The organism is Streptomyces sp. NPDC001401 (assembly GCF_042895385.1).
GTDB lineage: Bacteria > Actinomycetota > Actinomycetes > Streptomycetales > Streptomycetaceae > Streptomyces.
Genome location: NZ_JBIAWI010000028.1, coordinates 1 through 54,752, shown reverse-complemented (window position 1 = coordinate 54,752; position 54,752 = coordinate 1). Strand labels below are relative to the sequence as shown.

General features: G+C 69.2%; 61 protein-coding genes and 1 tRNA gene (1 of these 62 running past the window's edge). 10 read left to right on the top strand and 52 right to left on the bottom strand.

What is annotated here, in order from left to right:
• Positions 1-511: the 3' portion of an endonuclease NucS gene (gene nucS, locus ACFY10_RS50875; protein WP_390672233.1), read on the top strand. Its footprint begins 161 nt before the window's first position; only the last 511 of its 672 coding nucleotides appear in the window; the start codon falls outside the window, past its left edge; its stop codon occupies positions 509-511.
• A gap of 75 nt (positions 512-586) precedes the next feature.
• Here the strand turns inward: nucS and ACFY10_RS50870 are convergent, their stop codons facing one another.
• The 4 genes from ACFY10_RS50870 to ACFY10_RS50855 form a co-directional block, all read right to left on the bottom strand.
• Positions 587-3,112: an ATP-binding protein gene (locus ACFY10_RS50870; RefSeq protein WP_390672232.1), complete on the bottom strand. Its 2,526-nt coding sequence runs from the start codon at positions 3,110-3,112 to the stop codon at positions 587-589.
• A gap of 206 nt (positions 3,113-3,318) precedes the next feature.
• Positions 3,319-3,642, bottom strand: a complete 324-nt coding sequence (locus ACFY10_RS50865) for an STAS domain-containing protein (protein WP_016438220.1) — start codon at positions 3,640-3,642, stop codon at positions 3,319-3,321.
• 169 nt (positions 3,643-3,811) lie between these two features.
• Positions 3,812-4,660: a 3-hydroxyacyl-CoA dehydrogenase family protein gene (locus ACFY10_RS50860; RefSeq protein ID WP_390672231.1), complete on the bottom strand. Its 849-nt coding sequence runs from the start codon at positions 4,658-4,660 to the stop codon at positions 3,812-3,814.
• A 136-nt stretch (positions 4,661-4,796) separates the two neighbouring features.
• Positions 4,797-5,438, bottom strand: a complete 642-nt coding sequence (locus ACFY10_RS50855) for a TetR/AcrR family transcriptional regulator (RefSeq protein ID WP_390672230.1) — start codon at positions 5,436-5,438, stop codon at positions 4,797-4,799.
• Between the two features lie 81 nt (positions 5,439-5,519).
• Here ACFY10_RS50855 and ACFY10_RS50850 point away from each other — a divergent pair, with 81 nt between their 5' ends.
• The 3 genes from ACFY10_RS50850 to ACFY10_RS50840 are packed head-to-tail and all read left to right on the top strand — an operon-like array spanning position 5,520 to position 7,648.
• Complete coding sequence (locus tag ACFY10_RS50850; protein ID WP_390672229.1) at positions 5,520-6,302, top strand: ABC transporter ATP-binding protein; 783 nt, start codon at positions 5,520-5,522, stop codon at positions 6,300-6,302.
• A gap of 10 nt (positions 6,303-6,312) precedes the next feature.
• Positions 6,313-7,062, top strand: a complete 750-nt coding sequence (locus ACFY10_RS50845) for an ABC transporter permease (RefSeq protein WP_390672291.1) — start codon at positions 6,313-6,315, stop codon at positions 7,060-7,062.
• A gap of 13 nt (positions 7,063-7,075) precedes the next feature.
• Positions 7,076-7,648: a cob(I)yrinic acid a,c-diamide adenosyltransferase gene (locus tag ACFY10_RS50840; protein ID WP_390672228.1), complete on the top strand. Its 573-nt coding sequence runs from the start codon at positions 7,076-7,078 to the stop codon at positions 7,646-7,648.
• Here ACFY10_RS50840 and ACFY10_RS50835 read toward each other — a convergent pair.
• From ACFY10_RS50835 to ACFY10_RS50815, 5 genes are read right to left on the bottom strand one after another with little or no spacing between them, the layout of a single operon-like run.
• The gene (locus tag ACFY10_RS50835) at positions 7,645-7,842 is read right to left on the bottom strand and encodes a hypothetical protein (protein WP_390672227.1); all 198 of its coding nucleotides are present in this window, start codon (positions 7,840-7,842) and stop codon (positions 7,645-7,647) included. The genes ACFY10_RS50840 and ACFY10_RS50835 overlap by 4 nt on opposite strands.
• Positions 7,842-8,249 carry a hypothetical protein gene (locus ACFY10_RS50830; protein ID WP_390672226.1) on the bottom strand — a complete coding sequence of 136 codons (408 nt, stop codon included), beginning with the start codon at positions 8,247-8,249 and terminating at the stop codon, positions 7,842-7,844. The genes ACFY10_RS50835 and ACFY10_RS50830 overlap by 1 nt, the downstream gene beginning before the upstream one ends.
• Before the next feature lie 54 nt (positions 8,250-8,303).
• Positions 8,304-9,767 carry an ATP-binding protein gene (locus ACFY10_RS50825; protein WP_390672225.1) on the bottom strand — a complete coding sequence of 488 codons (1,464 nt, stop codon included), beginning with the start codon at positions 9,765-9,767 and terminating at the stop codon, positions 8,304-8,306.
• A complete protein-coding gene (locus ACFY10_RS50820) occupies positions 9,764-10,456 on the bottom strand; it encodes a response regulator transcription factor (RefSeq protein ID WP_390672224.1) in 693 nt (230 codons plus the stop codon). Before ACFY10_RS50820 ends, ACFY10_RS50825 begins: the two co-directional genes overlap by 4 nt.
• A 12-nt stretch (positions 10,457-10,468) precedes the next feature.
• Positions 10,469-11,047 carry a hypothetical protein gene (locus tag ACFY10_RS50815; RefSeq protein WP_390672223.1) on the bottom strand — a complete coding sequence of 193 codons (579 nt, stop codon included), beginning with the start codon at positions 11,045-11,047 and terminating at the stop codon, positions 10,469-10,471.
• 152 nt (positions 11,048-11,199) lie between these two features.
• Here ACFY10_RS50815 and ACFY10_RS50810 point away from each other — a divergent pair, with 152 nt between their 5' ends.
• The 4 genes from ACFY10_RS50810 (at position 11,200) to ACFY10_RS50795 (ending at position 15,458) form a co-directional block, all read left to right on the top strand.
• Positions 11,200-12,366 carry a sensor histidine kinase gene (locus tag ACFY10_RS50810; protein ID WP_390672222.1) on the top strand — a complete coding sequence of 389 codons (1,167 nt, stop codon included), beginning with the start codon at positions 11,200-11,202 and terminating at the stop codon, positions 12,364-12,366.
• Complete coding sequence (locus ACFY10_RS50805; RefSeq protein WP_390672221.1) at positions 12,363-13,013, top strand: response regulator; 651 nt, start codon at positions 12,363-12,365, stop codon at positions 13,011-13,013. Before ACFY10_RS50810 ends, ACFY10_RS50805 begins: the two co-directional genes overlap by 4 nt.
• A 142-nt stretch (positions 13,014-13,155) precedes the next feature.
• Positions 13,156-14,982 carry a glycosyl hydrolase family 18 protein gene (locus ACFY10_RS50800; protein WP_390672220.1) on the top strand — a complete coding sequence of 609 codons (1,827 nt, stop codon included), beginning with the start codon at positions 13,156-13,158 and terminating at the stop codon, positions 14,980-14,982.
• A 350-nt stretch (positions 14,983-15,332) separates the two neighbouring features.
• Complete coding sequence (locus ACFY10_RS50795; RefSeq protein WP_390672219.1) at positions 15,333-15,458, top strand: hypothetical protein; 126 nt, start codon at positions 15,333-15,335, stop codon at positions 15,456-15,458.
• Here ACFY10_RS50795 and ACFY10_RS50790 read toward each other — a convergent pair.
• The 26 genes from ACFY10_RS50790 to ACFY10_RS50665 form a co-directional block, all read right to left on the bottom strand.
• Positions 15,437-15,883: a DUF2550 domain-containing protein gene (locus tag ACFY10_RS50790; RefSeq protein WP_361264746.1), complete on the bottom strand. Its 447-nt coding sequence runs from the start codon at positions 15,881-15,883 to the stop codon at positions 15,437-15,439. The two genes, ACFY10_RS50795 and ACFY10_RS50790, sit on opposite strands and share 22 nt — an antisense overlap.
• Before the next feature lie 142 nt (positions 15,884-16,025).
• Positions 16,026-16,403, bottom strand: a complete 378-nt coding sequence (locus tag ACFY10_RS50785) for a F0F1 ATP synthase subunit epsilon (RefSeq protein WP_123967497.1) — start codon at positions 16,401-16,403, stop codon at positions 16,026-16,028.
• Between the two features lie 131 nt (positions 16,404-16,534).
• Positions 16,535-17,971 carry a F0F1 ATP synthase subunit beta gene (atpD, locus tag ACFY10_RS50780; RefSeq protein WP_390672218.1) on the bottom strand — a complete coding sequence of 479 codons (1,437 nt, stop codon included), beginning with the start codon at positions 17,969-17,971 and terminating at the stop codon, positions 16,535-16,537.
• A complete protein-coding gene (locus ACFY10_RS50775; protein ID WP_390672217.1) occupies positions 17,971-18,888 on the bottom strand; it encodes a F0F1 ATP synthase subunit gamma in 918 nt (305 codons plus the stop codon). The genes atpD and ACFY10_RS50775 overlap by 1 nt, the downstream gene beginning before the upstream one ends.
• Positions 18,889-18,908: 20 nt before the next feature.
• Positions 18,909-20,501, bottom strand: coding sequence for a F0F1 ATP synthase subunit alpha (atpA, locus tag ACFY10_RS50770; protein ID WP_390672216.1), 1,593 nt, complete (start codon positions 20,499-20,501; stop codon positions 18,909-18,911).
• A gap of 138 nt (positions 20,502-20,639) precedes the next feature.
• Positions 20,640-21,455 (bottom strand): F0F1 ATP synthase subunit delta, encoded by an 816-nt coding sequence (locus ACFY10_RS50765; RefSeq protein ID WP_390672215.1) that lies wholly within the window; start codon positions 21,453-21,455, stop codon positions 20,640-20,642.
• Positions 21,452-22,000, bottom strand: coding sequence for a F0F1 ATP synthase subunit B (locus ACFY10_RS50760; RefSeq protein ID WP_390672290.1), 549 nt, complete (start codon positions 21,998-22,000; stop codon positions 21,452-21,454). Before ACFY10_RS50760 ends, ACFY10_RS50765 begins: the two co-directional genes overlap by 4 nt.
• A gap of 51 nt (positions 22,001-22,051) precedes the next feature.
• Positions 22,052-22,291, bottom strand: coding sequence for an ATP synthase F0 subunit C (gene atpE / locus ACFY10_RS50755; RefSeq protein ID WP_266521606.1), 240 nt, complete (start codon positions 22,289-22,291; stop codon positions 22,052-22,054).
• A gap of 74 nt (positions 22,292-22,365) precedes the next feature.
• On the bottom strand, positions 22,366-23,184 hold the full coding sequence (gene atpB / locus ACFY10_RS50750; RefSeq protein ID WP_275781449.1) for a F0F1 ATP synthase subunit A: 819 nt from the start codon (positions 23,182-23,184) through the stop codon (positions 22,366-22,368).
• Between the two features lie 225 nt (positions 23,185-23,409).
• Complete coding sequence (locus ACFY10_RS50745; protein ID WP_390672214.1) at positions 23,410-23,847, bottom strand: hypothetical protein; 438 nt, start codon at positions 23,845-23,847, stop codon at positions 23,410-23,412.
• Positions 23,848-24,150: 303 nt separating this feature from the next.
• Positions 24,151-25,473: an MraY family glycosyltransferase gene (locus ACFY10_RS50740; RefSeq protein ID WP_390672213.1), complete on the bottom strand. Its 1,323-nt coding sequence runs from the start codon at positions 25,471-25,473 to the stop codon at positions 24,151-24,153.
• Between the two features lie 150 nt (positions 25,474-25,623).
• Complete coding sequence (gene glyA, locus ACFY10_RS50735; protein WP_390672212.1) at positions 25,624-26,862, bottom strand: serine hydroxymethyltransferase; 1,239 nt, start codon at positions 26,860-26,862, stop codon at positions 25,624-25,626.
• A 137-nt stretch (positions 26,863-26,999) separates the two neighbouring features.
• On the bottom strand, positions 27,000-27,668 hold the full coding sequence (locus ACFY10_RS50730) for a protein-tyrosine-phosphatase (RefSeq protein ID WP_390672211.1): 669 nt from the start codon (positions 27,666-27,668) through the stop codon (positions 27,000-27,002).
• Entirely contained in the window at positions 27,665-28,312 is a 648-nt protein-coding gene (locus tag ACFY10_RS50725) for an L-threonylcarbamoyladenylate synthase (RefSeq protein ID WP_390672210.1), read from the bottom strand. Before ACFY10_RS50725 ends, ACFY10_RS50730 begins: the two co-directional genes overlap by 4 nt.
• Before the next feature lie 52 nt (positions 28,313-28,364).
• Positions 28,365-29,210, bottom strand: a complete 846-nt coding sequence (prmC, locus tag ACFY10_RS50720; RefSeq protein ID WP_390672209.1) for a peptide chain release factor N(5)-glutamine methyltransferase — start codon at positions 29,208-29,210, stop codon at positions 28,365-28,367.
• Between the two features lie 39 nt (positions 29,211-29,249).
• Positions 29,250-30,326 (bottom strand): peptide chain release factor 1, encoded by a 1,077-nt coding sequence (gene prfA / locus ACFY10_RS50715; protein WP_390672208.1) that lies wholly within the window; start codon positions 30,324-30,326, stop codon positions 29,250-29,252.
• Positions 30,327-30,434: 108 nt separating this feature from the next.
• The gene (rpmE, locus tag ACFY10_RS50710) at positions 30,435-30,659 is read right to left on the bottom strand and encodes a 50S ribosomal protein L31 (RefSeq protein ID WP_019753312.1); all 225 of its coding nucleotides are present in this window, start codon (positions 30,657-30,659) and stop codon (positions 30,435-30,437) included.
• 200 nt (positions 30,660-30,859) lie between these two features.
• Entirely contained in the window at positions 30,860-31,999 is a 1,140-nt protein-coding gene (locus ACFY10_RS50705; protein ID WP_390672207.1) for an LCP family protein, read from the bottom strand.
• A 209-nt stretch (positions 32,000-32,208) separates the two neighbouring features.
• Positions 32,209-34,068 carry a trypsin-like serine protease gene (locus ACFY10_RS50700; RefSeq protein WP_390672206.1) on the bottom strand — a complete coding sequence of 620 codons (1,860 nt, stop codon included), beginning with the start codon at positions 34,066-34,068 and terminating at the stop codon, positions 32,209-32,211.
• Positions 34,069-34,202: 134 nt separating this feature from the next.
• Complete coding sequence (rho, locus tag ACFY10_RS50695) at positions 34,203-36,206, bottom strand: transcription termination factor Rho (protein WP_390672205.1); 2,004 nt, start codon at positions 36,204-36,206, stop codon at positions 34,203-34,205.
• A 416-nt stretch (positions 36,207-36,622) separates the two neighbouring features.
• Positions 36,623-37,552 (bottom strand): homoserine kinase, encoded by a 930-nt coding sequence (thrB, locus tag ACFY10_RS50690; protein WP_390672204.1) that lies wholly within the window; start codon positions 37,550-37,552, stop codon positions 36,623-36,625.
• 248 nt (positions 37,553-37,800) lie between these two features.
• The gene (gene thrC, locus ACFY10_RS50685) at positions 37,801-38,859 is read right to left on the bottom strand and encodes a threonine synthase (RefSeq protein WP_390672203.1); all 1,059 of its coding nucleotides are present in this window, start codon (positions 38,857-38,859) and stop codon (positions 37,801-37,803) included.
• Positions 38,860-38,865: 6 nt separating this feature from the next.
• On the bottom strand, positions 38,866-40,158 hold the full coding sequence (locus ACFY10_RS50680) for a homoserine dehydrogenase (protein WP_390672202.1): 1,293 nt from the start codon (positions 40,156-40,158) through the stop codon (positions 38,866-38,868).
• Positions 40,159-40,337: 179 nt separating this feature from the next.
• Complete coding sequence (lysA, locus tag ACFY10_RS50675; RefSeq protein WP_390672201.1) at positions 40,338-41,729, bottom strand: diaminopimelate decarboxylase; 1,392 nt, start codon at positions 41,727-41,729, stop codon at positions 40,338-40,340.
• A gap of 18 nt (positions 41,730-41,747) precedes the next feature.
• Positions 41,748-42,752: an ArgS-related anticodon-binding protein NrtL gene (nrtL, locus tag ACFY10_RS50670; protein WP_390672200.1), complete on the bottom strand. Its 1,005-nt coding sequence runs from the start codon at positions 42,750-42,752 to the stop codon at positions 41,748-41,750.
• Between the two features lie 99 nt (positions 42,753-42,851).
• Positions 42,852-43,370: a response regulator gene (locus ACFY10_RS50665; protein WP_390672199.1), complete on the bottom strand. Its 519-nt coding sequence runs from the start codon at positions 43,368-43,370 to the stop codon at positions 42,852-42,854.
• 301 nt (positions 43,371-43,671) lie between these two features.
• On the opposite strand from ACFY10_RS50665, the gene ACFY10_RS50660 reads away from it, so the two are divergent.
• Positions 43,672-43,743: transfer RNA gene (locus ACFY10_RS50660), tRNA-Arg, on the top strand.
• A gap of 229 nt (positions 43,744-43,972) precedes the next feature.
• Here the strand turns inward: ACFY10_RS50660 and ACFY10_RS50655 are convergent.
• The 15 genes from ACFY10_RS50655 to ACFY10_RS50585 all read right to left on the bottom strand — a co-directional run bounded on the left by ACFY10_RS50655 (position 43,973) and on the right by ACFY10_RS50585 (position 51,693).
• Positions 43,973-45,346, bottom strand: a complete 1,374-nt coding sequence (locus ACFY10_RS50655) for a tyrosine-type recombinase/integrase (RefSeq protein ID WP_390672198.1) — start codon at positions 45,344-45,346, stop codon at positions 43,973-43,975.
• Positions 45,343-45,516: a helix-turn-helix transcriptional regulator gene (locus tag ACFY10_RS50650; protein ID WP_390672289.1), complete on the bottom strand. Its 174-nt coding sequence runs from the start codon at positions 45,514-45,516 to the stop codon at positions 45,343-45,345. Before ACFY10_RS50650 ends, ACFY10_RS50655 begins: the two co-directional genes overlap by 4 nt.
• 11 nt (positions 45,517-45,527) lie before the next feature.
• Complete coding sequence (repSA, locus tag ACFY10_RS50645; RefSeq protein ID WP_390672197.1) at positions 45,528-46,889, bottom strand: replication initiator protein RepSA; 1,362 nt, start codon at positions 46,887-46,889, stop codon at positions 45,528-45,530.
• Positions 46,882-47,295 (bottom strand): hypothetical protein, encoded by a 414-nt coding sequence (locus ACFY10_RS50640; RefSeq protein ID WP_390672196.1) that lies wholly within the window; start codon positions 47,293-47,295, stop codon positions 46,882-46,884. Before ACFY10_RS50640 ends, repSA begins: the two co-directional genes overlap by 8 nt.
• Positions 47,292-47,528: a hypothetical protein gene (locus tag ACFY10_RS50635; protein ID WP_390672195.1), complete on the bottom strand. Its 237-nt coding sequence runs from the start codon at positions 47,526-47,528 to the stop codon at positions 47,292-47,294. Before ACFY10_RS50635 ends, ACFY10_RS50640 begins: the two co-directional genes overlap by 4 nt.
• Positions 47,525-47,731: a hypothetical protein gene (locus ACFY10_RS50630; RefSeq protein WP_390672194.1), complete on the bottom strand. Its 207-nt coding sequence runs from the start codon at positions 47,729-47,731 to the stop codon at positions 47,525-47,527. The genes ACFY10_RS50635 and ACFY10_RS50630 overlap by 4 nt, the downstream gene beginning before the upstream one ends.
• A gap of 90 nt (positions 47,732-47,821) precedes the next feature.
• Positions 47,822-48,145 (bottom strand): SpdD-like protein, encoded by a 324-nt coding sequence (locus ACFY10_RS50625; protein ID WP_390672193.1) that lies wholly within the window; start codon positions 48,143-48,145, stop codon positions 47,822-47,824.
• 24 nt (positions 48,146-48,169) lie between these two features.
• The gene (locus ACFY10_RS50620) at positions 48,170-48,325 is read right to left on the bottom strand and encodes a hypothetical protein (RefSeq protein ID WP_390672192.1); all 156 of its coding nucleotides are present in this window, start codon (positions 48,323-48,325) and stop codon (positions 48,170-48,172) included.
• Between the two features lie 18 nt (positions 48,326-48,343).
• Positions 48,344-48,550, bottom strand: a complete 207-nt coding sequence (locus ACFY10_RS50615) for a mobile element transfer protein (protein WP_390672191.1) — start codon at positions 48,548-48,550, stop codon at positions 48,344-48,346.
• Between the two features lie 19 nt (positions 48,551-48,569).
• A complete protein-coding gene (locus tag ACFY10_RS50610) occupies positions 48,570-49,244 on the bottom strand; it encodes a DUF2637 domain-containing protein (RefSeq protein ID WP_390672190.1) in 675 nt (224 codons plus the stop codon).
• Between the two features lie 78 nt (positions 49,245-49,322).
• Positions 49,323-49,517, bottom strand: a complete 195-nt coding sequence (locus ACFY10_RS50605; protein WP_390672189.1) for a hypothetical protein — start codon at positions 49,515-49,517, stop codon at positions 49,323-49,325.
• Positions 49,514-49,738 carry a hypothetical protein gene (locus ACFY10_RS50600; protein ID WP_390672188.1) on the bottom strand — a complete coding sequence of 75 codons (225 nt, stop codon included), beginning with the start codon at positions 49,736-49,738 and terminating at the stop codon, positions 49,514-49,516. Before ACFY10_RS50600 ends, ACFY10_RS50605 begins: the two co-directional genes overlap by 4 nt.
• Positions 49,735-49,908, bottom strand: a complete 174-nt coding sequence (locus ACFY10_RS50595) for a hypothetical protein (protein ID WP_390672187.1) — start codon at positions 49,906-49,908, stop codon at positions 49,735-49,737. The genes ACFY10_RS50600 and ACFY10_RS50595 overlap by 4 nt, the downstream gene beginning before the upstream one ends.
• 82 nt (positions 49,909-49,990) lie before the next feature.
• On the bottom strand, positions 49,991-51,340 hold the full coding sequence (locus ACFY10_RS50590) for an FtsK/SpoIIIE domain-containing protein (RefSeq protein ID WP_390672186.1): 1,350 nt from the start codon (positions 51,338-51,340) through the stop codon (positions 49,991-49,993).
• A gap of 5 nt (positions 51,341-51,345) precedes the next feature.
• Positions 51,346-51,693, bottom strand: coding sequence for a hypothetical protein (locus ACFY10_RS50585; protein WP_390672185.1), 348 nt, complete (start codon positions 51,691-51,693; stop codon positions 51,346-51,348).
• Between the two features lie 440 nt (positions 51,694-52,133).
• Here ACFY10_RS50585 and ACFY10_RS50580 point away from each other — a divergent pair, with 440 nt between their 5' ends.
• Complete coding sequence (locus tag ACFY10_RS50580) at positions 52,134-53,177, top strand: XRE family transcriptional regulator (protein ID WP_390672184.1); 1,044 nt, start codon at positions 52,134-52,136, stop codon at positions 53,175-53,177.
• Here ACFY10_RS50580 and ACFY10_RS50575 read toward each other — a convergent pair.
• The gene (locus tag ACFY10_RS50575) at positions 53,161-53,955 is read right to left on the bottom strand and encodes an NUDIX domain-containing protein (RefSeq protein WP_390672288.1); all 795 of its coding nucleotides are present in this window, start codon (positions 53,953-53,955) and stop codon (positions 53,161-53,163) included. The genes ACFY10_RS50580 and ACFY10_RS50575 overlap by 17 nt on opposite strands.
• A gap of 102 nt (positions 53,956-54,057) precedes the next feature.
• Entirely contained in the window at positions 54,058-54,621 is a 564-nt protein-coding gene (locus tag ACFY10_RS50570) for a nuclease-related domain-containing protein (RefSeq protein WP_390672183.1), read from the bottom strand.
• Positions 54,622-54,752: the final 131 nt, after the last annotated feature.

The following is a 54,752-nucleotide window of genomic DNA, read 5'->3' as shown; positions in this document are numbered from 1 at the left end:
CACGCTGAAGGAAGGTGCGGGCGACGAGGACGGCGTCTGGACCGTCATCAACAAGGCGGGCGAGAAGCTGATCATCACGATGGAGGAGATCCTCCACGACTCCTCGCACGAACTGGGCGTGGATCCCGGCCTGATCAAGGACGGCGTGGAAGCACACCTTCAGGAGCTCCTCGCCGACCGCATCGAGACGCTCGGCGACGGCTACACGCTCATCCGCCGCGAGTACATGACGGCCATCGGTCCGGTCGACATCCTGTGCCGGGACGCCGAGGGGCAGACCGTCGCGGTCGAGATCAAGCGGCGCGGCGAGATCGACGGCGTGGAGCAGCTCACCCGCTACCTCGAGCTGCTGAACCGGGATCCCCATCTCGCCCCCGTCCGCGGCATCTTCGCGGCCCAGGAGATCAAGCCGCAGGCCCGTGTCCTCGCCACGGACCGCGGAATCGGCTGCGCGGTGCTGGACTACGACGCGCTGCGGGGTATCGAGGACGACAAGCTGCGCTTGTTCTAGCCTCCGGCTCGTTTGCTACGACCAAGAGGGCCGGGTCCGTTCGACGGACCCGGCCCTCACTGTCTGCGCGGAACCTCAGATCACCGCGCCCGAGCTGCTGCTCGCGGGGGCGCTGGCCGAGCTGCTTGTCGTCGCCGGGGCGCTGGAGGACGCGGGGGCGCTGGACGCCGGGCCGCTGGCCGAGTTGGAGGTGGTCGGGGACGACGGCGGGGTAGACGTGGGCGGCGTCGTCGTCGGCGGCGCGGACGAGGTCGGCGGTTGCGAGGTCGTCGGCGGAGATGTCGTCGGCGGCCTGGTCGTGGACGGGCTCGTCGGCGGCTTGGTCGTAGACGGCTTGGACGGCGAGCTCGTCGTACTGCCCCCCGACCCCTTCGTGCCACTCGGGTTGTCCGAAGGCTGCGTCGTGTCGGACGGCGGCGTCGGGTCGTCCGAGGTGCCGAGTGTGCCGTCGGGGCCCGGGTCCGTCGGGCGGCTCGTCGCCGTGCCGGTGTCGCTCTTCGGCTTGTCGGCGCCGAGGCTGCCGTCGTCGGTGCCCGCGCTGGCGGACGGGTTGACGCCGACCTTGTCGGACGGGTTGTTGGCGTCGTTGTTGGACGTGGCGCCGAGTGTCACGACCGTGCCGAGGACGGCCGCGAGCAGTGCACCTGCGCCGGCCGCGACGAGGTTGCGCCGGGCGAGGCCGCGGATGCCGCCCCGGTGGGACTTGGGCGGCGGGCCGGACGTGGCCCGGTGGACGACCAGCGTCGAGGTGTCACCGGACGAAGGCTGCGGCGGGCTCGCCAGGAACGCGGCCGGCACTCCTCCGGGCGGCGACTGCGACTCCTCGTAGCGCGCGTCCGGGACCTCCTCGCCCGCCGTCGAGCCGAGGCCCGGCGTGGTGCCGGAGCGGTCGGCGACCAGGGCGAGGGCGCGGCGCCCCGCGACCGTGCCGCGCTTGTCGGCGAGTGCGCCGCGCAGCCCGATGGAGGCCTCCAGCTCGGCGCGGGCCCGGTCGAGCTGTCCGCCGCAGAGTGCGAGGATGCCCAACTCGTGCTGGAAGTAGGCCTGTTCGGACACCTCGCCGGAGAGCCGGGCGGCCTCGGAACCGGACCGCAGCGCCCGCTCCCAGGCGCTCCAGTGCAGGCCCGCGGCGAACGCGGGCGCCGCCGTGCGGGCCAGCTGCACGGTGACGCTCTCCTCGCCCTCGGCCGGGGCGGTGGTGCCCGGCACGAGGATGCCGAGCGCGGCGAGCAGGGCGTCGGCCTCGGCGCACACGCGCTCCGGAGTGACCGACGGGTGCCCGGCCCACCAGGCGTAATGCTGGGCGGCGGTCAGGGCCTGCGCCTCGACGTCGTCGCCGTATCCGGCGGCCTCGAGCTGCGTGAGGACTCCGGCGGCGAGCCGGTAGCGGGTGCCGACCGCGGAGACCAGTCCGCAGGAGGCCAGTTCACCCAGGGCGGCGTCCGCGTGGGTGTCGCCGACGAGTGCGGGCAGATGCGCCTGGTGCGGCACCTCGCCGCCGAGCGCGACGGCGAACCGCAGCGTGGCGCGCGCCGAGGCACTGAGCCGGGAGGCCAGCAGCGGCGCGGGTGCGGCGGCCTCGCCGAGCGACGGCAGGGGTACGTCGTCGCTCTCGGCGTCGAGAGACGCGTCAAAGGGTGCGTCCACGGGGATGGCGTCCTCGAAGACACCGAACTCGTCGACGGCCCCGGCCCCGGCACGCTGCTGGTCGCGCTGGCGCAGCAGGGCGCCGGCCTGGACGAAGCGCAGCGGCAGGCCCTCGGACTCGAACCAGAGGTCGCCGGCCCAGTTGGACTCTTCCTCCGTCAGCACACGGCCGACGGCGCGCTCGATGAGCTCCACGCCGCCCGCACGGTCGAGACCGCCGAGGAAGACCTCTTCGAGGGTGGAGTCGGCGGAGGGTGCGGGCACGTCGGGCGTCGCGCCGATGACGAAGGCGCACTCGGGCGTCGCGTCCAGCAGCTCGTCGAGCCCGGCGCCGCCGAACTCGACGTCGTCGAGGACGACGACCGCGCCGATGTCCCGGACGAGTTCGAGCAGTTCGTCCTGTTCCGGGCGGTGCAGGGGCGCGTTGTAGACGGCGTAGAAGAGGTCGTAGAGCAGGTCGCTCGCCGTGCGGTGGAAGCCGCTGAGACGGACGACGCCGTCGGGGGCGAGGTCCGCGCAGTCCTCGGCGACGAGGTCGAGGAGGGCGGTGCGGCCGGAGCCCGCGGGGCCGGTGAGACGGACGGAACGGCCGCGGGCCAGCAGCCGGACCAGGCGCTCGCGCTCCTCCTGTCGTTCCAGCAGATGCAGCGACGGCTGGGCCGGTCCCGGCGGAACGGGCGGCTTGGCCGCGCGGTTCACCTCGGCACGCTCGGCGGCCGTCAGCTTCTCGGGCCGCCCCGGACGCTCGCCCGGCGGGCAGGCCTCTATCTCGCTGCCGTCGACGGGGTTGACGGTGAGCAGGTAGTCGCCCGTGACGAGCTGCACCGTGCGCGCGAGCGCGGGCGTGTGCTGCCCGAAGTCCGTTGTGAGGGAGTCCCTGGGCGGGCGCTGGCGCGGCGCACTGCCGTCGCCGTCATGGCCGTACTCCTCGGGTCCCCGGTTGTTCGGGTCCATAGGTTCAAGCCCCCCAAAAGCGTCGTGTGTGCCTTGAGCCCCTCCCGGCCTTGCTGCACACCGCGCTGTCGCTTCTGGTCCGGGCCCGCTTGCAGGGATGTCAGGCAGCGGGCGACCGAACCCTAAACCTTCGCTCAGTATCTACGACAGCCCGGGGTACCGCGCCGTGCGAGACGTCACAGTCTCGTGAGGATTGCATCGAAGGGTCACACGCGGGGCAGCGACTCCACCCCGATGCCGCCCTCGATCGCCAGGATCCGGTGCAGGCGCGTGGCCACCAGCAGGCGCTGCATCTGCGGCGGAACGTCGCGCAGCACCAGACGCCGGCCGCAGCGGCCGGCCCGCCGGTGGACACCCATGATCACCCCGAGTCCGGTGGCGTCCCAGGAGTCCAGTTCGGACAGGTCCAGCACCAGGTCGCCGGCTCCGTCGTCGACGGCCGAGTGCAGGACCGTACGGGCGTCCGCCGCGCTGCGGACGTCGAGGCGGCCCCCGACGACCAGCTCGGCGTGGTCGCCCCTGATGTACATATGCGCTCCCCGAGAGTGCGGTGACGTACTCCGTGACGGTGGCTGTGCAACGTCTGACTGCTTCAGCGGCGACGAGGTTGCCGTCTGTAAGCGAACCGATACCGAATTCACCCCCGCGGGTGATACCCGCGGGGCCTGTGCGGTTTCAGTGGCTGTACGTACTGATGTGTCAGTACGTGTAGAAGCCCTGCCCGCTCTTGCGCCCGATGTCACCGGCGTCAACCATCCGGCGCATCAGCTCCGGCGGCGCGAACTTCTCGTCCTGCGACTCGGTGTAGATGTTGCTGGTGGCGTGCAGCAGGATGTCGACGCCGGTCAGGTCCGCCGTGGCCAGCGGGCCCATCGCGTGGCCGAAGCCCAGCTTGCAGGCGAGGTCGATGTCCTCGGCGCTCGCCACGCCCGACTCGTAGAGCTTGGTCGCCTCGACGACCAGCGCCGAGATCAGACGGGTCGTCACGAAGCCGGCGACGTCCCGGTTGACGACGATGCAGGTCTTGCCGACGGACTCGGCGAACTCCCGCGCGGTGGCGAGGGCTTCGTCGCTCGTCTTGTAGCCGCGGACGAGTTCGACGAGCTGCATCATCGGCACCGGCGAGAAGAAGTGGACGCCGACGACCCGCTCGGGGCGCTCGGTGGCCGCCGCGATCTTGGTGATCGGGATCGCGGAGGTGTTGGAGGCGAGCACGGTGTCCTCGCGGACGATCTTGTCGAGCGCCCGGAAGATCTCGTGCTTCACTTCCAGCTTCTCGAAGACCGCCTCGACGACAACGTCCGCGTCCGCGGCGGCGTCCAGGTCGGTGGTCGCGGTGATGCGGCCGAGGGCGGCGTCGGCGTCGTGCGCCTCCAGCTTGCCCTTGCTCACGAACTTGTCGTACGAGGCCTTGATGCCGTCGGTGCCACGCTTGAGCGCCTCGTCGGTGACGTCACGCAGGACGACGTCCCAGCCCGCCTGCGCGGAGACCTGGGCGATCCCGGAACCCATCAAGCCGGCGCCGATGACGGCAAGCTTCCGTGCCACTGTGCGACTCCCCTTTGAAACGCCTTACACCCTGTTTACGTTGCCTCTTCGGCGGACCCTAGCGCTCGTGAGGTGCTGTGTGACCGGTAAGTAATGCGCGTCACGTCTCATCTGACGGACATCACACCGGCGCGCCTCATTCCGTGCCTCGGACGGCGTAGTTGAGCACCTTCTCGCCCAACAGCTCCTCGATGTCGTCGAGGAGGAGCAGTACCTCTCGTGACACTTCGCCCGGGTTGCGCCCCTTGACCATCTCACGGCCGATGACGCCCATCACACAGCTGTGCACCCAGCCGAGCTGACCGGCGATCAGATGCGGCATCGGGTCGCCGTCGGCCGCGCCGGTCTCCTCGCGCAGGGCCTGTTCGAGATTGGCCTGAACCTCCTGCCCGATCGCCCACAGCCGCGAGCGCAGAGCGGGTGCGTTCTCGATGACGCGCATGAAGGTGGCATACCCCGGGATCAGTCCGACCCTCGGTGAGACCGCCTCGACCTCCTCGCGCAGTTCGCGCAGGATCGCGGCGGCAGCGGACTCCCCCTTGTTCCGGCCGCGTACCCATCGGCCCATCCGGTCGACGAGCCCTGCGGAGCGGTCGAAGAAGAGGTCCTCCTTCGCCGGGAAGTAGTTGTAGACGGTGTTGACGGAGACGTCGGCGGCCTCGGCGATCTCCGCGACGGTCACCGCGTCGAAGCCACGCTCGACGAACAGGCCCGTGGCGACGTCGGAGATGTACTGCCGGGTCTGCCGCTTCTTCCGCTCCCTGAGCCCCTCTGCCATGTCCGAATCCTAGCTTTCGCTGGGTCCACTGAAAACTTGGAGTCATTGCAAAAATGGTGAGCCTCTGTTTTTCTGTGAGGCATGGCAGTCATCAGCGCGGCCGGACTGGCCCGCACCTTCCAGACCAAACGCGGCCCCGTGGAGGCCGTCCGCGGTATCGACCTCACCGTCCACGAAGGCGAGATCCTCGGCTTCCTCGGCCCGAACGGAGCGGGCAAGACCACCACCCTGCGCATGCTCACGACCCTGCTCGCCCCGACCGGCGGCGCGGCCACCGTCGCCGGCCACGACCTCGCCGCCGATCCGGCAGGCGTACGGAAGGCCTGCGGCTACGTCGCCCAGACGGGCGGGGTCGACGGACAGATCGGCGTGCGGGAGGAACTGGTCACGCAGGGCCGCCTGTACCGCCTGACAAAACCTCAGGCGATCGACCGCGCCGAGGAGCTGGCCCGCGACCTGGGCCTCACCGATCTCCTCGACCGCAAGACCTCAGCGCTCTCCGGCGGTCAGCGCCGCCGCCTCGACATCGCGATGGCGCTCACCCACCGCCCGAAGGTCCTGTTCCTCGACGAACCGACGACCGGCCTCGACCCCGGCAGCCGCGCCGACCTGTGGGACCTGATCCGCCGCCTGCGCGACCAGCACGGCACGACCGTCTTCCTGACCACCCATTACCTGGACGAGGCCGACGCCCTCTCCGACCGTCTGGTGATCGTCGACGAGGGAGTGGTCGTGACGGAGGGCACGTCGAGCGCGCTGAAGCTGCAGTACGGCGGCTCGATCGACGCGACGCTCCAGGACACCTTCCTCGCCATCACTGGCCGCGGTGCCGTCCCGGCCGACGCCGCCCGCGTAGCCGTATAGGACCGCCATGATGCTTCTTCACGACACCGCACTGATCTACGGCCGCTATCTGCGCCAGTCCCTGCGCTCGCGCTTCGCGCTGCTCTTCGGCGTGCTGATGCCGCTCCTCTATCTCCTCTTCTTCGGACCGCTGCTGACCGGTCTGCCGCTGGGCGGGCGGGGCAGTTCCTGGCAGCTGCTGGTGCCGGGGCTGCTGCTCCAACTCGGTCTGTTCGGCGCCTCGTTCGCGGGGTTCTCGATCATCATCGAGCAGGGCCAGGGGGTGGTCGAGCGGATGCGCGTGACGCCCGTGAGCCGGCTGGCCCTGCTGCTGGGCCGGGTGCTGCGCGACGCCACGGTCTTCGTCTTCCAGGCGGTGCTTCTGGTGGTCGCGGCCGTGGCGATGGGGCTGCGGGCGCCGCTCGCCGGGGTCCTGATCGGCTTCGGGTTCGTCGCCCTGCTCACGGTCTCGCTCGGCTCGCTGTCGTACGCGATCGCGATGAAGGTCCACACCCCGCAGGAGTTCGGGCCGCTGATCAACGCCATGACCATGCCGTCGATGCTGCTGTCCGGCCTGATGCTGCCCATGTCCCTGGCCCCGGCCTGGCTGGACGTGCTCTCGCACTTCATGCCGTTCCGCTATCTGGTGGACGCGGTGCGGGACGCTTACGTCGGCTCGTACACGACGGATCACATGCTGTACGGGGTGCTGGTGGCCGTCGCCTTCGCGGGACTGGCCGTGACAGTGGGCACACGCGTGTTCCGTACGGCCGGAGCGTAACTACGCTGGTCACATGGTCAATCTGACGCGCATCTACACCAGGACCGGCGACCAGGGCACCACCGCCCTCGGCGACATGAGCCGGGTCGCCAAGACCGATCTGCGCATTTCTGCGTACGCGGACGCCAACGAGGCGAACGCGGTGATCGGCACGGCGATCGCGCTGGGCGGACTCGACGAGGAGATCGTCGCGGTCCTCACCCGTGTGCAGAACGACCTGTTCGATGTCGGAGCGGACCTGTCCACGCCGGTCGTGGAGAACCCGGAGTTCCCTCCCCTCCGTGTCGAGCAGTTCTACGTCGACAAGCTGGAGGCGGACTGCGACCGCTTCAACGAGCGGCTGGAGAAACTGCGGTCGTTCATCCTGCCGGGCGGTACGCCGGGTGCGGCCCTGCTGCACCAGGCGTGCACGGTCGTACGGCGGGCCGAGCGCTCCACCTGGGCGGCGCTGGAGGTGCACGGTGAGGTGATGAATCCCCTCACCGCGACCTACCTGAACCGTCTGTCGGACCTCCTGTTCATCCTGGCCCGCACAGCCAACAAGGACGTCGGCGATGTGCTGTGGGTGCCGGGCGGGGAGCGCTAGCGCTCGGCGTCCTGGGCCGCGTCCTGGTCGGCCCGGGCGACCGCGGACTCGGCGGCGGCCACCTTCTTCTGCATCTCCGAGTAGCCGGAGGGGGTGGCCGGTGCCTGCTGCGACGCCGTACCGCCTGTGTGTGTGCAGCCCGCGGTGAGTGCCGCGAGGGCGGCGAGCGAGGCGGCCGCGGTCTTCGGACGCATCAGCTCGCGCCCTCGTTGTTGTCCTTGCACCAGGTCCGGACGTCGGCCAGGTCCTTCTGCCGTTGCTGCAACGTCGTCACCAGGGACTTGCGGAAGGTCAGCCGGTCCTGGAGATATGTGGCGATCTCGTTGTGGCCGGCCGACTTGGCGTTGTCCACGCGCTGCTGCAGGCGGGCGATCGAGCCGCGCTTGTCCGCGCCCGCATTCAGCCGCTTCAGTGCGCGGTCGATGCGGTGGTCGATCTTCGGCGCCCGCTTGCAGAGGGCCTTCGCGCCATCACCGGTCGGCGTGGCGCCGGGGGCCGGTGTGGTCGTGCTGTTGGCCGTCGCCGCGCCGGTGCCGGTCGCCAGCAGTGCCGCAGCGGCCAGCCCCACGAGGAGGGTGCGCCGCCTTCGTCGTACGTACATCTTGAGCCTCCGTTCCGCGGACGGCCCCCTTCGTCCGTCCGCTCGCGGTGGAGGCTAGGGAGCGTCTTTGGGGAAACTCTGTGACCGGTTTGTCCCTGCTGTGCCGATCAGCCAGTCGCGGTGGGCGGGCAGGGCGCGAGCGGCCCTCGGCAGTCGTACCTCGAAGCGGGTGCCGACGCCGGCCGGGCCGTCGGCGACTGTGACCGTGCCCTGGTGGAGCGCCGTCTGCTGCGCGACGAGCGTCAGGCCGAGACCGGAGCCCGAGCTGCCGGGACCGCGGGCGAACCGCTCGAAGATCCGCCCGCGTTCCTCGAAAGGCACGCCCGGTCCGCGGTCGTCGACGGTGATCACGACCTGCTCGCCCGCTCCCCGCACCCCGACCGCCACGCTCGCCCGTCCGTCCTCGTCGCGGCCGTGGGCGAGCGCGTTGCCCAGCAGGTTGTCGAGGAGGAGCCGCAGGCCGGGTTCCCAGCCGTGGACGGTGAGCCCGGGTGCCGCGTCCAGGGTGATGCCCGCGTCGGGCGCGCGGCGGCGGGCCTCGGCGACCGCCGCATCCGCCACCTCGGCGAGGTCCACCGTCCGCAGCGCCTCCGCCTCCACCAGGTCGCCGCGCCCGAGTTCCCGCAGCATCACCAACAGGCCGAGCAGCCGGGCGTGTTCATGGCGCAGGTCGGTGAGGACCTCGGTGCGGTCGGGCTCGGGGAGGTCGGGGTGGGCGGCGAGGATGTCGAGGTTGGTGCCCATGCTCATCAGTGGGGTGCGCAGTTCGTGCGAGGCGGCCGCGGAGAAGGAACGGGCCGTGTCCAACGCCTCCGTGGTGCGGGCGGCCTGTTCGTCGTAGCGGGCGAGGACCGTGCGCAGGGTGGCGGCCAGTTCGTCGACCTCGGTGACACCGCTCGGATCTTCGGGCAGCCGGGCCGAGCTGGTGCGCGGGTCGAGTCCTGCGGTACGGCGGCCCAGGCGCCGCAGAGGGCCGCTCGCACCGGTGGCGACACCCCACGCGAGCAGGCCGGCCAGGGGTGCCGCGAGCAGGGAGGTCACGGCCACGCGCCGTCGTACGAGCCGGAGTTGGGCCTGGTCGGCGGCGTTGGGCGAGAAGACCCAGAGAGTGCCCGAGCCGCGGGCGGTGGTGATCGGCACGGACAGCGCACGCCAGCTGGCGCCGCCGTCCCGGACGGTGATCGGGGTGGTCGCGCGCGCCGGCAGCGGCACCGAGGCGTCCGGCTGCGGACCGCCGCTGAAGGTGGCATCCGCCCCGATGACGCGTACGCCGACGTCGAGGGCGGCGCTGTAGAGCTGACGCTCGCGATTGTCGGCGGCCTTGGGCCGGTTGTTGGCGCTGGCCCTCAGGAGAGCACGGGCGTCCTGGGCGACGGCGGCGGCGCGGGCCCGCAGATGGTCGTCCTCGGCGCTGTGCAGATCGCGGTTGACCAGCTGGAGCAGCAGCCACCCGGAGGCCAGCACCAGCAGCGGCACGGTGACGCCGACGGCGAGCCCGATGCGGGTGGACAGTCTCACGGCTCTTCCCTCAGTACGAAGCCGACTCCGCGCACGGTGTGGACGAGCCGGGACCGCCCGTCCGCCTCCAGCTTGCGCCGCAGATAGCTGACGAACGTGTCCACGGCGTCGGTGCGCACGTCGAAGTCGTAGCCCCACACCCGCTCCAGGAGTTGGTCCCGGGTGAGTACCAGCCCGGCGTTGCGGGCGAGGACTTCGAGGAGTTCGAACTCGCGCCGGGTCAGCTCCAGTGGCCTGCCGTCGAGCGCGGCGGTGCGGGCGGCCGGGTCGATCACCAGGCCCGCCACCCGCAGCACCTCGCCCGCGGGCGGCCTTCGCCGTAGGAGTGCCCGCAGCCGCAGCACCAGTTCCTGCAGGGCGAACGGCTTGACCAGGTAGTCGTCGCCGCCCGCCTGGAGCCCGGCGATACGGTCGGCGGTCTCGTCCAGCGCCGAGAGCATCAGGACGGGAAGGTCCCGGCCGTCGTCGCGGAGCCGTTCGCACACCTCGATGCCGCTCATGCCGGGCATCGACACATCGAGGACGAGCACGTCCGGGGGCGCCTCCTGAATCACCGCGAGCGCCTCACGGCCCCCCTCCGCCGTACGCACCCGGAAGCCGCTCAGCCGCAGCCCGCGTTCCAGCGAACGCCGGATGGCCGCGTCGTCGTCGACGACGAGCACGGCTCCGGGACTGCCCTTCTCGGTCATGCACCCCTCCCCTCAGCGTTCGGTCAGGGTACGACCCTCCTCCGAGCGTGCGGCAGCGGCTGCCGGCGCCTTCTTGGGCCAGAGCAGATACGTCAGCGCGATCAGCCCATGGATGGCCAGCGTCCTGAGCGCCGCCCACTGGAAAGACCGCAGCGAGGACGTGTCGCCGTCGCCGACGTACCAGATCGCGGCCTGCAGCAGAGCGCAGGCGACGGCCGCGGCGATGACGGTCCGCAGCCACAGGCGGCCCTCGTGGCGGGCACGGGCCAGGCCGTAGCGCGGGGGCTTCGGTGGGCGCGGGCCTCCCGCCAGCCGGTACGCCGCGTGGCCGTCCAGCCAGCGGATCGTGTAGTGGCCGTAGGCGACAGTGAAGCCGATGTAGAGGGCCGCAAGGCCGTGCTCCCAGCTGGGCTTGGCGCCGTTCTTCAGGTCGACGGCCGTCACCACGAACAGGACCAGTTCCAGCAGCGGCTCGCACAGCAGCAGCGCCACGCTCGTGCGGCGCCACTTCAGCAGGTAGCGGACGGCCAGCCCGGCCGCGAGCAGCACCCAGAATCCGACCTCGCAGGCGATGATCAGCGCGACGATCACGTTTCGCTCCTTTCGGTCACCCTTCCAGCCTCCCGACGGGACCGGCGGCTTTCGTCGTCGGCGATGACGAAGCCGCGGTACATCGAAAGATGCAGTTCGGGACCCTCCCCGGGAAGCACGCGCCCGGCGGGCGGGCCGTGTTGGATGGAGTCATGGCCGCACGACTCACCCGCCCGCACCGCGACGACGTGCGCATCGCCATGGGCGGGCTGGCCGGAGGGCTGCTGCTGTGGGCCGTCGGCCTCTACAGCCGGACGGGCGACGACCCGATCACCGTGGTCGACGCCCGTTGGGCGATCCTCGTCCCGCTCGCCGTCACCGCGGCCTGCGAACTGCTGCGCCGCACCCGCCCGCGCACCGCCCTGCTCGTCGGCACGGTCGCGATCACCGCGGACCTGATGACACTGGGCAGCCTCGCCACCATCGTCATGTTCACGGACCTCGTCTACGCGGCCGTCCTGTACGGCACGCCCGCCTCCGCCCGTCGTATCCCCTGGATCACCGGCCTGCTCACGGTGATCGGAACCGTCGTCCCGTACATGGCCTGGCGCGTACCGCAGGCGCTGCTCATCGGGGCGGGCACCGGGCTCGTCACCCTGGTGCCCGCGACGACGGGCTGGGTGGTGCGCAACCACCGTGACACCGCCGACGCCGAGCGGCTGCGCGCGGAACAGACCGCGCTGCTCGCCGAGATGGACCGCAGCCAGGCAGTCACCGCCGAACGGGCAAGGATGGCAAGGGAGTTGCACGACATGGTCGCCAACCATCTCTCCGCGATCGCCATCCACTCCACGGCCGCACTGTCCATCGACGACCCCGGCACATCGAAGCAGGCCCTCTCCGTCATCCGCGAGAACAGCGTCGAGGGACTCGCGGAGATGCGGCGCCTGATCGGCATCCTGCGCGAAGGGAATGGCGGGCCCAGCGCGGTCCCGACCCTCGACGGCCTCACCGCCCTCGTCGACGGCGCCCGCGCCAACGGCCTCGAGATCAGCCTCGACACCGACCACGGCAAGGTCCCCGCACCCGTCGAACTCGCCGCCTACCGCATCGTCCAGGAGTCCCTGACCAACGCCCTCAAGCACGCCCGCCCGGGCCGCGTCACCGTCGCGCTCTCACGGCGGGACGGCGTCCTCGACGTCCGGGTGACCAGCCCGTACGGCCACCGGGACGGCCCGCGGGCGCCCGGTTCCGGAGCCGGCCTGGTCGGCATGCGGGAGCGGGCCGCGCTGCTGGGCGGCACGTTCGAGGCTTGCCCCGACGGTGCCCTGTGGGCCGTACATGCCACGCTCCCCGTGGCGGAAGGAGATCCCGAATGAGCCGGTCCATCAGGGTCCTCGTCGCCGAGGACCAGTCCGCCGTCCGCGCCGGGCTCGTCCTCATCCTGGGCAGCGCACCGGACATCGAGGTGGTGGGCGAGGCGGCGGACGGCGAGCAGGCGGTGGCGCTGGCAAGGGAGTTGAGGCCCGATCTCGTCCTGATGGACGTGCAGATGCCACGCCTGGACGGGGTGTCGGCGACCAGGAAGGTGGTCGAGGACGGCCTCGCGGACGTCCTCGTCCTCACCACCTTCGACCTCGACGAATACGTCTTCGGCGCCCTGCGCGCGGGCGCGTCCGGCTTTCTGCTCAAGAACACCGAGGCCAAGGACCTGTTGGAGGCGGTACGGACGGTCGCACGCGGCGAGGGCCTCATCGCCCCCGCCGTCACCCGCCGCCTGATCGCCGAGTTCGCCGCCAAGCCCGTACGGGAGCCGACCGCCGACCCCGCCGTCCTCGACGCCCTCACCCGGCGCGAGCGCGAAGTGCTGTCCTGTCTCGGCGAGGGCCTGTCCAACGCCGGCATCGCCGCCCGCCTGGACATGGCGGAGGCGACGGCGAAGACGCACGTCAGCCGTCTCCTCGGCAAGCTGGAGCTGCGCAGCCGGGTCCAAGCGGCCGTACTGGCACAGGAGTTGGGGATCTAGAAGCCGTCGCCGGCACGCGTCGAATCCGCCGTATACAGAGTGGTCCAGACCTATTGACCGATGGTCCAGACCTTTCTATTCTCGCGGCACTGTGGGCGTGAAGGCTCAGTCACGCCCCCCAACTCCCCCTAGGAGGCGCAGCATGCGCTTCAGACACAGAGCCGCGGCAGGGTTCGCGACGCTGCTGCTCCCGCTGGCCGGTCTGGTCGGCCTCGCAAGCCCCGCCCAGGCCGCGACCACCGCGACGGCGACCTATGCCAAGACCCAGGACTGGGGCACCGGATTCGAAGGCAAGTGGACGGTGAAGAACACCGGCACCACGGCCATCAGCTCCTGGACGGTCGAGTGGGACTTCCCCTCCGGTACGTCCGTCACCTCGGCCTGGGACGCGGACGTCACGTCCTCCGGCACCCACTGGACCGCCAAGAACAAGTCCTACAACGGCTCCATAGCGCCGGGCGCCTCCGTCTCGTTCGGATTCAACGGCGCAGGCTCGGGCTCCCCCTCCAACTGCAAGCTGAACGGCGACAGTTGCGACGGCACGACGGTCCCGGGCGACGCGGCGCCCTCCGCACCGGGCACCCCCACCGCCTCCTCCGTCACCGACACCTCGGTGAAGCTGTCCTGGTCGGCGGCCACCGACGACAAGGGCATCAAGAACTACGACGTCCTGCGCGACGGCAAGGTCGTCTCGACGGTCACCACGACGTCGTACACGGACACCGGCCTGTCCGCCGGCACCGACTACTCGTACACCGTCAAGGCCCGTGACACCGCCGACCAGACCGGGCCGGTCAGCGGCGCGGTCGCGGTGCACACCACGGGCGGCACGACCGACCCGCCGCCGTCCACCGGCGGCAAGGTCAAGCTCGGCTACTTCACCGAGTGGGGCATCTACGGCCGCAACTACAACGTCAAGAACCTGGTGACGTCGGGTTCGGCCGCCAAGATCACGCACATCAACTACGCCTTCGGCAACGTCACCAACGGCCAGTGCGCGATCGGCGACTCCTACGCCGACTACGACAAGGCCTTCACCGCCGACCAGTCGGTGAGCGGCGTCGCGGACACCTGGGACCAGCCGCTGCGCGGCAACTTCAACCAGCTCCGTGAGCTGAAGGCCAAGTACCCGAACATCAAGGTCCTGTGGTCCTTCGGCGGCTGGACCTGGTCCGGCGGCTTCGCCCAGGCCGCGGCCAACCCGACCGCGTTCGCCAACTCCTGCTACAACCTGGTCAAGGACCCGCGCTGGGCGGACGTGTTCGACGGCATCGACATCGACTGGGAGTACCCGAACGCCTGCGGTCTGTCCTGCGACACCAGCGGTGCGGCGGCGTACAAGAACCTGATGTCCGCGCTGCGCGCCAAGTTCGGCTCCAGCAACCTGGTCACCGCGGCCGTCACGGCCGACGGCTCCTCCGGCGGCAAGATCGAGGCCGCCGACTACGCGGGCGCCGCGCAGTACGTCGACTGGTACAACGTGATGACGTACGACTTCTTCGGCGCCTGGGACGCCCAGGGCCCGACCGCCCCGCACTCCCCGCTGACCTCGTACTCCGGCATCCCGAAGGCGGGCTTCACCACGGCCGACGCGATGGCCAAGTACAAGGCGATCGGCGTCCCCGCGAGCAAGCTGCTCATCGGCATCGGCTTCTACGGCCGCGGCTGGACCGGCGTCACCCAGGACGCCCCGGGCGGCACGGCCACGGGCGCGGCGGCCGGCACGTACGAACAGGGCATCGAGGACTACAAGGTCCTCAAGACGTCCTGCCCGGTCACCGGCACCGTCGCCGGCACGGCGTACGCGCACTGCGGCAGCAACTGGTGGTCGTACGACACCCCGTCGACGATCGCCGGAAAGATGAGCTGGGCCAAGTCCCAGGGTCTCGGTGGCGCGTTCTTCTGGGAGTTCAGCGGTGACACCAGCAATGGCGAGCTGGTGAGCGCCATCAGCAGCGGACTGGGCTGACCCTCCACTCACCCCTCCCCGCCGCGGGCGGCCTCCGGGCCTGTCCGCGGCGGGCCTTTTTTGTGCGCCGCATGCGCCCCCGGCGTGCGCGGCAGGGGGCCGTTCGGCCCTCCTGGTGGGCCGGTCGGCCGGTGAGGGACGGCCCCCGACCGGGAACAATCGGTATCTCAGCCGGCAAGCGGAACGGCTTATTCAGGGGGAAGCGAATGACTCGGGGGGACGCAATGAAGCGGGGGGACGCAATGAAACGGAGGTCCAACAGGTCCAGTAGGCCCAGCGGGGCCGATACGGCGGTCATACGGCCACGCAGGCCCAAGGCGGCTGCCGTCGGGGTGTTCACGGGGACGACGGTGGCCGCTCTCCTGGCCACCTGGCCGGTCAACGTCACGGTGTCGCTCAGCCCCGAGCCGCACACCGTCGTCGTCGGCCAGGCCGACGCCCAACACCCGGTGTGTCAGGCCACGTTGACACGCTGACCGGGCGGGGCCGCCTCCAGCCAGGCGAGGAAACCGGTCAACGCGTCCTCACTCATGGCGAGTTCGAGACGGGTGCCGCGGTGCAGACACGTCAGGATGACGGCGTCGGAAAGCAGCGCCAGCTCCTCCTCGCCCTCGGGGAGGCGGCGGCCGGCGACCTCGATCGCGGCGCGCTCCAGGATGCGGCGCGGGCGGTAGGCGTAGGAGAAGACGCGGTACCACTCGATGCGGTCGCCGTTGTAGCGGGCGACTCCGTAGCTCCAGCCTTTTCCGCTGGTGTCGGGTTTCTCCGGGACGTCCCAGCGCAGGCTGCAGTCGAAGGTGCCGCCCGAGCGCTGGATCAGTCTGCGGCGCAGGCCGAAGACGAACAGCCCCAGCACCACAAGGGCGACCACGATTCCGCACACAGTCAGAGCGAGGACCATCGACACCGACCTCCTCGTCTCCTAGGTACCGAAAATAGGTAACGGAACGGAAAAAACCCTTATATCTGCCTCAGCCGCGGCCGGCTCCGGATTGCTCCGGTGCCGGCCGCGGCTGAGTGACGTCTTCACATGGTGTGCGGCTTCAGCGGGTCGCCGTCGCCGCACGCAGTCGTACGTCAGCGCGACGCTCGGCAGAGGCGTCGCCCTCCGCCTTCGCGCGCTCCAGCTCGCGCTCCGCGCGCTGGACATCGATCTCGTCCGACAGCTCGGCGATCTCGGCCAGCAGCGACAGCTTGTTGTCCGCGAACGAGATGAAACCGCCGTGCACCGCGGCGACGACCGTTCCACCATCACTCGTACGGATGGTCACCGGGCCCGACTCCAGCACACCGAGCAGCGGCTGGTGACCGGGCATGACGCCGATGTCGCCGGACGTGGTGCGCGCGACGACCAGGGTGGCCTCGCCGGACCAGACCTCTCGGTCGGCCGCGACCAGCGCGACGTGCAGCTCAGCAGCCAAGGTGGCTCCTCGGGTCACCACCCGGCGGTTCGGCCGGGTGTTGGTTACAAGTCTAGTGGGCGTGGAAGAGGGGGCGGGACGCGCCCGCCCCCTCACACGAACTCAGAGCTCAGAACTGCTCAGTTCCGAGTTCAGGAGACGCCCAGCTCCTTGGCGTTGGCCTTGAGGTCCTCGATGCCACCGCACAGGAAGAACGCCTGCTCCGGGAAGTGGTCGTACTCGCCGTCGCAGATCGCGTTGAAGGCCGCGATCGACTCGTCCAGCGGGACGTCCGACCCGTCGACGCCGGTGAACTGCTTGGCGACGTGGGTGTTCTGGGACAGGAAGCGCTCCACGCGACGGGCGCGGTGGACGACGAGCTTGTCCTCTTCGCCCAGCTCGTCGATACCGAGGATCGCGATGATGTCCTGGAGGTCCTTGTACTTCTGGAGGACCGTCTTGACACGCATGGCCGTGTTGTAGTGGTCCGCCGCGATGTAGCGCGGGTCCAGGATGCGGGACGTGGAGTCCAGCGGGTCCACGGCCGGGTAGATGCCCTTCTCGGAGATCGGACGGGAGAGAACCGTCGTCGCGTCGAGGTGGGCGAAGGTGGTGGCCGGGGCCGGGTCGGTCAGGTCGTCCGCGGGGACGTAGATCGCCTGCATCGAGGTGATCGAGTGACCACGGGTCGAGGTGATGCGCTCCTGGAGGAGACCCATCTCGTCGGCCAGGTTCGGCTGGTAGCCCACCGCGGAGGGCATACGGCCGAGCAGGGTCGAGACCTCGGAGCCGGCCTGCGTGAAGCGGAAGATGTTGTCGATGAAGAACAGCACGTCCTGCTTCTGCACATCGCGGAAGTACTCCGCCATGGTCAGACCGGCGAGGGCCACGCGCAGACGGGTGCCCGGGGGCTCGTCCATCTGACCGAAGACCAGGGCGGTCTTGTCGATGACGCCCGAGTCCGCCATCTCCTCGATGAGGTCGTTGCCCTCACGGGTGCGCTCGCCGACACCGGCGAACACGGAGACACCGTCGTGGTTGTTGGCGACGCGGTAGATCATCTCCTGGATGAGCACCGTCTTGCCGACGCCGGCACCGCCGAACAGACCGATCTTTCCACCCTTGACGTACGGGGTGAGAAGGTCGATGACCTTGACGCCGGTCTCGAACATCTCGGTCTTCGACTCGAGCTCGTCGAAGTTCGGGGCCTTGCGGTGGATGCCCCAGCGCTCGCCGTCGTACTTCTCGTCGACGTTCAGCACCTCACCGAGGGTGTTGAACACCTTGCCCTTGGTGAAGTCGCCGACCGGCACAGTGATGGAGGAGCCGGTGTCGGTGACCGCGGCCTGGCGGACCAGACCGTCGGTGGGCTGCATGGAGATGGTGCGGACCAGGCCGTCACCCAGGTGCTGGGCGACCTCCAGGGTCAGCGTCTTCTTCGCACCGTCCAGGGCCGGGTCGGCCACCTCGACGTGCAGAGCGTTGTAGATCTCCGGCATCGCGTCGACGGGGAACTCCACGTCGACGACCGGGCCGATGACCCGGGCGACGCGGCCCGTGGCAACGGCCGTCTCAACTGTCGTCGTCATTACCTGTCACTCCCCGCGGTCGCGTCGGCCAGGGCTGCGGAGCCACCGACGATCTCGCTGATTTCCTGGGTGATTTCGGCCTGGCGGGCCGCGTTGGCAAGTCGGGAGAGCGTGGTGATGAGCTCTCCCGCGTTGTCGGTGGCCGACTTCATCGCGCGCCGCGTGGCGGCGTGCTTGGAGGCGGCCGACTGGAGCAGCGCGTTGTAGATACGGCTCTCCACGTAGCGCGGCAGCAGGGCGTCGAGGACGTCCTCCGCCGAGGGCTCGAAGTCGTACAGCGGGAGGATCTCGCCCTTGGGGGCTGCTTCCTTCGCCACCTCTTCGAGGCTGAGCGGCAGCAGGCGGTCGTCGAGCGCCGTCTGCGTCATCATCGAGACGAACTCGGTGAAGACGATGTGGAGTTCGTCCACGCCGCCCTCGGCCGTGTCCTTCTCGATGGCCTCGATCAGCGGACCCGCGACCTTCTTCGCGTCCGCGTACGTGGGCTCGTCGGTGAAGCCCGACCACGACTCCACGACCTTGCGCTCGCGGAAGTTGTAGTGGGCCAGACCACGGCGGCCGACGATGTACGTGTCGACCTCCTTGCCCTCGGCCTCAAGACGCTCGGTCAGCTGCTCCGCCACCTTGATGGCGTTGGAGTTGAACGCGCCGGCGAGACCACGGTCGCTCGTCAGGAGCAGCACCGCGGACCGCACGACCGTCTCGGCCTGCGTGGTCAGCGGGTGCTTCGTGTTCGAGCCGGTACCGACCGCCGTGACCGCGCGGGTGAGCTCGGTCGCGTACGGCGTGGAGGCCGCCACCTTGCGCTGCGCCTTGACGACACGCGAGGCGGCGATCATCTCCATCGCCTTCGTGATCTTCTTGGTCGCTGTGACGGATCGGATGCGACGCTTGTAGACCCGGAGCTGGGCTCCCATGAGTCAGGTCCCTTCCGTCGTCACTTGGCCGCGGCGGCCGGCGTGTCTTCGCCGAGAAGCTTGCCGTCCGAGGTCTCGAACTGCTTCTTGAAGTCCGCGATGCCGTCGGCGATGGCGGTGAGGGTGTCGTCCGACATCTTGCCGCCCTCCTTGATGGAGGTCATGAGGCCCTGCTCCTTGCGGTGCAGGTACTCCAGGAGCTCCTTCTCGAAGCGGCGGATGTCGGCGACCGGGACGTCGTCCATCTTGCCGGTGGTACCGGCCCACACGGAGACGACCTGGTCCTCGGTCGGCATCGGCTGGTACTGAGCCTGCTTGAGCAGCTCGACCAGGCGCTGACCGCGCTCCAGCTGCGCCTTCGACGCGGCGTCCAGGTCGGAACCGAAGGCGGCGAACGCCTCCAGCTCGCGGTACTGGGCGAGGTCGAGACGGAGACGACCCGAAACCTGCTTCATCGCCTTGTGCTGCGCGGAACCACCGACTCGGGAGACGGAGATACCGACGTTCAGCGCGGGGCGCTGACCGGCGTTGAACAGGTCCGACTCCAGGAAGCACTGGCCGTCGGTGATGGAGATGACGTTGGTCGGGATGAACGCCGACACGTCGTTCGCCTTGGTCTCGACGATCGGCAGACCCGTCATCGAACCGGCGCCCAGGTCGTCGGAGAGCTTCGCGCAGCGCTCCAGCAGACGGGAGTGCAGGTAGAAGACGTCACCCGGGTAGGCCTCACGGCCCGGCGGGCGGCGCAGCAGCAGGGACACGGCGCGGTAGGCGTCGGCCTGCTTCGAGAGGTCGTCGAAGATGATGAGGACGTGCTTGCCCTCGTACATCCACTGCTGGCCGATGGCCGAACCGGTGTACGGCGCAAGGTACTTGAAGCCGGCCGGGTCGGACGCCGGGGCGGCGACGATGGTCGTGTACTCCAGCGCGCCGGCCTCGTCGAGGGCGCCACGCACGGAGGCGATGGTCGAGCCCTTCTGGCCGATGGCGACGTAGACGCAGCGGACCTGCTTCTTCGGGTCGCCCGAGCGCCAGTTGTCGCGCTGGTTGATGATCGTGTCGACGGCCAGGGCGGTCTTGCCGGTCTGACGGTCACCGATGATCAGCTGACGCTGGCCACGGCCGATCGGGGTCATCGCGTCGACGGCCTTGTAGCCGGTCTCCATCGGCTCGTGCACCGACTTACGGGCCATGACGCCCGGAGCCTGCAGCTCAAGGGCGCGACGACCGCTGGTCTCGATCTCGCCGAGGCCGTCGATCGGGTTGCCGAGCGGGTCGACGACGCGGCCGAGGTAGCCCTCGCCGACGGCCACGGAGAGCACCTCACCGGTGCGCTGCACCGGCTGACCCTCCTCGATGCCGCTGAACTCACCGAGGACGATGGCACCGATCTCGCGCTCTTCGAGGTTGAGCGCGAGGCCGAGGGTGCCGTCCTCGAACTTCAGCAGTTCGTTGGCCATGGCCGAGGGCAGGCCCTCGACCTTCGCGATGCCGTCGCCGGCAAGGGTGACCGTACCGACCTCCTCGCGCGAGGCCGCGTCCGGCTTGTACGACTGGACGAAGTTCTCCAGCGCGTCCCGGATCTCCTCCGGCCGGATCGTGAGCTCCGCCATCTGGGTTCCCTGCTCTCCTTGTTGGGCCCGAAGTTTCAACTTGGGGGTCTGGGGGCGACCCCCAGGAATCCTCTGCACGACCCAACCGGGCCGTAGGTACGTACTGCTGTACTGCTGTTCTGCTTATGAAGTTGCTGCTCAGCCCGCCAGGCGGCGGCCGGCGTCCTCGATGCGGTCCGCGATCGAGCCGTTGATGACCTCGTCACCGACCTGCACCCGGATCCCGCCGAGAACCTCGGGGTCCACGTCGATGTTGAGGTGCATCTTGTGGCCGTAGAGCTTCGCGAGAGCGGCGCCCAGGCGCTGCTTCTGCGAGTCGCTCAGCGGCACCGCCGAGGTGACGACGGCGACCAGCCGGTCCCGGCGCTCGGCGGCGAGCTTGGACAGGGACTCCAGTCCCGACTCCAGGCTACGTCCCCGCGGCGCGGTCACAAGGCGCGTCACCAGACGCTCGGTCGACGGGACGGCCCGGCCGCCGAGCAGCCGGTGCAGCAGCTCGATCTTGGCCGCGGTGGACGCGGCGCGGTCGGTCAGCGCGGCGCGCAGCTCGGTGTTCGAGGAGACGATCCGCCCGAAGCGGAACAGCTCGTCCTCCACGTCGTCGAGCGCACCCCTCTTCTGCGCGGCGGTGAGCTCGGCCGTGTCGGCCAGCTGCTCCAGCGCGTCCACCAGGTCACGGGACTGCGACCAGCGGGAGCGCACCATGCCGGACACCAGGTCGACGGTCTGGCCGCCGACCTGACCGCCCAGCAGACGCTGGGCCAGCTCGGCCTTGGCCTCACCGGCCTGCGCCGGGTCGGTCAGGACCCGACGCAGCGACACCTCGCGGTGGAGCAGCGCGGTGACGGCGGCCAGCTCGTCGGCGAGCTTCGCCGCGTCGGCGGACGTGGAGTCCGTCAGCGCGTCGAGACGCTCGCGTGCGGCGGCCAGTGCCTCGCGGCTCGCTCCGTTCATCGCGCAGCCTCGGCCTTCTCCTCAAGGTCCTCGAGGAAGCGGTCGATGACACGGCTCTGCCGGGCGTGGTCCTCGAGGGACTCACCGACAAGCTTGCCGGCCAGCTCCGTGGCGAGGTGACCGACGTCCTGCCGAAGCGCCTGCGCGGCGGCCTTGCGGTCGGCCTCGATCTGCGCGTGACCGGCGGCGACGATCTCCTCGCGCTGCCGCTGGCCCTCGGCGCGCATCTCGGTGATGAGCGCGGCACCCTGCTCCTGCGCCTCCTGGCGCAGACGCGCGGCCTCGTGCCGGGCCTCGGCGAGCTGAGCCTTGTACTGCTCGAGAACGCTCTGCGCCTCGACCTGAGCCGCCTCGGCCTTCTCGATACCGCCTTCGATCGCCTCGCGACGCTGCTCGAGAACATTGTTGATGTTCGGGAGCAGCTTCTTGGCGAGGAAGAAGAAGACGATGGCGAAAGTGATGAGGCCGATGACCAGCTCGGGGCCCGGCGGGATGAGGGGATTCTGCTCCTCCTCCGCCGCCAGCTGCACCAGCTGTTGTGTCAGCTGCATGTCATCAGTGCCTTTCCCTTAAAGGTTGTGTCGCTCGCCAGCGGCTTACTTGTAGCCGAACACGAACGGCATGACGATGCCGATGAGGGCGAGCGCCTCACAGAAGGCGAAGCCCAGGATCTGGTTGGCGCGGATCAGGCCGGCCGCCTCGGGCTGGCGGGCGAGGGCCTGGGTGCCGTTGCCGAAGATGATGCCGATGCCGATGCCGGGGCCGATGGCGGCGAGGCCGTAGCCGACGGAGGCGACGGAGCCGGTGACGGCGGCGAGGGTCTCAGTGGCAGCCATGCTGATTTTCCTTCTCTTTCAAGGACCGGTGGGGGTTGGCCACCGGACGTCTGGTGAGGGGGCGGTACGGAGGCTCAGTGGTGCTCGGCGAGAGCGCCCTGAACGTAGGAGCAGGCCAGGAGGACGAAGACGTACGCCTGAACGGCCTGGACGAAGAGCTCGAAGAGGATCATGACCATGGACATGGCGAACGAGACCGCGCCGGCCGCGACGAGCCAGCTGTTCATCAGGTACCAGCTGGCGACCGTGAACATCACGAGCAGCAGGTGACCGGCGAACATGTTGGCGAACAGTCGGACGGCGTGGGTGAACGGCCGGACCAGGACGTTCGAGAAGAACTCGATGATCACGACGAGCGGAAGCACCGCGCCGAGCGACTTGTCGTAGCCGGTCAGGTTCTTGAACCCGCCCACGAAGCCGTGCTTGCGGAAGGTCAGGATCATCCAGGTCACATAAACGATCCCAGCCATGGCAGCGGGGTAGGCGATGATCGACGTCACCGGGAACTGGGCGACCGGGATGATCGACCAGAGGTTCATGATCCAGATGAAGAAGAACAGCGAGACCATCAGCGGGACGTACTTCTCGCCCTCGCGCTTGCCCAGCGTCTCGTACACAATGCCGCGGCGTACGAAGTCGTAGCCGGCCTCGCCGACCATCTGGAGCTTGCCCGGGATCACCTTGGCCTTGCCGAACGCCGCCCAGAAGATGCCGATCACCACGACAGTGGTCACCAGGGCGAGAAGCATCGGCTTGTCGAACTCGATGCCACCGACCGTGAACATCGGCTTGAAGATGAAGGAGTTGAGGCCCGGCGACGGAAATCCGCAGCCGTTGTCAGCGAAGACGCGGCAACTCCAGTCAAAGGCGAGCGTGGTCTGGTCAGCACTCACCGCGGGCTCCTTCGGCGTGACGCATGGGTACGGCAACCTCGTTGTGTCGGCGCGGCATGCTGCCGCGGGTCGGCACCGGACTGGTGTTACGGATGTGAGGGCGGCTGGGGGGCTTCGAGCCTCGCAATTGAGCAGGCGTCAGCTCGAATGCCCGCGCCCGCGATGCCGCAGTTGGCACCGGACGATAGCAGGAGATCCCACATGTCCTTGTCCCGCCCCTGGCTCTCACGACGTGTGCCCCGTCTTCTCGGGCTTCTCACTCTTCTCGGAGTCCGGATCGACGTAGAAGATCTTGGACTTCATGTGCGCGCGGGCCTGTGCGGCCATCCACACGACGGTCGCGACGACGAGTGAGATCGCGAACGCCCTGGCACTGAAGAGAGAGGTACCCCTGAAGAGGGCCACGAAGATCATGAGCAGCAGGAGCTGGGCGACGTAGAGCATCATCGCCATGGCCTGGAACAGCTGCGGGAGCGTTTTTGCCGTCCACTGAAGGACGTAAAGACCGAGACCCATGAAGAGCATGGACAGCAGCACACCGACCGCCGCCCCGACCGCTCCCTTGCCGCCCGCGACCACAGCACTGACGGCAACGGCGGCCACGCCGGTGGCCGCTGTGGGCACAGCGATCGGCAGAAGGTTCCGGGCGTCATTGGACGGCATGGCGGCAACTCCGCTTTCACAGGGGGCGGGGGGGTGTCGTCATGGACGAGCGTAGTCCCGGATCGAGAGGGGAACTCACTGCCAATGGACCGTCGCACTACGGTCCTTCAGCTCTCTCCGGGGTTCTCGTGAACCGTATCACAAACTATTTGATGCGGTCTTTACCTAGTCGGTGTGCTTGCTGTCACACATGAGAGTGACAGTGCGCGTCTGTGCAGAAACACGGCCGACATGTCTGATATTGGGAGGCTTTGCTACCCCACGAGTTGGCAATGCTCTAGTCAGATTCTTACCTTGCCGACGTCAGCGCGACGTACCGGCTTTGCGACGGTCCAGGAAGCGCGGGCGGGTGCCCAGGGCGGTCGCTCCGTTCACTCCCGCCACACCCGCAACGACCGGAGGACGCTGCTCCTCGTCAACTGCGGCCGTCTGGGCCGGGGTCGACGCGGACTCGGCGACGGCCCTGCGGCGGCGGTAGCGCGGCGGCACGAAGTGCTCGGCCCAGCGCGGGGCGCGCGGCGTGAAGCGCGGCAGCAGGAGGAGCAGCAGGCCGATGGCGCTGAGGATCACGATGCCCAGCACGATCCACATGGACGCCGAGTTGACCGAGAAGGCGAGGGCGCCGAAGGCGATCAGGGCCGACCAGAAGTACATGATGAGGACGGCCCTGCTGTGCGAGTGGCCGATCTCCAGCAGGCGGTGGTGCAGGTGGCCCCGGTCCGCGGCGAACGGCGACTGCCCGCGCCAGGTGCGGCGCACGATCGCCAGGATCAGGTCGGCGGCGGGGATCGCGATGATCGTCAGCGGCAGCAGCAGCGGGATGTAGACCGGCACCATCTGGTGCACCGCCTGGCGCTCGGACCCGCCGAACAGGCTGTCCGGGTCGACCTGCCCCGTGATGGAGATCGCACCCGCGGCCAGCACCAGCCCGATCAGCATGGAGCCCGAGTCGCCCATGAAAATGCGCGCCGGGTGCATGTTGTGCGGCAGGAAGCCCAGGCACATGCCCATCAGGATGACCGCGAACAGGGTGGCGGGGGCGGCGGCCTCGATGCCGTAGGAGTACCAGATGCGGTAGGCGTACATGAAGAACGCGGCGGCCGCGATGCACACCATGCCGGAGGCGAGGCCGTCGAGGCCGTCCACGAAGTTCACCGCGTTGATCGTGATCACGACCAGCGCCACCGTCAGCAGCGTGCCCTGCCACTGGGTCAGCGCCACCGTGCCGACCTTCGGGATGGGCAGCCAGAGGATCGTCAGACCCTGCATGACCATGACGCCGGCGGCGATCATCTGGCCGCCGAGCTTGATCAGTGCGTCGATCTCGAACTTGTCGTCCAGGACGCCGATCAGCCAGATGAGCGCCGCTCCGGAGAGCAGCGCCCGCGGTTCGTTCGACTTGGTGAAGACCTCACTGAGGTTGGTCAGGTGGTCCGCGACCAGCAGACCCGCGCACAGGCCGAAGAACATGGCGATCCCGCCGAGGCGCGGAGTGGGCTCCCGGTGCACGTCACGGGCCCTGATCTCCGGCATGGCTCCGGCCACGATCGCGAACTTACGTACCGGCCCTGTCAGCAGATACGTCACCGCGGCCGTGATGCAGAGCGTCAGCAGGTATTCACGCACAGGCTTCCCCACAGGTCTCGCTGGCCATCTCAGCCCCACACCCTAGCGACGCGCGCATATGAATGGGGACTGCCGGGTAGCGACGATGGTTGCACGCGTGCCTGTGCACGCAGGCTGCACCCAGTGGTACGCAGGTGCGTCTACCCCCGCTCAGCCGGTGTACGGCTGAAATCTACCGGTGAGCTCGCGCACCTGATCACGCGCCTTCTGGCTCTCGGTCTCGCCGCGCAGCACGCCCGCGAGCAGTGCGGCGATTCCCGCCATTTCCTCCTCTCCCATCCCCTGTGTGGTCACGGCCGCCGTGCCGAGCCGCAGGCCACGGGCGTCCCCGTGCGGCAGCGCGCAGCAGTCCAGCACCATTCCGGCCGCGGCGAGGCGTCCGCGCGCGGTGCGCCCGTCGACGCCGAGGGGCGCGGGGTCGGCGGTGATCAGGTGGGTGTCGGTGCCGCCGGTGGTGACGACCAGGCCCTCGGCGGCCAGCAGAGCCGCCAGCGCCCTCGCATTGGCGACCACCTGATGGGCGTACAACCTGAACGCCGGTGTTGCCGCCTCGCCGAACGCGACGGCCTTGGCGGCGATGGTGTGCATCTGCGCGCCGCCCTGGGTGAAGGGGAAAACAGCCCGGTCGACCCGTTCGGCGAGTTCGGCGCCGCACAGGAGCATCCCGCCGCGCGGCCCGCGCAGCACCTTGTGCGTGGTCGCGCAGACGACATCGGCGTACGGCACCGGGCTGGGTGCCGCTCCGCCGGCGACGAGCCCGATGGGATGGGCGGCGTCGGCGATGAGATACGCCCCGACCTCGTCGGCGACCTCGCGGAAGAGGGCGTAGTCGATGTGCCGGGGATAGGCGATGGAACCGCACACGATCGCCTTGGGGCGGTGCGTACGGGCGAGGGTGCGCACCTGGTCGTAGTCGATGAGCCCGGTCTCGGCGTCGACTCCGTACCCCACGAAGTCGAACCAGCGGCCGGAGAAGTTGGCGGGTGAGCCGTGCGTGAGATGGCCGCCGTACGGGAGGCCGAGGGCGAGGACGGTGTCGCCGGGCCGCAGGAGTGCCGCGTACGCGGCGAGGACGGCCGAAGACCCGGAGTGCGACTGCACGTTGGCGTGCTCGGCGCCGAACAGGGCCTTGGCGCGGTCCACGGCGAGGCGCTCGGCGACGTCGACGATCTCGCAGCCGCCGTGGTGGCGGGCGCCCGGGTACCCCTCGGCGTACTTGTTGGCCAGGGGTGAGCCGAGCGCGGACAGCACGGCCGGCGAGGTGAAGTTCTCGGCGGCGATGAGCTGCAGCGTCGTCGACTGCCGGTCCAGCTCACCGAGCAGGATCTCGGCCAGCTCGGGGTCCTGCCTGCGCAGGACATCGGCCTCGAGGGTATGGGTGACCGGCATGATGGGCTCCGGGGGCGTCGACGGTGACGTACGACCAATGTAGGCCCGGGACCGGTGGGGTGCTCGGTTGTTACGCCTTCGCAGGTACCCCGGTGAGCGCTGTGCCGACGTGAGCCCGTCCCGCCCACGGCGCCGCATCAGGCGCGCGCAGGCACTCCCGTCAGCGCCGTCACCACCGGATCCAGCGCCTGATGTATCTCGTCCCCGATGGAACGGAAGAAGGTCAGCGGGGCGCCGTACGGGTCGTACACCTCGTCCGCCTCGGCGGTCGGGGCCAGGAGCCACCCGCGTAGAGCCGCGGCCGCACGGACCAGGGCGCGGGCGCGGGCGACCACGCCGTCCTCCAGTGGGGGCAGGGTCGCGGGGTCTATCGCCCGCACCAGGCGGGTGAACTCCTTCAGGGTGAAGGTGCGCAGGCCCGCCGAGTGGCCCATCGAGATCACCTGCTGACGGTGGTCGCGGGTCGCCGTCAGGACGAGGTCGGCCATGATGACGTGCTCGTCGAGGAGTTCGCGGCCCATGAAGCCGGAGGCGTCCGCGCCGAAGTCTGCGAGGACCGTCTCCGCGTTGGCCTCCATGGGCGCACCCTCGTGGCCCCAGGTGCCCGCGCTCTCCACGATCAGCCCGCCCCACAAGGGGTCGCCGAGCCGGTCCGCCAGGGCATGGCGGGTCAGCCGCTCGGTGATCGGCGAGCGGCACACGTTGCCGGTGCTGACGTGGAGGATGCGGAAGTTGGTCATGGGAAGCCCGAAGGTCCCCGTCTCTTCCCCGTTGCCTATGCCACGCCCCGCGTCAGGGGCCGTCAATTCGCCACCTCGAGGTCGGGTACGACCTTGCGCAGCTCGTCCGGCGAGAGCGCGCCCTCGCGCAGCAGCACCGGCACCCGGCCGGTGACGTCGACGATCGACGAAGGGACGTTGCCGGGAGTCGGGCCGCCGTCGAGGTAGACGGAGACCGAGTCGCCGAGCATCTCCTGCGCGGCGTCGCAGTCCTCGGGGGCGGGGTGACCGGTCAGGTTCGCCGAGGACACGGCCATGGGGCCGACCTCGGTCAGCAGCTCGATGGCGACCGGGTGCAGCGGCATCCGGATGGCGACCGTGCCCCGGGTGTCCCCCAGGTCCCACTGCAGCGACGGCTGGTGCTTGGCGACGAGCGTGAGCGCACCCGGCCAGAAGGCGTCGACGAGCTCCCAGGCCAGCTCGGAGAAGTCGGTGACGAGACCGTGGAGCGTGTTCGGGGACCCGATCAGCACAGGGGTGGGCATGTTGCGGCCCCGGCCCTTGGCCTCCAGCAGGTCGGCGACCGCCTCCGAGGAGAACGCGTCGGCGCCGATGCCGTACACCGTGTCGGTCGGGAGGACCACGAGCTCGCCACGGCGGACGGCGGACGCGGCTTCGCGCAGACCGGTCGTGCGGTCCGTCGCGTCGTTGGTGTCGTATCGCCGTGCCATATCTAGCGGGCCTCCTCGTACACGTACGTCTGGAAGTGAGTCGTCGGGGTGATCACGGCAGTGCCTTGCGGGCCGTCGCGAACCGGGGGCGGTTGTTGAGGTCCGGGTGGTCGGCCGCGTCGGCCCAGCCCCGCTCCTCGGTGAAGATCCACGGCACCTGGCCGCCCTGGGTGTCGGCGTGCTCGATGACGACGACGCCGCCGGGGCGCAGGAGCCGGTGTGCGGTCCGTTCCAGACCGCGGATGAGATCGAGGCCGTCCTCCCCCGAGAACAGGGCGAGTTCGGGATCGTAGTCCCGCGCTTCGGGAGCGACGTACTCCCATTCGGTCAGCGGGATGTACGGGGGGTTGGAGATGACCAGGTCGACATGGCCGTCGAGGTCGCGAAAGGCGTCGAGGGCGTTGCCCTGACGCAGGTCCACCCTCGACCCCGCCACGTTCTTACGGGTCCACACCAGGGCTTCCTCGGACAGCTCCACGGCGTGCACGCGCGAGCGCGGGACCTCCTGGGCGAGGGCGAGCGCGATGGCGCCGGAGCCGGTGCACAGGTCGACGATGCAGGGTTCCACGACGTCCATGGCGCGTACGGCGTCTATGGCCCACCCGACCACGGACTCGGTCTCCGGGCGCGGCACGAACACGCCCGGCCCCACCTGGAGTTCGAGGTAGCGGAAGTAGGCCCGCCCGGTGATGTGCTGCAGCGGCTCGCGCTGCTCGCGCCGGGCGATGACCTCCCAGTAGCGGGCGTCGAAGTCGGAGTCCTTCACGGAGTGCAGCGCGCCCCGCTTCACGCCGTGCACGAACGCGGCGAGCTCCTCCGCGTCGTTGCGCGGCGAGGGCACGCCGGCGTCGGCCAGCCGCTGGGTGGCCTGTGCCACCTCTGCGAGCAGCAGGTTCACGCATTCCTCCGTGTCGTACTGGGTCGTGCGTATGTGCCTTTATGCAGCCGCCAGCTTCGCCGCCGAGTCCGCGTCGACGCAGGCCTGGATCACCGCGTCGAGGTCGCCGTCCAGGACCTGGTCCAGGTTGTAGGCCTTGAAGCCGACGCGGTGGTCCGAGATGCGATTCTCCGGGAAGTTGTACGTACGGATCTTCTCGGAACGGTCGACGGTGCGGACCTGGCTGCGGCGGGCGTCGGCGGCTTCCCGCTCCGCCTCCTCCTGCGCCGCTGCGAGCAGCCTGGAGCGCAGGATACGCATCGCCTGCTCCTTGTTCTGCAGCTGGCTCTTCTCGTTCTGGCAGGAGGCGACGACTCCGGTCGGAATGTGCGTGATGCGCACGGCGGAGTCGGTGGTGTTGACGGACTGGCCGCCGGGGCCGGAGGACCGGTAGACGTCGATGCGGAGGTCGTTCGGGTTGATCTCGACGTCGACCTCCTCGGCCTCGGGCGTCACGAGGACACCGGCCGCGGAGGTGTGGATACGGCCCTGGGACTCGGTGGCCGGCACGCGCTGCACGCGGTGCACACCGCCCTCGTACTTCATCCGGGCCCAGACACCCTGCCCGGGCTCGGTGGCCCCCTGGCCGCCCTTGGTCTTCACGGCGACCTGGACGTCCTTGTAGCCGCCCAGCTCGGACTCGGTGGCGTCGATGATCTCGGTCTTCCAGCCGACGCGCTCGGCGTACCGGAGATACATGCGCAGCAGGTCACCCGCGAAGAGCGCCGACTCGTCGCCGCCGGCGCCCGCCTTGATCTCGAGGATCACGTCCTTGTCGTCGGACGGGTCCCGGGGAACGAGCAGCAGGCGCAGTTTCTCCGTCAGCTCCTCGCGCTGCTTGTCCAGCTCCTTGACCTCGGCCGCGAAGTCCGGGTCGTCGGCGGCGAGTTCCTTCGCCGTGTCGATGTCGTCGCCGGTCTGCTTCCAGGAGCGGTACGTGGCGACGATCGGGGTGAGCTCGGCGTAGCGCTTGTTCAGCTTGCGCGCGTTGGCCTGGTCGGCGTGGACCGACGGGTCGGCGAGCTTCGTCTCCAGGTCGGCGTGCTCACCGACGAGTTCCTCGACGGCCTCGAACATCTTGGGCTCCTGTACTGCGTGGAAAGAAGGGGAAGGCGGGCGACCAAAAACGCCGGTCCCGGCGCGCCTGTTTCAGGGCGCGGCCGTGGACCGGCGAATTGGAGCTCGCTACTTCTTGGAGCCGGCTGCAGCCTTGCCGAAGCGGGCCTCGAAGCGGGCCACACGGCCACCGGTGTCGAGGATCTTCTGCTTGCCCGTGTAGAACGGGTGGCACTCGGAGCAGACCTCGGCGCGGATGGTGCCGCTGGAGATCGTGCTGCGGGTGGTGAACGACGCGCCACAGGTGCAGCTGACCTGCGTCTCGACGTACTCGGGGTGGATGTCGCGCTTCAAGGTGTCTCCTAGGTTCGGGAGGGCACCGGGTCGCTGCGGCGGATTGCTTCAGCGTGAACCGGGGCCGACGTACCAGTCTGCCAGGACTGGGGCCATCCCCCCAAACCGGGGGTTGCGGTGATCTATTCCCTGCGGGTCGGTGGGGGTTGCTCGCGCCCACGCGGCGGAGCCGCAAATCGATGCAGCCCCGCGCCCCTTGACTACCCGGCGGTTACGACGCCCTTGGCCTCGCCCGTGGCCGTGCCTTGTGTGGCCGACTTCGGGATGGGCCGGTCGTTCTTCAGGGCCGTCCACATCTGCTGAGCCTTGGCCTTCTCCACGATCACACGGTTGGGGTTGGCCGGGTCGTACTGGACCGGCATCGTGACCATGTGCATCTTGCTGGAGCTGATGCTCTTGAGGCCGCCCGCGAAGGACATGAGGGAGTTGACCGAGCCGAGGTCGGAGTCGGTCGTCACGGCCTTGGTGGCGGTGTCGGCGAGGTCGTAGAGCCTCTTCGGGCTGGTGAAGACGCCTATGTGCTTGACCTGGTTGACCAGCGCCTTGATGAAGGCCTGCTGGAGCTGGATGCGGCCGAGGTCGGAGCCGTCGCCCACGCCGTGCCGGGTGCGGACCAGGCCGAGGGCCTGCTCGCCGTCGAGCTTGTGCGTGCCGGCCTTGAGGTTCAGGTGGCTCTGGGAGTCCTTGATGTCCTTGGTCGTGGTGACCGGGACGCCGCCGAGTTCGTCGATGAGCTTCTCGAAGCCGCTGAAGTCGACCTCGAGGTAGTGGTCCATGCGCAGCCCGGTGATCGACTCCACGGTCTTCACGGCGCAGGCCGCGCCGCCGGTGGAGTACGCGGTGTTGAACATGACACCGGAGGCCGCGGGATACGTCTTGCCGCTGGTGTCGGTGCACTCGGGGCGGTCGATGAGGGTGTCGCGCGGCATGGAGACCACGCTGGCCTTCTTGTGGCCCTTGTAGACGTGCACGATCATCGCGGTGTCGGAGCGGGCGCTGCCGTCGTCGGTGCCGCCGCCGAGCTTCTTGTTGCTGCCGGAGCGGGAGTCCGAGCCGAGCACGAGGATGTTCTCGGAGCCGTTGTCGACCTTCGTCGGCCGGTTCGTGCCGAGGGCCGAGTCGATGTCGACGCTCTTGATGTTGCCGTTGAGCTTGAAGTACAGGTATCCGGCTCCCGTCCCGCCCAGCACGACAATGCCCGCGGCGGTCCAGGCCGTGATCAGCAGGCCTTTGCGGCGCTTGCTGCGGGGCTTGCGGCGACGGCCCTTGGCGCTGTGGCGCGAGCCGTTGGTGCCGGGCTCCCCGGGTATGCCGGGCTCCGGCGTGCTCTCGGCGGACATGTGCTCCTCGTTCTCGTCCGGTCGGTTACCCCCTGCGTTCAGGGACAGGCCTGTCGGTCCGGCAACGCGTCGTACCGCACCATCGTCACTCCGTCGGGTCAGACGGCGAAACTCGAGAAAGGGTTGCACGACGCACTGTGCCCAGCCCGTGGAGGGCTGGGCACAGAGCGTCACGTCAATTTACGGGCGTAACCCGCTCACCTGCGGTTTCAGCCGAAGAGGTCGTACGCCTGGAAACCGGTACCGACCGAGATTCTTGTGGCAAAGATCTCGCTCGTGGCCTTACCGGTACCCGGGTACAGATAGAGCGTGCCACCGGACGTACGGGCCAGGAAGTCGGCCTTGCCGTCGCCCGTGATGTCGCCGACCGCGTCGAACGCGTTGTAGCCGGTCCAGGCGCTGCGCACCTTGATCCGCGAGGCGAAGGCGCCCGAGCCGGCCGTGCCGGTGCCCCGGTACAGGTACACGTCGCCGGTGCTGCTCTGGCGGGCGATCAGGTCGGCCTTGCCGTCGCCGTCGAAGTCGCCGTGGCCGCGCAGGGAGTTGTACTGGCCCCAGCCGGAGCCGACCTTCACGGGGCTGGAGAAGGTGCCGTTGCCCTTGCCCGGGTAGATCCACAGGTTGCCCGAGGAGTCCACCGAGAGCAGGTCGGGCAGGTAGTCGCCGGTGACGTCACCGGGGGCGACGGTGAACTTCCGGGTGGACCAGTTGCTGAAGATCAGGCTCTTGCTCCAGCTCTGGGTGGACGGGATGTAGTGCAGCCAGAAGACCGCCCCATCGCTGCTGCGGCGCAGGATGAAGTCCTGGTAGCCGTCCCGGTTGAGGTCCGTCTGCAGGATCGTGTTGTAGCCGCTGAAGCTGCCCCAGGAGACGCGGGCCGCGAACGAGGTGCCCTTGGAGTCCTTCTCGTAGCCGGTGTTCGTGGAGTGCTCACGCACGAACAGGTCGGCCTTGCCGTCAGGGGTGGAGGTGGCGCCGTCGCTGATGTTGGTGTCGTCGATGCGCGGGTAGGCGGCGCCGACGTACGCCTTCACCTTGGTGAACACGCTGTACGCGCCCTTGGCGACGCAGTCCTGCACACCCCACGACACGATGCCCACGATGCGGTTGCCCACGATCAGCGGGCCGCCGGAGTCGCCGTTGCAGGCGGAGACGGTGCCGGAGTCGCTGCCGGTCGCCGGGTTGCCCGCACAGACCATGTGGCCCGCGATGAACTCGCTGCTGTAGTAGCCGGAGCAGGTGCTGTCGGACTGGATGGGCAGCGTGGCGGACTGCAGGGTCTGCGAGATGTCGTTGCTGGTGGAGCTGGTACGGCCCCAGCCGTAGACCTTGGCGCTGGTACCGGCCGCGTAGGACGCCGTGTCGGTCGACGTCGTCATGCGGATCGGCGTGGCGGTGATCGGGGTGGCCAGGGTCAGGACGGCGACGTCGTTGTCGACGGTCGTCGAGTTGTACGACGGGTGGTTCCACTGCCGCCAGACGCCGGAGACCGTGCCGCCGTGCAGGTCGGTGTTGCCCGAGCTGTCGGTGGTGGGCAGCTGGTCGGTGCCGGTGACGATCGCTCCGTACGCGTGCCAGTTGGAGCCGTGGACGCAGTGCGCGGCGGTGAGGATCTTCGTGGGCGCCACGACGGCGCCACCGCAGAAGAAGCCGACGTCGTCGCTGGTGTCGCTGGTGCCCTTGTCGTCGTAGTACCAGAGCTGAGCCATCCACGGGGCCGAGGTGATGCTCGTGGTGGTGCCGCCGATGACCATCGGACTGACGGTCGAGGTCGACGAGGACCCTGACGAGGTCGAAGACGTGGAGGACGTGCTCGAGCCGTCCGTCTTCGTGTCCTTGGTCTTCGACGCCTTCTTGAAGTCCTTGTCGGTGGCGAGTGCGCCCGCGACGCGGTCCGTCAAGTCGGTCAGCGATGCGGAGCTTTTGCCGGGCTTGACCGTCGGGTCCGCCGAGGCCGTCGCCGCGCCCGCGGACGAGACCGTCAGCACGGCGGCGACTGCGGCCGCGACGCCCGCAGCGGCGACGGGCAGGGCGATGCGTATCCGGCGTCTGTGACGACCACCGGACATGGGTGTAGTCAAGGGAAGTCCCCCCAGTGAGACACAAGTTGGGAGGGGTGCAGAGTGCGCCCCTCCCTAACTGCGCCAAAAGATCGCCCCCCGTTACCGGAGTAACGGGGGGCGACCTGCGTGAAGGCTGTGCCTCAGTCGCCGTTGCCCGGCATCGGCGTCGTCTTCTGAATCTGCAGCAAGAACTCCGCATTCGACTTCGTCTGCTTCATCTTGTCCAGCAGCAGCTCAATCGCCTGCTGCTGATCCAGCGCATGCAGCACCCGCCGCAGCTTCCACACAATGGCCAGCTCGTCACTGCCGAGCAGGATCTCTTCCTTACGCGTACCGGACGCATCGACGTCCACCGCCGGGAAGATCCGCTTGTCCGCAAGCTTGCGGTCGAGCTTCAGCTCGGCGTTGCCCGTGCCCTTGAACTCCTCGAAGATCACCTCGTCCATACGGGACCCGGTGTCGACCAGAGCAGTCGCCAGGATGGTGAGCGAGCCACCGTCCTCGATGTTCCGCGCGGCACCGAAGAAGCGCTTCGGCGGGTACAGCGCGGTCGAGTCGACACCACCGGACAGGATGCGGCCGGAGGCGGGCGCGGCCAGGTTGTAGGCACGGCCCAGACGCGTGATGGAGTCGAGAAGCACCACCACGTCATGCCCGAGCTCCACCAGACGCTTCGCACGCTCGATGGCGAGCTCGGCGACCGTGGTGTGGTCCTCGGCCGGACGGTCGAAGGTCGAGGAGATGACCTCGCCCTTGACCGACCGCTGCATGTCGGTGACCTCTTCGGGACGCTCGTCGACGAGGACGACCATCAGGTGGCACTCGGGGTTGTTGTGCGTGATCGCGTTGGCGATCGCCTGCATGATCATGGTCTTGCCGGTCTTCGGCGGGGCCACGATCAGACCGCGCTGGCCCTTACCGATCGGCGCGACGAGGTCGATGATGCGGGTCGTCAGCACGCCCGGGTCGGTCTCCAGGCGGAGCCGGTCCTGCGGGTAGAGCGGCGTCAGCTTGTTGAACTCCGGCCGCCCGCGCCCGGATTCGGGCGCCATGCCGTTGACGGAGTCCAGGCGGACGAGGGCGTTGAACTTCTCGCGGCGCTCGCCCTCCTTCGGCTGCCGGACCGCGCCGGTGACGTGGTCGCCCTTGCGCAGGCCGTTCTTGCGGACCTGGGCGAGGGAGACGTACACGTCGTTGGGACCCGGCAGGTAGCCCGACGTACGGATGAAGGCGTAGTTGTCGAGGATGTCCAGGATGCCCGCGACGGGGATCAGGACGTCGTCCTCGGCAAGCTGCGGCTCGGCGCCGCCCATCTCGTCACGGCCACGACGGCCACGACGGTCCCGGTAACGGCCCCGGCGGCCGCGGCGGCCGCCCTCGAAGTCGTCGTCGTCCTGCGGGCCGTTGTCGCGCTGCTGCCGGTCCTGGCGGTCCTGGCGGGCGCCGCCCTGCTGCCGGTCCTGGCGGTCCTGGCGCTGCTGGCCACCGCCCTGGCCGCCCTGCTGCTCGTCGCCCTTGTTGCCGCGGCGGTCGCGGTCACGGCCTCCACGGTCGCGGTCCCGGTCCCGGCGGTCGCGGCGGCCCTGGCGGCCCTCGCCGTCTCCGGCGTCGCCCTGCGCCTGCGGGGCGGGCGTCTCGGCCTTCGGCTCGCTCTTGGCCTCGGCGGCAACCGTCTCGGGGCTGCCCGCCTCGGCGGTGGCGCGACGACGACGGCGCTCGACGGGAGCGTCGTCGCTGGCCGGCTGGCCGGGGATCTCGATCTGCTGCTGGGCCACGGCCTGCTCGGCCGGGGCGGCCGCCTTCTTCTCGGCGGCGGGAGCGGCGTCATCGCCCGTACGAGCCTTGGAGGTGGCGCGGCGCTTGGGCTTGGTCTCGGTGGCTGCCTCGGCCTTTGCCGGGGCAGCACCGCCGCCCGCCTGCGCCTCCTTGATGACCTCGATCAGCTGGCTCTTGCGCATGCGCGCGGTGCCCCTGATGCCGAGGCCGGATGCGACCTGCTGCAGCTCGGCCAGCACCATGCCCTCGAGGCCGGTACCGCGGCGCCGCCGGGAGCCTGCACCGGTGGCAGGCGCGGAGGCGTCCGTGGCGGGCGCGGCAGCGGTCTCCTCGACACGTGCGCCCATCAGATCGGTGGTGTCGCTCACGAAGGGTCCTTCCCTGGAGCGGACGTCGGCCTGTCTGGCTCGGCGACCGGTTGTGCTTCCGGCTTCGGTCCTTGCTGTGTGGACCGTGCCGGGGCGGTGGTCCGCCAAAGGTGGCGGAGGCAATATCTGGGATGGCGCTTCCCAAAGCCGTGACCGTGGCACCGAGTGTCGGTGTCACGTGGCTTGGTCGCACCGATTCCGGAGCGTGCCCGGCAAGTCGCTCAGTGCCCGCGTACGAGGTACTGCCCGCGTACGTCGTACGGAACACAGTGCGGCTTGGGAGGCTCCCGGAAGAATGTCTGTCCCGGACGGGGACACGAAGCACCTCGCCATGGTGGGGTCGGGTGCAGACTTGAGATTAACACTACCGGATCCAACAAACATTCCCCCTCTCGAAATCCGGCAACCGTGCGCCTTTAATCAACACCGTAGGTCGCAAGCGGCAGCACGCTCGCTCCCTGGGCGTCTAGTTCGAGCCGGTTCGCGGCCCACCCTTCGCCTGCCAGATGGGCGACCTTGTCGGCGCTGTCGGCGTCGGCCAGCGCCAGCACAGTGGGTCCTGCACCTGAGATGACTGCCGGGACTCCGTCGGCCCGCAGCCGCTCCACCAGCGCGGCGCTCTCCGGCATTGCGGGAGCGCGGTACTCCTGGTGGAGACGGTCCTCTGTGGCGGGCAGCAGCAGCTCGGGGCGCCTGGTCAGGGCCTCGACGAGCAGGGCGGCACGGCCCGCGTTGGTGGCGGCGTCGACGTGCGGCACGGTGCGCGGGAGCAGTCCGCGCGCGGTCTCGGTGAGGACCGGCTTTCCGGGCACGAAAACCACCGGAACGATGGAATCGGCGGCGTCCATCCTGATCGCGCGCGCGGCGCCCGCCTCCATCCAGGAGAGGGTGAAACCGCCGAGCAGACAGGCCGCCACGTTGTCGGGGTGGCCCTCGATCTCGGTGGCGAGCTCGAGCAGGGCCGTGTCGTCGAGCTTCGACTCGCCGCCTATGGTCACGGCGCGCGCGGCGACGATGCCGGCGCAGATCGCGGCCGACGAGGAGCCCAGGCCCCGGCCGTGCGGAATGCGGTTGGCACACACGATCTCGAGGCCCCGCGGCTGCCCGCCGAGCAGGTCGAAGGCGGTGCGCAGGGACCGTACGAGAAGGTGTTTCTCGTCACGCGGCAGCGTCTCGCTGCCCTCGCCCGCGATGTCGATGTGCAGCCCGGAGTCGGCCACCCGGACGACAACGTCGTCGTAGAGCCCCAGCGACAGGCCCAGGGCGTCGAAGCCCGGGCCGAGGTTGGCGCTGGTGGCGGGAACGCGCACCCTTACCGGGGCGGCGCGGAAGGCGGGACCGGCCATCTCTCGATGACTCTCCTTGAGCTGCGTGATGGTCGAAGACATTCGATACGACATCGGATACGTACGTGGAGACCCTCAGGCCGCGGAGACGGCGCGGCACCGTCCAGACGCTCCATGTGCGGAGGCATATGCGGCGGGCGGGTTCAGTACAGCCTATCGAAGGATGCTTCTGTGGCGACATAGGGCGCACAGGAGGCGCACGATGCGTGCCGTAAGCCCCCTGTGCACCCCTTGGAGGGAGTTCCCGGTCAGGCCAGACCGAGGCGCTCGGCCGCCGTCACCGCGTCGACCGGGACGGTGACCGGCTGCGGGGCGCCGGCGACGGCCCAGTCGGGGTCCTTCAGGCCGTTTCCGGTCACGGTGCACACGATGCGCTGCCCCGGGTCGACCTTGCCCTGCTCGGCGGCCTTCAGTAGACCGGCGACGGACGCGGCGGACGCCGGCTCGACGAAGACACCCTCCTGCGCGGCCAACAGCCGGTAGGCGCGCAGGATCTCACGGTCCGTCACCTCGTCGATGAGGCCGCCGGACTCGTCCCGCGCGGCCAGGGCGTACTGCCAGGAGGCGGGGTTGCCGATGCGGATGGCGGTGGCGATGGTCGACGGGTCCTTGACGATCTCGCCGCGCACGATCGGGGCACTGCCGGAGGCCTGGAAGCCCCACATGCGGGGGGTGTGCGTGGCGATGCCGTCGGCGGCGTACTCCTTGTAGCCCTTCCAGTACGCGGTGATGTTGCCCGCGTTGCCGACCGGGAGGACGTGGATGTCCGGGGCGTCGCCCAGCATGTCCACGATCTCGAAGGCGGCCGTCTTCTGGCCCTCGATGCGCACGGGGTTGACCGAATTCACCAGCGCCACGGGGTAGTTGTCGCTCAGCGCGCGGGCGAGAGTGAGGCAGTCGTCGAAGTTGCCGTCGACCTGGAGGATCTTGGCGCCGTGCACGAGCGCCTGCCCCATCTTGCCGAGCGCGATCTTGCCCTGCGGCACGAGAACGGCCGAAACCATACCGGCGCGCACGGCGTATGCGGCGGCGGAGGCGGACGTGTTGCCGGTGGAGGCGCAGATCACAGCCTTCGCGCCCTCCTCCTTGGCCTTGCTGATGGCCATGGTCATGCCGCGGTCCTTGAAGGACCCGGTGGGGTTCGCACCCTCCACCTTCAGGTGGACCTCGCAGCCCGTGCGCTCGGAGAGCACCTGCGCGGGCACGAGGGGCGTGCCGCCCTCGCGGAGCGTCACGACCGGCGTGGTGTCGGATACCGGCAGCCTGTCCCGGTACTCCTCGATGATTCCGCGCCACTGGTGGGTCATTGCTGGTTACTCTCCTTCAACCCGCATGATGCTGGCGACACCCCGCACGGTGTCGAGCTTGCGCAGCGCCTCGACGGTCCCGGAGAGGGAGGCGTCGGACGCACGGTGGGTGACGACGACGAGGGAGGCCTCGCCATCTTTGCCCTGCTGCCGAACCGTATCGATCGACACTCCGTGCTCGGCGAAGACGGTCGCAACCTGGGCGAGAACACCCGGTTTGTCCGCCACGTCGAGACTGATGTGATAGCGAGTGACGACGTCACCCATCCCCGACACGGGCAGCGCGGCATACGCCGACTCGCCGGGCCCCGTTGCCCCGCTGAGCCGGTTGCGGCAGACGGCGACGAGGTCGCCGAGCACGGCGGACGCGGTGGGCGCACCGCCGGCACCGGGTCCGTAGAACATGAGCTGCCCGCTCGCGTCGGACTCGACGAACACGGCGTTGTACGCGCCGCGCACGGAGGCGAGGGGGTGGCTCAGCGGAATCATGGCGGGGTGCACGCGCGCGGTGACCGATCCGCCGTCCTGTGCCCGCTCGCAGATGGCGAGCAGCTTGATGGTGCAGCCCATGTTCTTCGCGGAGGCGAAGTCGGCCGCGGTGACCTCGGTCATGCCCTCGCGGTAGACGTCGTCGAGACGCACCCGCGAGTGGAAGGCGATGCCCGCGAGGATGGCCGCCTTGGCGGCGGCGTCGAAGCCCTCGACGTCGGCGGTGGGGTCGGCCTCGGCGTAACCGAGCGCCGTGGCCTCGTCGAGCGCCTCCTGGTACCCCGCCCCCGTGCTGTCCATCTTGTCGAGGATGAAGTTGGTGGTGCCGTTGACGATCCCGAGCACCCGGTTGACCTTGTCGCCGGCGAGGGACTCGCGCAGCGGGCGGATCAGCGGGATGGCGCCGGCGACGGCGGCCTCGTAGTAGAGGTCCTTGTCGTGCTCCTCGGCGGCGGCGTGGAGAGCGGCCCCGTCCTGGGCGAGCAGCGCCTTGTTGGCGGAGACCACGGACGCGCCGTGCTCGAAGGCGGTGGTGATGAGGGAGCGGGCCGGCTCGATACCGCCGATGACCTCGACCACGACGTCGATGTCGCCGCGTTTGACGAGCGCGGTGGCGTCGGTGGTGACGAGGCTCGGGTCGATGCCCTCACGGACCCGGTCGGGCCGCCGCACGGCCACGCCCGCGAGTTCGACGGGCGCCCCGATCCTGGCGGCGAGGTCGTCGGCGTGCGTCGTCATGATGCGCGCCACCTCTGAGCCGACAACCCCACAGCCCAGCAGCGCCACCTTCAGCGGACGCGTACGCATCATCCGACCTCGTTTCCTCATACCGTCTACGGTTGGACCAGTCTCACTCACCGGACGGGAGTTTCTATCCCATGTCCGGATCGTGAGACATCTATTTCATTTGTACGGGGGTGGGAGACAGGAGATCTTCCACCCCCCTCTGTGCTTTTCTTTAAGGTCTTTATGGTCTTTTACGGGGTGACTCACCCGACGTCGAGGCGCAGGAGGTCCTCCTCCGTCTCGCGGCGGACGATGACGCGGGCCTCGCCGTCGTTCACGGCGACTACGGGCGGGCGGAGCACGTGGTTGTAGTTGCTGGCCATGGAACGGCAGTACGCACCCGTGGCAGGCACGGCGACGAGGTCACCCGGTGCCAGGTCGGAGGGCAGGAACGCGTCCTTCACCACGATGTCCCCGCTCTCGCAGTGCTTGCCGACGACACGGGCGAGCATGGGCTCGGCGTCGGAGGTCCGTGACACGAGCGCGACGCTGTACTCGGCGTCGTACAGCGCGGTGCGGATGTTGTCCGACATACCGCCGTCGACGGAGACGTATGTACGCAGGTTGTCGAGGGGCTTGATGGTGCCGACCTCGTAGAGCGTGAAGGCGGTCGGCCCGACGATGGCGCGCCCGGGCTCGACCGAGATGCGGGGGGTGCGCAGCTTGGCCGAATCGCACTCCCGGGTGACGATCTCGGTGAGGGCCTTGGCGATCTCGTGCGGCTCACGGGGATCGTCGTCACTTGTGTAGGCGATACCGAGTCCACCCCCGAGATCGATCTCGGGCAGCTCGACGCCGTGCTCGTCACGGATGTCCTTGAGCAGCCCGACCACCCGGTGCGCCGCGACCTCGAACCCGGACATGTCGAAGATCTGCGACCCGATGTGGGAGTGGATTCCGATGAGCTCGAGCCCGTCGAGCTGGAGCGCACGGCGGACGGCCTCGGCGGCCTGCCCGCCGGCCAGCGGAATGCCGAACTTCTGGTCTTCGTGGGCGGTGGCGATGAATTCGTGGGTGTGTGCCTCGACGCCGACGGTGATACGGATCTGCACGCGCTGCCGCCTGCCCAGCGACTGCGCGGCATGGGCGACGCGGACGATCTCCTGGAAGGAGTCGAGGACGATACGCCCGACACCGGCCTCGACGGCTCGGTGGATCTCCTCCTTCGACTTGTTGTTGCCGTGGAAGGCGATGCGGTCGGCGGGCATGCCGGCGGAGAGCGCGGTGGCGAGCTCGCCGCCGGAGCAGACGTCGAGGTTGAGCCCTTCCTCGTGCAGCCAGCGCACCACGGCACGGGACAGGAACGCCTTGCCGGCGTAGAAGACGTCGGCGTCGGCCCCGAAGGCGCTGCGCCAGGCCCGCGCCCGGGCCCGGAAGTCGGCCTCGTCGAGGACGTAGGCGGGGGTGCCGTACTGCTCGGCGATGGTCTTCACATCGATACCGCCGACGGTGGCGACGCCGTCTTCGTCACGGGTGACCGTCTGGGCCCAGACCTTGGGGTCGAGGACGTTGAGGTCGGTGGGCGGGGCGGAGTAGTGACCCTCGGGGAGGACGTCGGCGTGACGGGGCCCGGCGGGGTGTGCGGAACGGCTCATGTCTCTTCGTGGGCTTTCTCAGAGGTGTTGGGGTGCGTCGATGCCGAGCAGGGACAGGCCGCCGGCCAGCACCGTCCCGGCGGCTTCGGCGAGCGCGAGCCGGGCACGGTGGGCGGCCGAGGGTTTCTCGTCGCCGCGCGGCAGCACCACGGGAAGAACGTCGAGAACGGCATCGGCGACGGTGACGAGGTGCCGGGCCAGACTGTCGGGCGTGCGTTGTGCCGCCGCACGGGCGAGGACGCGGGGATGGTCGGCGAGGAGGAAAAGAAGGCCGCCCATGCCCTCTTGTACGTCTCCTGGATCTCCTGGGTCTCCTACGTCTCCGGGCTCGGAGGTGAAGCCCAGGTCGGCGGCGTTACGGCTGAGGGCCCGGGTGCGGGCGCAGGCGTAACGGACACGGAAGAGAGGGTTGCTCTCGCGCTGGACCAGATGATCGGCGGTGATACGCGGCCGGTCGTGGGCGGCGGGGTGCAGCAGCGCCCAGCGGGCGGCGTCGGGGCCCAGGAGGGCGGGGTCGTCCGGGGCCGGGACGGGCCGGAGGTTCACCGGCTCGCGGTGGTCGACCTCGACGCGGCCGCCCTGGGAACCGACGATGCGCACGAGGGCGTCGGCGACGACTTCGGCTCGGACGTCGTACGGGATACGCACCTCGACGACCTGCCCGGCGAGGGCGTCGCTGTGACCGTACGCCGTGCCGTCACGGAGGATCTCGCTGATGAGCGCGGCCGCGGATCCCGCCGCCCCCTGCAGGCTGATGTTGATGAACCCCGGCCCGGTGACGACGACGTCGGCGACGCCGTCCGTCCGGGCGAGGTGCTGCTGCAGGATCTCGGCAACGCGCCGGGGCGGCTGCCCGGCCGGCCGGGCGAGCTGCAGGGCGATGTTGGTGGCGTAGTCGCCACACCCACCCGGCCCGGGCGGCACGACGACGGCCCGTTGCGGCACGGCCACACTCAGCTCCCCCTCGTCGACAGCACGACGCACCGCGCGCAGCACGGAACGGGAGAGCTCGACGGGGGTCACGGGACAAGCGTATGGGAGGAGGGGGGTGGGTAGGCGAGCCGGTTTGGGGGAGGGTCCGGGATGTGGACGCGGCGCGGACCAGAGGGCATCCGGCCCGAGTCAACCGCCGGCGCGCCCGGCCCGCTCGGCCTCACCGACCCCGAGCACACTCCCGAGCCCGGACCCAGCGCCCTCTCCCCTGCCCCTCCCACTCCGCCTCCGCTCCATCAACTGCTGTACGAGGCGCACGAGTTCGGCAGGTTCGAAGGGCTTCGCAAGGAAGGCGTCGACCCCGACGTCCAGGCCGGTCTCGATCTCGTACGAGGTGCAGGCACTGACGATGGCGAGGGGAAGGTCACGGGTCCGCGGATCGGAGCGAAGCCGGGCGGCCGTACGGAGGCCGTCGAGACGGGGCATGACGACATCGAGGGTGACGACATCGGGCCGCACCTGATGAACGACATCCAGACACTCGGCACCGTCAGCCGCGGTCACCACCTCGAAACCCTCCAGCTCGAGATTGACCCTGATCAGCTGCCGGATGACCTTGTTGTCGTCCACAACAAGCACCCGGCCCGACGCGCCTGGCACAACTCGAGAGTAGGTCCGGACCGGCCACCGCGTCCGGGTTTTCCCCACTTCCGGCCCTTGCGGGGGATGGGGGTTCGGGGCTTCCGGGCCTTGTGGGGGATGGGGATTCCGGGCTTCCGGACCTTGTGGGGGATGGGGGTTCCGGGCTTCGGGACCTTGCGAGGGAATGGGGGTTCCGGACTTCCGGACCTTGCGAGGGAATGGGAGTTCCGGCGGCGGTGGCGGGGTGCGACCGCCGGGCGCTGCGGCGAGGGCGAGGCCCCGGGCGACGTCGGAAAACCCGTTCATGAACACCCCGGATCAGCTGGTAGGGTTCTACCCGTCGCCGCGCACGCAGCGCAGCGGACACGCCCCCGTAGCTCAGGGGATAGAGCAACGGCCTCCGGAGCCGTGTGCGCAGGTTCGAATCCTGCCGGGGGCACCCTTTCTGAGGTGCCTAAAGACCCCGTGACCAGCAGAGATGCTGAGTGCGGGGTCTTCGCGTGTGTGCAGCCGTATGCCGCTCTGAGCGGCCCTATGTCGGCGTCCGTGGACTATTCGTGGACACGATCTTGAGGCATCGCGCCTGGTCAATCCCGGGAATGACGAAGGCCCCCGGACGAATCTAGGGGCCTGCAGCCTAGCGCGCCTCACACGCCAGTCACGCGCTGTCACTCGTACTCGCGAAGCAACTCTTCGATCTTGCGGTTGGCGATCTCCTGCCGACCGTCGATGCACTTCGCGTAGCGGCTCAGCAGGACCTCAACGCTGTTACCCGCACGCTCGGCAACCTCGGTCGCATCGACACCGGAGTTGAGCCAGGTCGACAACGCCGAGTGCCGAAGGTCATACGGGCGGGCGGCGAGGGGCGAGGCCAAAGCGGGCGGCGGGAGCGCCAGCGCGCGAGCCTCCTGCCAGACGCGGTAGTACGTCGACGAGCCGACTACTCCCCCACGCTCGTTGGTGAACAGTCGCCCGTCCTCGGCAGTGCCGAAGGTGTCGAGGTGTTCCCGCAGGATCGCGACGAGCTGGGGCGGGATGGGCACCGGCCGGACCTCTTCGACGGGCCGGTTCTTGAGCCCGCGGTGGTCGTGGGTTTCACCGGAATCGGTCCAACGCTTGCCGACGCTTGGGCGAGTCCGATTGAGCAAGGCAGCCCCCCAACCCACCTCCGGCAGCTTGAGATCTGCCGCCTTGAGGCCGACTACCTCAGCGGGTCGAAAGGCGCCGTAGTACATGCAGGCGAAAAGCCCGACGAGTCGACGGCCGCGTGCCCTGCGGTATCCGCCGATGTACGAGACCGCGGTCAGCAAAGCGCGAGCCTGTTCAGGGTTGGCCACTACTCGGGGATCAACTTCCTTGACCACCTTCGGCTTCTTCCAGCGAACCGCAGTGATCGGATTCTCTTTGAACTCGCCGAGGTCCACCGCGTAGTGCAGGGCGTTGACCAGCGTCCGCCGCTTGCGGCGTACGGTTTCCGCCGCAGCTGCCGTCCCGTCGAGCTTGAGCTTCAGGGAGTCCAGGACAGCCCTGCCGATCGCCGGGTCGCCAAGATCCGCGAGAGACCGCGAAGCCTTGGCCGCCCAGTGGAGTGTGTTCGCGATCTCTGTCGGCACGTCGCTGTCATCAGGGCCGGGAAGGACGAAGGCCCAGTTGCGGAGCGCCTTCCTGAGCAGGTCATCCGCGGGCCGTCCCGGGCGGTCGTCGAGGAGAGCCATGGTCACGGAGGTCAGCGATTCGTTGATGCCATCGCGCGTGTTCGGCGCGGCATGCGGCCACTTCATGGCGAGGTATTTCAGGGCGAAGGCGTACCACGTCATCGAGGGCGCCTTTTCAACCATCGAGTCCGGCAGCCCGGTCACCGTGTCGAATTCCTCGCCGTCACGCATGGCGCGGAGCAACTTGGAACGGTAGTTGTCGGCAAGTCCCTTGGTGCGGAACTGCTCGGAGCACACGTTCCCGGCGACAACCCACCTGACGTCGTAGGACGCCTTCTTGGTGTTTCGCTTCCGTACGCCCCAGACCTTCACGTCGAGCGACTTCATGCCGCCGCCCTCTCTCGGCTGTTCAGCCACGCCGTGAAGTCGCTGCGCCACACCCGCAGTTCACCATTGGGCAACTTGAAAGCCCGCGGAGCCTTCCCCAACTCGCGCCACCGGTAAAAGGTCCGGCGTGAGATGCCCTTGAGCTCTGCGAGGATTTCGTCAGTTGTCATCAGCTCGTCCCTCACGCCGTCTCTCCTTCCAAGGCTTCGCGTGCGGTTTCTCGATTGAGCTGGATGTCTCGAGCAATCGATGCGGCGAGGGCGGATTCGCCGGGGGTGTGGCCGTGACCGGCGTACTGCCAGTCGGCGAGGACGAGGACGGTATCCGGTTCGTGGCCGTCGAGGCCGAGGGCGGCGCGTTCCTGGGCGGCGCGGTAGTCGGCGCGCGTCCGGCGGAGAGCACCGAGGGTGGTGGAGTAGCGGCGCGACTTCGTGGAGAAGTGGCCACGGAAACCGAGCATGTGAGCCCAGGCCCACAACCGTCGATCGGGGTAGAGCGGGTCGAGGTCGCGGCATGCGGTGATCAGGCGGCGGGCGTGGTCGGGGACGTGGTGGCGATCGAGGTCGGCGAGTTCGCCGATGCGGCGGTCGAGGGTGCCGGTGTTCTCAGCGGCTTTGGTGGCGTACTTGGCGACGTAGGACGCGACGGCCTGCTCGGTGAGGTCGGAGTCGTCACCGAAGGCCTTCACAGGGCGGATGTCGAGTTCACGGCCCCAGCGGAGCGTACGGGCGGGTTGGTCGCCGGCCGCGGGAACACGGACGCCGGTGTAGGAGTGCCGGACGGCGGTCCGGATTGCGTCGGTGAGCAGGTCGACACTCGCCCAGGAGGGCGGTGGCGAGTCGGATCCATCGGGCCCGTCGAGGCGGATCACGGCGTGGAAGTGGATGGCGCCGCGTTTCTGGAACTCGGCGACCTTGCCAAAGGAGAGGCGGCAGACCTCTTTGAGTTCGCGTTGGGTGAGGCCGGCGCGGGCGGCGATCTCGCGGCGGAGCCGGTTGGTGAAGCGCTGCCACAGGTCGCCAGCGTGGTTGTTGAACAGCACGGCGCCCGCGTAGTCGTAGCCGTCCGGGTCGAGGGCGGTGCCGAGGGCGGGATCGTCCTCGCGGTGGTGGCGGCAGCAGCGGCAGGCTCCATGGTCGGGTCGATTGTGGACCGCGCCGAACGAGGGCGCGGTGAGGGTGGCGAAGACGCGGGGGTGATCCCGGACGGTGGCAGGGATGTCACGGCGATCGTCGCCAGCAAGCCCGGCACGGATGAGGTGGTAGGTGTCGCCCGCATACGTCCAGGCACAAGACGGGCAACGGGAAGCGCGGCGGTTGCCGCACGCGATACGCAGTCGTCCGCCCGGCTCCCCGTGGGTGGTGTAGCGGTGCAGTACCTCGCCAGTGGACTTGTCGTGGCGAGTCGTCCAGCCGCGCAGGTGGATGGGGTCGGCGCAGCCACCGGTGCGGTGAATCTGGTGCTGCCAGCGATCGAAGTCGGGGGCGGAGGCCACCCGCAGCAGGTCACGAAGGGCGATCGGGTCGGTGAGCAGGTCAGGCACGGGCCGCCTCCCGCACCAGGTCGAGGAGGGCAGAGGTGGGGGTCCATAGGCCGCGGGCGCCGGGGCAGGAAACGGCGCGAGCAAGGCGGTGGACGTCGGTGAGGTGCCAGTGCCACTGCCCGGGGGCGGACCACAGGGTGCACATGCCGTCGTCTGCGTGGCAGTCGTCCAGGCGGGCCCAGCCGAGGACGGCGCCGGCCGGCTGTGGGCGGTTCAGGAAGGGCCGAGCCATCACCGCGTGCTTGGCGGCGGGATCGATGGTGGCGCCGGCGTGGATGAGGAGCCAGCCGCGGTAGTCGGTAGGCCAGCGCCGGTTCTCGATCCGCTTGGTGCCGTAGGCGATGCAGGACGCCCAGGGCTGCCACAGGGTCAGGGCCCGCACCTCTACGGGGGCACGGTCCGTCATGACGCCACCTCCGAGGGGCCGATAGCGATCGCGTCGAGGGCGCCGGCGGCTTCGATCGCGGCGGCGGCGAGGCTGCGCAGGGACTCGGACGTACCGGGGCGGGCGATGAGCGCGATCTCGACGAAGTCGCCCTCAACGCGGAGGCTGACGAAGGGGTTCGTGCGGTCCGCGAAGGGAGTGACGCGGTAGCGGGTGTCCGCATCGAGGTGGGCCGAGGTGGTCAGGCTCTTCACGCCGCCACCTCCACATCCGCGGCGGTGAGCCGGGGGCGGAGGGGCACGGTGCCGGTTCCGTGGCAGGTGCCGCAGTCGACGTGGAACAGGACGCGAGAGCCGTCGGGGTGGCGGGGGCCGGCGGGTATGGCGGCGGTGGCGAAGCCGTCGCAGTTCGGGCAGATCCGCACGCGGGTGATCGTGGCCGGGTTGGGGCCGGGCATGATGGAGGTTCCTTCCGGTTCTTGTGGATCGGACAGGGACGGCGCCCGGGCGGCGGAGACTTGGCGGTTTCAGGGCCGCCCGGGGGCCGGTCAGCGTCGCTTCGTCTCGGAGGCGACCAGGGAGCGCAGGACCACTGCGCAGATGGCGATCGAGACTCCGGTGACGGCGACCGCCAGCAGCATGGAGACCAGAACGGCGCCGACGACCAGGACCACGAGGGTGCCGCCGCCGACGAGCGCGAGCACGGTGCCCGGGGTGAGCTGCACGACGGGTCGGGACGACGCCGAGGCAGGGGCCATCGGGGCGGGCGGCGGAACCTGAGTACCCGGGACGACGGCGGTCGGCTCGACGACGACAGGCGGGATCGCGTGGCCGGTCGGGACGGGCATGGTCGGGATCTTGGGGCGAAGCATCGGTGAACTCCCTTCTGCGGTCGGTTACTTGGCGAACGGGTCGATGGCCGGCGCGAGCAGGCTGTTGGCGAGGAGGTAGCCGCCGATCAGCAGGACGACCACGAGCCAGAGCGGCGGGCGGAGGGTCTTGACGCCGACGACAGCGAGGCAGGCGATGAAGAACCACAGCGGCACGGACATGGCGGGGTGTCCCTTCGGCTACTCGTACTTGCTCTTGATCCGGCAGCGGTGACCCTTGGCCGCGATGCAGACGGCGCCGTAGCTGGTGTAGTCGGCGGACCAGCCGCACTGGTCGGCGGTGCAGGAGGCGATGTAGCCCTTCTCGCCGGACTTGGTGAGGGCGCGGCCGATCTCGACGGGGCCGTAGCGCTGGAGGCGTTCGAAGAGGAAGAAGCGGTGTCCCATCGGTCAATGTCCTTTCTGGCTAGGTGAGTTGGGCGGCGATGGCGGCGGCCATGGGCGCGGGGACGCCGAGGCGGGCGCGCAGGGTCTCGCCGTCGATCGGGTGGCCGGTGCGGGCGTGATGGTCGTCGGCGAGCTTGCGGGCATGCGCGACCAGCGCGGGCGGAACCGGCATGGCCGCAGCAGGATCAGTGGGCGCCGGGTCGGCGGCGGGCAGGGCCGGCGGGTCGACGGCCGCAGTGACCGCGGCGGGCTCCGGCTCCGATGTCGGGGCGGGTGCGCGTTCGACGTCCAAGTCGGAGGCCGCGGACTCCGATGGGGCGTCCGTCTGGTCGACGGGTGGTTCGGGGGCGTGGGCGAGCAGGGTGCCGCCGAGGAAGGCGAGGGCGGGCCAGCCGGCGACGCCAAGGCGGAGCAGGGCGGGCGGGTCGTTCATGTCGAGGAAGCCGGCGGTGGCGATGTTGGCGCCGAGCGAGGCGACGAGAGCGATCAGGAACCAGCACCAAGCCAGCCAGGAACGCTGGGCCCGCAGTCGGCGCCAGGCGGCGACCATGAGCAGGTCGACGGAGACGGGGTAGGCCCAGGCCTTCCAGCCGGTCTGGCCGGCGGCTTGGGCGAGGTCGTGCAGGTGGGCGAAGGACAGGGCGCCGGAGATCACGGCTTGGACGAGAACGAGGTGGTACAGGGCGCGGCGCATGGTCTTCACCTCCCTTCGCGGGTGGTCGGGCCAGGGACGAGGCGGGGAACGTGGTCCGGCCGCCCCGTCCCGGCGGGTTCAGTCGGTGGGGGCTTCGCCGGTGCCGAGGCAGGTCAGGCACAGGCCGGCCTGCCGGTGGTCGGTGAGTCGCCCTTTGCGGGTGCCGACCTTGACGGCTTCGCTGATCTCGCCGTGGCCTTCGCAGTCCGGGCACGTCGCCAGTTCCGGCTTGGTGGTCTTGCGGCGGCTGGCGGGCTTCCTCGCGGTGGTCACGGTGTCCACCCCTCGCCGGGGTACTGCGGGCCGTCGGTGGGGTCGTAGCCGGGCGGGAACAGGCCGGGCGGCGGCTCCGGGAGGGATGCGGCCAGGCACGGGCCGACGGTGTCGACGAAGTCGAGGTCGGCGCCGAACATGTCGGCGTAGAGGGCGAGTTGGCCGAGAAGGATCACGGTGCGGGCGAAGTCCTCGCAGTTCGGGCACATGGTGGCGATCACCCGCGCGAGCGGCGGTCGGCCATGGGCTCGACCCAGCGCGCGGTGAGGCTGTCGGCCGCCGGGACCTCCGCAGCCACCGGGTCGCAGTCGCCGTAGTCACCGTGGCGCCGGTCGACCTGGGCCTGACGCTGCTCTTCCAGCTCGGCGGTGGTGTCGTCGTTGCGGGTCATGGCTTCCTCCTTGGTTTTCGGCATGGCTCGGGTAGGGACCTGGCGCGAGGCGGTCGCGCCGACCGTGAAGCAGGTGCAGGGTTCAGGCGGCTTTGGTCACCTGGGGCGCCTCATCGGGCGCGAGATCCACCAGCGGGCGGAAGCGGGCCAATTCGGGGAGATCCGGGGTCAGGCCGGCGTGCTTGTTGCAGGCGGTGACGGCTTCCCGCATGGAGGTGTAGGCGGAGCGGATGCGGGTCCAGTCGCCGTTGGAGTAGCCGACCACGGCCATGCCGGGCCGGTCGTTGCGGATCTGCGTGGCGGCGAACACTGCATGCGGGGAGACGTCCCCGAAGGCCATCTTCGAGCTCGACTCGTCGTTGACCCGATGGGACATCCGGCCGGTGAGCTGGGCGCGCAGCATGGTGATGCCGTCACCCAGTTCGGAGCCGAAGCGCTGCCCGTAGATGTCCACGAAGATGCCGGCGGCGCGACCGAGCTGAGCCAGCCGCACCAGGGCGACCACGGCCCGTTCCCGGCGCTTCTTCTCCTTCGTGGTGGTGAACAGAGCGAGTTCGGCGATCTCGTCAATCGTGACCACCACCGGCACCGGGCGCAGGTGCTCCGGCAGGCCCCAGATGTCCGCGGTGATCTCCACATCCGGAGTGTCCGCGCTGACCCGCTGCTCCCGCCGGATCACCTGATAGATCGACTCCATCCGGGCCACCAGGGCTTCGAGGAGATCGGCGGCATCGTCGGGGTTGTCGGCCAGCCCCGAGAACCGGCGTGCCAGTGGGGCGAGTTCGACGCCGTTCTTGCAATCGATGCCGACCAACGCCACGTGCTGGGCGGCGAGTTCGGCGATGACGCGGCGTTGGGTGACCGACTTGCCGGAGCCGACCGCACCCAGGGTGATGGAGTGGGGCACCTGCCGGTAGTCGCGGTAGTGGACCGAGCCGTCCTCCCGCAGCGCGATCGGAATGCGCAGCGCGGCGCGGTCGACGCGGGCCGGCATCTGCACCCGCTTGAGGACGTCGTAGCCGGTCATGGCGATCTCGACGGTGCCGGGTTTGATCTCGCGGGAGGTGACCTGGTGGACGCCGAAGGCGTGCCGCAGCCGGTCGACCGCGGCCGAGTAGTCGAAGGCGTCCTGACCGGGCCGCATCCGGATCCGCAGCCGCAGCCCGGTCCGCGTGGGCTTGATCCACAGCAGCCGGGGAACCCTCTGCCGCGGGGTGTCCCAGTTGAACCAGCGGGCCAGGGTCAACCGGAGCCGGGAGGCGGAGACCGTCAGGTCACAGGCGTCCATCACGGACGCGTACCGCAGGCCGACCTTGAGCATGGCGAACAGGACGCCGAAGGTCATCCAGTACCAGGCCGGACGCCGCCACCGCAGCAGCAGCGCCAGCCCGACCAGGACCGCTAACGCGGCGACGATCAGCAGCTTGGTCATGGAGCTCAGCCCTTGCCGTTCGAGCCGGCCGGGGTGAGCTGCTTGGCGGCGACCGCGATCGCACGGTAGGAGATGCCGTGCCCGAAGTCGTTCTCCCACGGGCGGGCCACCAGGCCCGGCAGCTCTACCGGCAGGCCCGCCACGAGGTCGGGCTGAATGCCGTCCTCGGCGACCACGATCGTCACCGCGTCCGGACGGCCGTCCACGATCACGGCGACGTTGACGTTGTAGAGCACCTTGCCCGACTGCCGATCCGTGGCCACCTCACCGGTCTCACGGTTCTTGACCTTCTTCTCCGGGGCCTGGATCAGCATGACCGTCATCGCGGTCGTGTCGACGGGGATCTGACGCATGATGGAAGTTCCCTTCAGAGGGGCGGGAGCGGCGTACTTGCTTGGCGGTGGGTCGCCGCTCCTGCGCTGGCGTTGATTCCAAAGGCGAAGCGCCCGAAGGCACTTGCTGCCTCATCTGGTGCGCACCAGTAGGTTGCATCTGGTGCGCACCAGATGTCAAGTGGTGTCGCCGTCTGGCTTTCTCAACTCGCCTTCCTGCGACACTTCTAGGGAACAGCGCAGCTCAACTCCCTGGTAGCCAACAGGGGTTCACATCAGCACAGTTAAGGCCGGGGTTAACCCCTCCCGACCTGCGGCAACGTGAGGCATGCTGGTGTTAAGGACCAGGAATCACATGCAAGGCGGTGCACGTGACTGGCGGACTTCGGGCAGTGCGGAACGCACGCGAGTGGTCGCAAGAGAGGCTGATTCGCGAGATCGAGCGGTACGCACGGCAGCACATGGTCACGATCGCCTCAACAGCGAGCCTGCGCGTCTACGTGTCGGAGTGGGAGAACGGCAAGAGGCCGATCAGCGAGCGGTACGCGAAGATCCTTCGGGCCCTACTAGGGGTCACGGATGACGAGTTGCACGGCAGGCACGTAGCACCGGTCGAGGCGCTTCAGACTGGTGGGTACGACGAGCTCATCACGCGAATCGACTCGGCGCGAAGCGTGAGCCTAACCATGGTCAAGACCTTCATGGATCAGACGGAGTTGCTGCGGACCGTCGATCGACGGATGGGCGCTGCGAGCCTCATTGATCAGATGACCGGTCACCTGTCGACCCTCGAAGAGGCGCTGACCTTTGCCGTACTCCCAGGGACTCGGCGACCCGTCGCGCGAGCACTGGCCGGAGCGGCGACACTCGCAGCATGGCAAGCACTCGATGCCGGCTCCGTAGAACGGGCATGGCGGCACTACGAGTTAGGGAAGCGTGCTGCCAAGGAAGCCGATGAGCCGATGTATCTTGCGCATGCCACGGCCGAGCAAGCATACGTACTCTGCGATGCTGGCCGGCCGGCGATGGCCGTCGAGTTGGTACGCGACGCCCAGCGCGTGGGAGGGCGGATGATGTCACCGCGGCTCCAAGCCTGGTTGTACGCGGCCGAAGCCGAGATCTGCGCGAAGGCCGAGATGCCCGACGACTGCGAAAGGGCGCTGGAGAAGGCCATCAATGTGTTGCCTCCCGGCGAAGAAACGCGGGACCCCGACATGCTGAGCATCTTCCTCAACGAAGGGCACTTGACCCGATGGCGCGGGAATGTGCTCGCTCAACTTGGCGACGATGACGCAGTCAGCAGCCTCTACCTCGCGCTCGACTCCGCGGACCCCGAGTTCGTGAGGGCGACAGCCGGCCTGCGATGCGATCTCGCGCAGGCCCACCTCGCGCGCGAAGAGTACGACCAGGCCCACACACACCTGCGAGAAGCGCGGTTGCTTGCCAACCGGACCGGGTCAGTACGTCACCGCCGGCGGATCGAGCAGCTTACGCAGCGGATGTAGGTGAAGAGCCAGCCGCGCGCGAAGCGAGCACGTGAAGGAGCGCAACGAGGGTTCCAGAGCCCATGAGTTCGCCACGCTCCATAAGCCCAGGGATATCCGCGAGGGGCACCCAGGCCACATGACCCGCTTCTTCGGCGTCAGTTGGGTCACCAACGTGCTTGGCACCGCGCCCCACGAAGATCTCGTGCGGAGAGTCGACCATGCCCACCATGGGTTGGTAGGTCACCACGTGTTCCAGCGCGTCGGGTCGCCATCCGGTCTCTTCCTCGACCTCGCGCAGAGCTGTCGCGGCAGGATCTTCGCTCTCATCCACGATGCCGCCGGGAAGCTCCCAGCCGAAAGTCTCAGGGACGAAGCGGTAGCGCCAGAGCATGAGGACGCGGTCTTGATCGTCCATGACCGCGGCGATGGCCACGTGATGTAGTCGCACGACGTGATGTTCGAAGCGCTCAACACCGGGCGGCTCGACATCCACGAGGCTCAGTTTCACCCACTGGTTGTCGTAGACGGTCCGCTCTCCATGGATCTGCCAGGGCTCCAGGTCGCTAGGAGCCTTGGTCGTGACCGAGCGATCGGGGACGCGATAAGAGCTACGGCCGTGCACTTCGACAACGCCTTCAGCGACGAGCTTCGCTAGCACCTGCCGTAGGGCTGTACGCCCGATGCTCAAGTCTTCACTCAGGGTGCGCTCGGAGGGGAGTTTGGTTCCGGGCACGTACTTGCCTGTCGAGATCCACTCACGAATCGTGCGGTACACCCGCTCCGACTTCGGTCCCATCCCCTGAGCACGCTCCCGTCGCTTCACATCAGCCAGCACCAGCGTACGGCACCTACTCGTTGAGTTGGCCGTCTCGTCACGCTTGCTGTCAGCCCGAGTGGATCAGCCCCGGAGCCACGCTCGCCGGTGTCGCGCGACGGCATAGACCTGCTCGACCTGGTCCGCGGTGAGCTTGCCCGAGAGGGGGCCAAGAGCCGAGACCTCACGTTCCTGATAGATCCGCACGGTGTATTGCGTAGCAGCCCGCTGCAGGGCCGCAACACCGACGAAGACGAGCACTGGCTCCACGGGAACAACAGCTCCCGTGTGGCTCTCAAGCACTCGCCGCACGTATGCCGCTTCCGCCTTGCTTGCCGCCGCGTACGGGACAGGCCGGCCACCATTAACCTTGGCCATCTCGTCGCCTACCCAGACAGACGCTCCCTGGTGGCACTTCGTGTTGATGGTGAACACGCCGCCGGGACCGATCAATAAGTGATCGATGTCGCCGCCGTTACTCTTCGGCACACCGTGCAGAACCCGCCATCCCTGCCCCGAAAGGCGTTGCAGCTCTCGGCCTACGCGACGCTCGCCGTCAAGGCCGACATACCAACTGTCCCACTCTGAAGAGCGCTTCAGTAGCTTGGACCACGCTCGCTGGACGGTAGATGGACCGCGAGCGGCCATAGCTTCAAGAACCACCGCGCCTGGACGGTTCTGCGCTAAGAAGCCGTATTCCTATCGATCATGAGGACGGTTCTGGTCGAACAAGGTGCCTGGTCGGGTGATCTTGGCCGGGTGGATGCATGAGAACAGGG

Coding starts and splice junctions, on each gene's coding strand:
- ACFY10_RS50700 (WP_390672206.1), bottom strand. CDS start 34,068: ATGTCCGGTGGTCGTCACAGACGCCGGATACGCATCGCCCTGCCCGTC.
- ACFY10_RS50725 (WP_390672210.1), bottom strand. CDS start 28,312: ATGGCACGGCGATACGACACCAACGACGCGACGGACCGCACGACCGGT.
- ACFY10_RS50615 (WP_390672191.1), bottom strand. CDS start 48,550: ATGGGACACCGCTTCTTCCTCTTCGAACGCCTCCAGCGCTACGGCCCC.
- ACFY10_RS50650 (WP_390672289.1), bottom strand. CDS start 45,516: ATGACAACTGACGAAATCCTCGCAGAGCTCAAGGGCATCTCACGCCGG.
- ACFY10_RS50590 (WP_390672186.1), bottom strand. CDS start 51,340: ATGACCAAGCTGCTGATCGTCGCCGCGTTAGCGGTCCTGGTCGGGCTG.
- ACFY10_RS50680 (WP_390672202.1), bottom strand. CDS start 40,158: ATGATGCGTACGCGTCCGCTGAAGGTGGCGCTGCTGGGCTGTGGGGTT.
- ACFY10_RS50865 (WP_016438220.1), bottom strand. CDS start 3,642: ATGTACATCAGGGGCGACCACGCCGAGCTGGTCGTCGGGGGCCGCCTC.
- ACFY10_RS50805 (WP_390672221.1), top strand. CDS start 12,363: ATGAGCCGGTCCATCAGGGTCCTCGTCGCCGAGGACCAGTCCGCCGTC.
- ACFY10_RS50745 (WP_390672214.1), bottom strand. CDS start 23,847: ATGCCGTCCAATGACGCCCGGAACCTTCTGCCGATCGCTGTGCCCACA.
- ACFY10_RS50705 (WP_390672207.1), bottom strand. CDS start 31,999: ATGTCCGCCGAGAGCACGCCGGAGCCCGGCATACCCGGGGAGCCCGGC.
- atpD (WP_390672218.1), bottom strand. CDS start 17,971: ATGACGACGACAGTTGAGACGGCCGTTGCCACGGGCCGCGTCGCCCGG.
- glyA (WP_390672212.1), bottom strand. CDS start 26,862: ATGCCGGTCACCCATACCCTCGAGGCCGATGTCCTGCGCAGGCAGGAC.
- ACFY10_RS50625 (WP_390672193.1), bottom strand. CDS start 48,145: ATGCTTCGCCCCAAGATCCCGACCATGCCCGTCCCGACCGGCCACGCG.
- ACFY10_RS50585 (WP_390672185.1), bottom strand. CDS start 51,693: ATGCGTCAGATCCCCGTCGACACGACCGCGATGACGGTCATGCTGATC.
- thrC (WP_390672203.1), bottom strand. CDS start 38,859: ATGACCCACCAGTGGCGCGGAATCATCGAGGAGTACCGGGACAGGCTG.
- ACFY10_RS50845 (WP_390672291.1), top strand. CDS start 6,313: ATGCTTCTTCACGACACCGCACTGATCTACGGCCGCTATCTGCGCCAG.
- lysA (WP_390672201.1), bottom strand. CDS start 41,729: ATGAGCCGTTCCGCACACCCCGCCGGGCCCCGTCACGCCGACGTCCTC.
- ACFY10_RS50630 (WP_390672194.1), bottom strand. CDS start 47,731: ATGCCCGGCCCCAACCCGGCCACGATCACCCGCGTGCGGATCTGCCCG.
- ACFY10_RS50870 (WP_390672232.1), bottom strand. CDS start 3,112: ATGGACCCGAACAACCGGGGACCCGAGGAGTACGGCCATGACGGCGAC.
- ACFY10_RS50595 (WP_390672187.1), bottom strand. CDS start 49,908: ATGACCCGCAACGACGACACCACCGCCGAGCTGGAAGAGCAGCGTCAG.
- thrB (WP_390672204.1), bottom strand. CDS start 37,552: ATGGCCGGTCCCGCCTTCCGCGCCGCCCCGGTAAGGGTGCGCGTTCCC.
- ACFY10_RS50775 (WP_390672217.1), bottom strand. CDS start 18,888: ATGGGAGCCCAGCTCCGGGTCTACAAGCGTCGCATCCGATCCGTCACA.
- ACFY10_RS50640 (WP_390672196.1), bottom strand. CDS start 47,295: ATGACGGACCGTGCCCCCGTAGAGGTGCGGGCCCTGACCCTGTGGCAG.
- atpA (WP_390672216.1), bottom strand. CDS start 20,501: ATGGCGGAGCTCACGATCCGGCCGGAGGAGATCCGGGACGCGCTGGAG.
- ACFY10_RS50580 (WP_390672184.1), top strand. CDS start 52,134: ATGGTCACGATCGCCTCAACAGCGAGCCTGCGCGTCTACGTGTCGGAG.
- ACFY10_RS50570 (WP_390672183.1), bottom strand. CDS start 54,621: ATGGCCGCTCGCGGTCCATCTACCGTCCAGCGAGCGTGGTCCAAGCTA.
- ACFY10_RS50850 (WP_390672229.1), top strand. CDS start 5,520: ATGGCAGTCATCAGCGCGGCCGGACTGGCCCGCACCTTCCAGACCAAA.
- ACFY10_RS50835 (WP_390672227.1), bottom strand. CDS start 7,842: ATGCGTCCGAAGACCGCGGCCGCCTCGCTCGCCGCCCTCGCGGCACTC.
- ACFY10_RS50855 (WP_390672230.1), bottom strand. CDS start 5,438: ATGGCAGAGGGGCTCAGGGAGCGGAAGAAGCGGCAGACCCGGCAGTAC.
- ACFY10_RS50765 (WP_390672215.1), bottom strand. CDS start 21,455: ATGAACGGAGCGAGCCGCGAGGCACTGGCCGCCGCACGCGAGCGTCTC.
- ACFY10_RS50830 (WP_390672226.1), bottom strand. CDS start 8,249: ATGTACGTACGACGAAGGCGGCGCACCCTCCTCGTGGGGCTGGCCGCT.
- ACFY10_RS50655 (WP_390672198.1), bottom strand. CDS start 45,346: ATGAAGTCGCTCGACGTGAAGGTCTGGGGCGTACGGAAGCGAAACACC.
- ACFY10_RS50620 (WP_390672192.1), bottom strand. CDS start 48,325: ATGTCCGTGCCGCTGTGGTTCTTCATCGCCTGCCTCGCTGTCGTCGGC.
- ACFY10_RS50610 (WP_390672190.1), bottom strand. CDS start 49,244: ATGCGCCGCGCCCTGTACCACCTCGTTCTCGTCCAAGCCGTGATCTCC.
- ACFY10_RS50810 (WP_390672222.1), top strand. CDS start 11,200: ATGGCCGCACGACTCACCCGCCCGCACCGCGACGACGTGCGCATCGCC.
- ACFY10_RS50820 (WP_390672224.1), bottom strand. CDS start 10,456: ATGACCGAGAAGGGCAGTCCCGGAGCCGTGCTCGTCGTCGACGACGAC.
- ACFY10_RS50790 (WP_361264746.1), bottom strand. CDS start 15,883: ATGGTCCTCGCTCTGACTGTGTGCGGAATCGTGGTCGCCCTTGTGGTG.
- ACFY10_RS50800 (WP_390672220.1), top strand. CDS start 13,156: ATGCGCTTCAGACACAGAGCCGCGGCAGGGTTCGCGACGCTGCTGCTC.
- prfA (WP_390672208.1), bottom strand. CDS start 30,326: ATGTTCGAGGCCGTCGAGGAACTCGTCGGTGAGCACGCCGACCTGGAG.
- atpE (WP_266521606.1), bottom strand. CDS start 22,291: ATGGCTGCCACTGAGACCCTCGCCGCCGTCACCGGCTCCGTCGCCTCC.
- ACFY10_RS50575 (WP_390672288.1), bottom strand. CDS start 53,955: ATGGGACCGAAGTCGGAGCGGGTGTACCGCACGATTCGTGAGTGGATC.
- ACFY10_RS50840 (WP_390672228.1), top strand. CDS start 7,076: ATGGTCAATCTGACGCGCATCTACACCAGGACCGGCGACCAGGGCACC.